This window comes from Azospirillum sp. UENF 112521, assembly GCF_058780665.1.
In genome coordinates, this window is sequence record NZ_JBSNCI010000005.1 from 115,344 (window position 1) to 171,245 (window position 55,902).

The following is a 55,902-nucleotide window of genomic DNA, read 5'->3' on the forward strand; positions in this document are numbered from 1 at the left end:
CTCCATGTAATGGACCAGCATGCCCAGGCTGGACATCGACAGCGGCACGATCTGCTTCAGGCTGCGGTGGACGAGGTCGTCGTAGAAGGCCGCGTCCCGTCCCGGCACCAGCAGCGGTGCGGCTTCCACCATCGCCCAGCAGATGTGGATGGCGGTGTGGCTGCCGGTCTTGGTGATCGACAGCATGTCGTAGCCGGCGCGCTGGTAGAGCGGCGAATGTTCCAGCACCGTGCGCAGGACGAAGGTCGCCGCCGCCTCCAGCGAGATCTCGCCGGAGCCCTGGGAGCGGAAATACTCCTCCTCCCGCACCAGATCGACGGCCCAGCCGGTGATCAGCCCATCCAGCAGATGGCAGGTGGCGTCGCGCAGGACGGAGCAGAACACGTCCGGCGCCGCCGCGGCCATGGCGTCGCGGTCGGCCGGGTCGAGCCCGTGCGGCGAACGCGGCGGGATGGGGAGCATTGGCCGTCCGTCCTCATCGAAAGGCAGCTTGCCTGCGATGTGGTCGCGCAGCCGGTTGAACAATAGGGCCAGCAGGCTGTTGACGGCCACCTTGTCGGCATCGTCCTGCGGGATCGGGGCCGTTCCTTCGGCAGCGCCCTCGGTCTTGCCGGCATGGAACGGGCATTGCCCGGCACCCTGGCGGAACTCCTGGCTGAACAGAAAACTCGGATCGGTCTGGACGCGCTGCAAAATGTGCGCGATCGACACCCGGCCCAGCCCGGCCTCGCCATGGGCGGTGTTGAAGGTCTGGGCGAAGTCGTTGGAACGGGCGGTCAGGGTGTCGGACATGCGGCGGCCTTGGGCGCTGGTCTGAGGGCGGATCCGGGGCGGACGGGCTACCCTAAAGGGAAATGGCCGCCACGCGCAACGGAGTGACGGCCCAGGGCACTATAATGTCCCGGCTGCTGCGTTATTTTGCCACGATCCTGCCATCCACCGCCGGGGCCACCGTTTTCTTGGCCTCGACGTAGTTCATCACGATGGTTGCCAGCAGCACCGCGCCCGACGCATCGACGATGACTTTGGAACGCGGGAAGGCGGCATAGCCGTCGCCGCCCTTCAACATGTAATCGTTGGTGGCGACGCGGTAGGTCGCCTGCGGGTCCACCGGCTTGCCGCCGACCATGATCGACGTCACCCGCCGCCCGGCCGGCGCCTTCGGGTCGTAGGTCATGGTCAGGCCGGAAACCTGCGGGAATCTGCCGGCCTTCTCCTCCACCTTGCTGACGCCGTGTTCGAGGGTGGAGATCAGATCCTGCCCCGACATGTCCACCAGCACGCCGACATTGCCGAAGGGCAATTCGGCGAAGATGTCCTTGCGGGTCAGCTTGGACCCGGCGGGATGCAGCGCGTCGGCGCGGATGCCGCCGCCGTTGGTGATGGCGACGTCGGCCTTCAGCGTGTCGCGCAGGGCGTCGGCGATCAGGTTGCCCATGCTGGCTTCGCGGCTGCGCACCACATCCTTGCGGCTGTCGAGCTCCGTCGTCGTCGTACCGATCACCACCGCCAAGTCGCTGTCCAGGCGCTTGGTATAGCCCTCCACCACTGTCTCGACCTTCGGGTCGGGAGCGACGCCGGCGGTGGTGACGAAGCGCCATTCGGTCGGGACGGTGGTGGTCGCCGGACCCTTGCCGGCATCCTTGGTCTCGACGGCCAGCTTCACGACGCCGAGATACTGTGCATCGTGCCCGGCCTTCAGGATCAGGGTGGACCCCTCATAGAAGCTGATCGGGTCATGGTCGTGGCCGCCCAGGATCAGGTCGATGCCCTTGACCTTGGACGCCAGTTCGCGGTCCTCCTCGATGGTCAGGTGGGTCAGCGCCACCACGACCGAGGCTCCCTTGGCCCGCAACTCCTTCACCGCCGCCGCCGCCGTCTCCAGCACCGGCGGGAAGTCGAGGCTCGGACCGGCGCTCGACAGGCGGGCGGTGTCGGGGGTGATCAGGCCGAGGAAGCCGACGGTGATGCCGTCTATGGTCCGGGTCCAGCTCGGCACCGTGCTGGCGAAGGCGGAGCCGTCGGCCGACCGCACATTGGTGCCGATCCAGGGAAACTTCGATTCTGCCATGCGCTGCTTCAGCAGGTCGGGACCGAAGTCGAATTCATGGTTGCCGAAGGTCACTGCATCGACGCCGATGGCATTGAACAGCGTGATCATCTGCTCACCGCGTGTCGTGCCGGACAGCAGCGAGGGCGACAGGAAATCGCCGCCGACCGTGGTGATCGCATCGGGGGCGGCGGCGCGTTCGCGCTTCAGCAGCGTCATAAGCGGCCCGAACCCGCCCTGTCCCTTCACCGGCGCGATTTCATACACGTCGTTGACGTGCAGGAAGGTCAGCGTGCCGCTTTGCGACCAGGCGGGCAGTGCGGTGCCGAGCATGATGGCGAACAGCGGTGCTGCGACGAGACGGGTGCGGGACAGCATCTGAACGAACCTCCGGCGGAAAGAGGGTGCCTGACGCACTCTAGATCAGCTTTTTATCGTGGCGCATAGCGGCTTTGCACATCGGGGCATGCGGTTGGGAAAGGCTGTGTCTTGAACTCTGCCCGCAACGGTCTCACAACTTCATGACAGCCTTACCAACGACGCGAGCCGAGCAGACCCATGCGCATTCTGGTCGTCCAGAACAGCCGTACCGCCCCCATCGGTCTGGTGGGCGATGCGCTGACAGACAACGGCGCCACCCTCGTCACCATCGCCGCCAACGAGGGGGAGGCGATCCCCGACAAGGACGGCTATGCCGGACTGGTGGTGCTGGGCGGTCCGCAGGACGCCTGGGACGATGAGAAGGGGCCGCATTTCGGCCGGGTGATCGAGACGATCCGCGACTTCACCGAAGCCGACCGGCCGGTGATGGGCATCTGCCTGGGCGCGCAGCTGGCGGCCCGCGCCTATGGCGCCAAGGTCTACCGCCACACCATTCCGGAACTGGGCATCCACCGCGTCAGCCTGACCGACAGCGCGCAGGACGACCCGCTGCTTGGCGGCTTCGGTTCCGAACTGAATCTCGCCCAGTGGCATTACGACACCTTCGAGTTTCCCGAGGGCGCCGTGCCGCTGGCCTACAGCGAAGCCTGCGACCGCCAGGCCTTCCGCCTCGGCCGCGCCACCTATGCCTTCCAGTTCCACCCTGAGGCCACCGGCGACATCCTGCGCGGCTGGGCCTCGCGGATCAGGGAAGAGGCGCGGCAGAACAATGCGGAGATGCTGCACGGGCTGGAAGACTCGATCGTCACCCATCTGCCGGTGGCGGAGCAATTCACCCGGGAGATGACCCGGCGCTGGCTGGATCTGGCGCGCTGACGGTTTCCGCGAAGCGGGCCAGCAGGTCGGGGGTGTCCACGTCGTAGAGGATGCCGGCATCGTCGACCGGCACCTCGCACAGCCGGTCGGCATGCTGGCCGATCAACCGCTTGGCACCGGCGTCGCCGCTCAGCCCCGCCATTTCGGTGAAGAAGGCCCGGTCCCACAGCACCGGATTGCCCTGCTTGCCGTGGGTGGTCGGGATGCAGATCGCGCGGCCTTCCAGCGGGCTGTAGGCGGCGATCAGCCGGTCGATCACGGCGGACGCCACCCGCGGCATGTCGCCCAGGCAGACGACCACCGCGTCAGAGTCGCCCGGCATCGCCGCCAAACCGGCACGCAGGGAGCTGCTGAGACCCTCGGCGAAGGCGGGGTTGTGGACGAAGGTGACCGGGCGGTCGGCCAGCGCCCGCGCCACACGCTCCCCCTGATGACCGGTGACCACGATCACGGTGGCGGCCTGCGAGGCGAGGGCCGCATCGACGGCGCGGGCGACCAGCGGAGCGCCGTTGACCTCCGCCAGCAGTTTGTTGGTCTGTCCCATGCGGCTGGAACGGCCGGCGGCCAGCACCAGCGCCGTGACGCGCGGCGCCCGTGGCGCTTCCGTCGCCACGCCGGCGCGCGGCAGCGGGCGTGTCGGGATCTCCGCAAGCAGCCCGCCGACGCCCATCCGCATCACCTCGGCCCGGCTGGGCGGAATGCCGGCGGCGATGCGCTGCAACACCCAGTCGAAGCCATTCAGCTTGGGCGAGCGCGCACAGCCCGGCAGCCCCAGCACTGGTTTACCGTCGCGCCGCGCCAGCAGCAGCAAATTGCCGGGATCGACGGGCATGCCGAAATGTTCCACCACGCCGCCGGCCCGCCCGATGGCGGCAGGCAGCACGTCGCGGCGGTCGGTGATGGCGGAGGCGCCGGCAATCAGCAGCAGGTCGGCGGTCGGTGCCCCGGCGATCTGCGCTGCCAATTCCGCCTCGTCATGGGCACAGCGCGAGTCGTGGATCAGCGTGCCGCCGATGGCCTCGACCCGCTCCCGCGTCACGGCGACGGTCTTGTCGAGAACGCTCTCCTTCACCCCCGGAAGCCGTGTCTGGATCAGCGCCACCGACAGCGGACGGTAGGGCAGGACGGCCAGCGGGGGCGGTCCGTCCATGGCGATCCGCTCAGCCTGCTCCACCGCGCCGGCGGGGGCGGCAAAGGGGATGATCTTGACGGTGGCCAGCATCTGTCCGGGCTCGACCGGGGCGAAGTCGGGCAAGGTGGCGATGGTGACGCTCTCGTCGATCTCGTTGATCGCGTCGATGCGGGATGGGGCAAGCCGCAGCAGGCCGTGCAATTCGGCGAACAGGTTGACCCGGCCGGTGAAAGCGGCGGCGACCTGGACGGCGTCGCCCGCCACGGCGGCAGCGATGCGGTTGGCGGCGGCATCCTCGCCGATGTCGCTGTCGGACAGCTTGGCGGCGATCACCTCGGCGATGCCGGCCTCGCGCAGGGCTTCGACGTCATCGGTCGACAGCCGGCGGCCCTTCTTGAAGGCGATGGAGCCCAGACGCAGGGAATGGGCGAGAATCGCGCCCTCGGCGTCGGACAGGGGAAGCGGGCCGAAGAACATGGGGGCTCCGGATGGGCGCGGTCGGTGTTCACCGACGGATATGGCGACCGGGCCGGAGCGGGGCAATGGGCGGAAGGTGTGGGGTGGGGGAGGCGTTCATGGCTCCTCCACCCCGGTCCTCAGCCCTCAGCAGGGATGGTTCTCTCCCCGCCGCACGCAGGTGATCTGGCCCATGATCGCAATGGCGATCTCCGCCGGGGTGACCGCGCCGATGGAGAGGCCGACGGGACCGCGGATGCGCTTGACCTCGGCTTCGCTCAGCCCCTCGTCGCGCAGACGGTCGAGGCGCAGGGCGTGGGTGCGCTTGCTGCCCAGCGCGCCGACATAGAAAGCGGGGGACCGCAAGGCGGCGATCAGCGCCGGGTCGTCCAGCTTCGGATCGTGCGTCAGCGTGACCACGGCGGTGCGGACGTCGGGCTTCAGCTCTGCCAGCGCCTCGTCCGGCCAAAGATGGTTCAGCTTCACGCCGGGAAAGCGCGCCTCGGTGGCGAAGGCGCCGCGCGGGTCGACCACCGTCACGTCATAGCCGGTCAGCGCCGCCACCGGGGCCAGAGCCTGGGCGATGTGCACGGCGCCGACGATCAGCAGCCTCATGGCCGGGTTGTGGACATGGACGAACAGCCGGAAGCCGTCCTCGTCCTGCGGATCGACCAGCAGGCCGGACCGGTCCTGGCGGATGCGCCGGCGCACCTCGTCCAGCAGGTCGGGCTCCAGCCCGAAGCCGCCATGCACGGTGTCTTCGAAAACAAGCGTCTGGAGGCCGCTGTTAAGATCGGTCACCAGGGCAGCCGGAATTGCGTCGGCCTTCGCCGCAAGCAGCCGGTCCAGAATTTCGCGTTTCATTCCACGGCCTCGACATAGACCTGCACCTGTCCGCCACAGGCCAGCCCGACTTCCCAGGCCATTTCGTTGGTGATGCCGAAGGACAGCAGACGCGGTTCGCCGTCCTCCATCGTCTTGGCCGCCTCATGCGCCACGGCGCTTTCGATGCAGCCGCCGGACACGGAGCCGGCCATGGACCCGCGGTCGTCGACCGCCATCTGGCTGCCGACCGGCCGCGGCGAAGAGCCCCAGGTCGACACGACGGTCGCCAGGGCCACCCTGCGGCCGGCTGTCCGCCATGCGGCTGCCTGCTCCACGATGTTGTCCGCCATCAGGGTGTCGTTCATCCCGCCGCCTCCTTCAACCAGCGGCGCAAGCCCGGGCTACGACGCGGACCGTCGGCCGACAGGGCGCCGGCCAGATCCGCGAGGCTGTTCAGGCTGTGGGCCGCGAGAAAATCGTCCACATGCGGCAGCAACGCCCGGATGCCTGAGGACTTCGGCGCGAAGCCTTCCCAGCGCAACAAAGGATTCAGCCAGACGAGCCGCCGACAGCTTTTGTGCAACCGTTCTGCTTCTGCCGCAAGCCCTTCCCCTGCATCCCTGTCCAGCCCGTCGGTAATGAGAAGAACCACCGCGCCCTGGCCCAACACCCGGCGTGCCCAGGTCCGGTTGAAGGCGTGCAGCGCGGTGCCGATCCTGGTGCCTCCCGACCAGTCGGCGACCGCTCCCGAAACGGCGTCCAGCGCCACATCGACGTCCTTGTGCCGCAGGTGGCGAGTGATGTTGGTCAGCCGCGTGCCGAAGACGAAGCTGTGGACCCGGTCGCGGTCGTTGGTGACCGCATGCATGAAATGCAGCAGCATCCGCGAATAGCGGGTCATCGAACCGGAGATGTCGCACAGCACCACCAGCGGCGGCGGCCGGGTGCGGCGGCGCTTGCGGGCAAGGTCCGACAGGTCGCCGCCGCTGCGCAGCATCCGCCGCAGCGTGGTACGCGGGTCCACCCGCGGTCCCGCCGGGTCCGAACGGTGGCGCCGCGTCGTGACCTCCGCCAGCGGCAGGGCGAGGCGGGCGAGCAGGCGCTTGGCCTGCGCCATCTCCTCCCCCGTCATCTTCTCGAAATCCTTGTCCTGCAAACGCTCGGCGGTGGAGACGGTGAAGGAGGCATCGATCTCGATCTCCGTCTTTTCCGGCTCCTCCTGTCCGGTGCCGCTGCCGTGCAGGGCCTCGGCAAGGCGCTGGGCCATTTCCGGCTGGTCGGGCGGCGCCTCCGTCCGCACCTTCGGCAGCATCAGCGACATCATCTTCTTCAGGATGTCTGGATTGCGCCAGAAGACGTGGAAGGCCTGGTCGAACAGCTCGCTCTGGTCGTGGCGGTTCACGAAGATGGCGTGCAGCGCCCAATAGAAGTCGGTGCGGTTTGACAGCCCGACCGCCTCCACCGCCTCCACCGCTTGCAAGACCTTGCCCGGCCCGACCGGCAGTCCGGCGGCGCGCAACGCGCGGGCGAAATGCATCAGATTGAGCGTGAGGCGACCGGCCGGCGCGTCGTCCGTCATGACAGCCTCACCGGGCGGTGGTGGCGGCCAGCTCGGTCTTGACCTGGGTCAGGATGCGCGCCGCCTCGCTGCCCTGGATGCGGGCGATGTCGTCCTGGTATTTCAGCAGCGTGCCTAGCGTGTCGTTGATGACGGAGGGCTCAAGCTCCAGCTGGTTCAGCTCGACAAGAGCCTGCGCCCAGTCCAGCGTTTCGGCCACACCCGGCGCCTTGTAGAGGTCCATGCCGCGCAGTGTCTGGACGAAGCCGACCACCTGGGCCGCCAGCCGGGCATCGGCCTGCGGCGCCTTGACCGACAGAATCTCCCGCTCCCGCGCGGCGCCGGGGTAATCGACCCAATGGTAGAAGCAGCGCCGCTTCAACGCGTCGTGGATCTCGCGCGTACGGTTGGAGGTGAGGATGACGACGGGCGGTTCCGGTGCATGGACGGTGCCGAATTCCGGAATCGAGACCTGATAGTCGGACAGGATTTCCAGCAGATAGGCCTCGAACGGCTCGTCGGTGCGGTCCAGCTCATCGATCAGCAGCACCGGCGGTCCGGCAATGTCCGGCTCAAGCGCCTGGAGCAGCGGCCGCTTAACCAGGAAGCGCTCGGAGAACAGGTCGGAGGCCAGCGAGTTGCGGTCCTGCCCGCCGGACGCCTCCGCCAGCCGGATTTCCATCATCTGGCGGGCATAGTTCCATTCATAGACGGCCGACGAGGCGTCCAACCCCTCATAGCATTGCAGTCGCAGCAGCTTGCGGCCGAGCGTCGCCGACAGGACCTTGGCGATCTCCGTCTTGCCGACACCGGCCTCGCCCTCCAGGAACAGCGGGCGCTTCAGCTTCAGCGCCAGGAAGAGTGCTGTCGCCAGCGAGCGGTCCGCGACGTAATTGCCGCGGGTGAGAAGCGCCAGCGTGTCATCGACGGAGGCGGGGAGGGCTGCGGTCATCAATTACCTTCAAGGCTCAATCCGCAAATCCGCCTCTCCCCCCTGGGGAGAGGTCGGGCGGCGAAGCCGACCGGGTGAGGGGGGCGGACCCTCTCCCTCGGGGAGAGGGTGGCGCCAAGGGCGCCGGGTGAGGGACTTTGCATCGCTTGGATGCTCCACGCAACGCATCCCCCTCACCCTAACCCTCTCCCCAGGGGGGAGAGGGGACTTTCCCGATCACCCCGCCGCTTCCACCGCGCGCTTCGCCATCACGGTGACGAGGTGGGCGCGGTAGTCGGCGCTGGCGTGGATGTCGGCGTTCAGGCCGTCGGCGTCCACCGACAGGCCGTTCAGCGCTTCGGCACGGAAGTCGGCGGCCAGCGCCGCCTCGAACGCCTCGGCGCGGAAGACGGAACCGGCGGCACCGGTCACCGCCACCCGCACGTCGGCGCCGAACTTCGCGACGAAGACGCCGACGATGGCATAGCGGCTGGCCGGGTTGCGGAACTTGGCGTAGGCCGCCTTGTCCGGCCGGGAGTAGCGGACCGACTTGAGGATTTCGCCCGGCTCCAACGCGGTTTCGAACATGCCGGTGAAGAAATCGTCGCCGGAGATGGTCCGGCGGTCGGTGGTCACCGTGGCCTTGAGCGCCACCACGGCCGACGGGTAGTCGGCCGACGGATCGGCGTTGGCGATGGAGCCGCCCATCGTGCCCATGTTGCGGACCTGACGGTCGCCGATGCCCTCGGCGAGGCTGGCGAGCGCCGGGATCACCCGCTTGACGAGGTCGGAATGGGCGACCTCGGCGTGACGGGTGAAGGCGCCGATCTCCAGCCCACCATCGGCCTCACGGATGCCCTTGAGTTCCGGAATGGCGCCGAGGTCGATCAGGTCGGTCGGGCGGGCGAGGCGCTGTTTCAGCGTCGGCAGCAGGGTCTGGCCGCCACCCAGCAGCTTCGCCTCTTCCGCCTGGATGGCTGTCGCCGCGTCAGCGAGCGATGTCGGCCGTTGGTAGTTGAAAGCGTACATTCTCCAGCCTCCTTCTTCTTCGGCCGTCTTATTCCGCCGCCATTGCCGGAGCAGGGGCAGCGTCGCGGATGGTCCGCCACACCTTTTCCGGCGTCGCCGGCATGTCCATGTGGGTGACGCCGTAGTCAGACAGCGCATCCACCACCGCGTTCATCACGGCGGCGGCGGCGCCGATGGTCCCGGCCTCGCCGCAACCCTTCACGCCCAGCGGGTTGTGGGTGCAGGGCTGGTCCTCGTGATAGCGCACGGTGAAGGATGGGACATCGTCCGCACGCGGCATGCAATAGTCCATGTAGGAGCCGGTGACGAGCTGGCCCGACTCCTCGTCATAGACGCAGTTCTCGTACAGCGCCTGACCGATGCCCTGGACCAGGCCGCCATGCACCTGCCCCTCGACGATCAGCGGGTTGATGACGTTGCCGAAATCGTCCACCGCGGCGAAGCTGACGATGGTGGTGACGCCGGTGTCCGGATCGATCTCCAGCTCGCAGACATGGCAGCCGTTGGGGTAGGTGAAGTTCTTTGGGTCGTAGAAGGCCTGCTCGTCCAGACCCGGCTCCAGCTCGTCGAGCGGGAAGTTGTGCGGGACATAGGCTTGGAGGGCGATGTCGCCGATACCCAGGCTCTTGTCGGTGCCGGCGACGGTGAAGCGGCCCTCCTTTACCTCAATGTCGGTCTCGGCGGCTTCCAGCATGTGGGCGGCGATCTTCCTCGCCTTGCGCTCCACCTTGTCCATCGCTTTCACCAGGGCCGAGCCGCCGACCGCGAGCGAACGCGAACCGTAGGTGCCCATGCCGAAGGGGATCTTATTGGTGTCGCCGTGGACGATCTCGACATTCTCGATCGGGATGCCGAACCGCTCCGCCACGATCTGGGCGAAAGTGGTCTCATGGCCCTGGCCGTGGCTGTGAGCGCCGGTGAAGACCGTCACCGAACCCGTTGGATGGAAACGGACTTCCGCGCATTCATAAAGTCCTGCGCGAGCGCCGAGCGCACCGGCGACATTGCTGGGCGCGATGCCGCAGGCTTCGATATAGGTCGCGAATCCGATGCCGCGCAGCTTGCCGCACGCCTTCGATTCGGCACGGCGCTGCTGGAAGCCGGGGTAATCGACCAGCGGCAGGGCGATGTCGAGATTCTTGGCGAAGTCGCCGGTGTCGTATTGCAGCGCCACCGGCGTCTGGTAGGGCATCGCCTCCTTCGGCACGAAGTTGCGGCGGCGGATCTCGGTCTTGTCCATGCCCATCACACCGGCCGCGACATCGACCAGCCGTTCGATCAGGTAGCAGGCTTCCGGCCGACCGGCGCCGCGATAGGCGTCGACGGGAGAGGTGTTGGTGAAGACCGCCTTCACCTCGGCATAGATCGCCGGGGTCTTGTACTGGCCGGCCAGCAGCGTGGCGTAGAGGTAGGTCGGGATCGACGGCGCGAAGGTCGACAGATAGGCGCCGAGATTGGCCAGCGTCGAGACGCGGAGCGCCAGGAAATTGCCGTCGGCATCCATCGCCAGTTCGGCATGGCTGACATGGTCGCGGCCATGGGCGTCGGTCAGGAAGCTTTCCGAACGGTCGGCGGTCCATTTCACCGGCCGACCGACCTTGCGCGCCGCCCAGGTGACCACGGCCTCCTCGCCGTAATGGAAGATCTTCGATCCGAACCCGCCGCCGACGTCGGGGGCCACCACGCGAAGCTTGTGTTCCGGAATGCCCAGCACGAAGGCGCCCATCAACAGGCGGGTGACGTGCGGGTTCTGGCTGGTGGTGGTCAGGGTGTATTCGCCGTTGGACTGGTCGTATTCGCCCATCGCCGCCCGCGGTTCCATCGCGTTGGGGACCAGGCGCTGGTTGACCAGATCGATCTTCGCGACATGGGCCGCATTGGCGAAGGCGGCATCCGTCGCGGCCTTGTCGCCGAGATGCCAGTCGTAGCAGACATTGTCCGGCGCATCGTCATGGACCAGCGGCGCACCGCCGGCGACCGCGCGGGTTGAGGACCCGACCGCCGGCAGTTCCTCGTAATCCACCACCACCATCTCGGCGGCGTCGCGCGCCTGCTCGCGGGTCTCGGCGATGACCACCGCCACCGCGTCGCCGACATAGCGCACGCGGTCGCGCGCCAGCGGATAATGCGGCGGCTCCTTCATCGGCGAGCCGTCCTTGGAGTGGATCTGCCAGCCGCAGGGCAGGCTGCCGACCTTGTCGGCCTCCATGTCGGCCCCGGTCAGCACGGCGACCACGCCCGGCATCGCCGCCGCGTCCGTGAAGTCGATGCCCAGGATGCGGGCATGGGCGTAGGGCGAGCGCACATGGACCGCATGGGTCATGTTCAGGCGCTTGAAATCGTCGGTGTAATTGCCGCGGCCGGTCAGAAAACGCTGGTCTTCGCGCCGGCGCACCGAGGCGCCGATGCCATTGGGGTTCGCCATCTCGTGTTTCCTCCCACAGGAACGCTGAAGATGCGGAAATGCCTGATCTGAACTCTGTTCTGTTGCGGGCGTTTCGCCCTTATTCGGCGGCCACCGGCGTCGCCTGTGCCCCCGCCATCGCGTCGGCCCCCGCCTTCACCGCCTTGACGATGTTGTGATAGCCGGTGCAGCGGCAGATGTTGCCCTCCAGCCCCTCGCGGATTTCGGCCTCGGTCGGGTTGGGGTTGTCGCGGACCAGATCGACCGCGCTCATCACCATGCCCGGCGTGCAGAAGCCGCATTGCAGGCCGTGATGTTCGCGGAAGGCGGCCTGCATCGGGTGCAGCGTGCCATCCGCCGCCGCCAGACCTTCGATGGTCATGACCTCCGCCCCGTTGGCCTGGACGGCCAGCGTGGTGCAGGACTTGACCGACCGGCCGTCGACATGGACGACGCAGGCGCCGCACTGGCTGGTGTCGCAGCCGACATGGGTGCCCGTCAGGCCAAGATGCTCGCGCAGGAAGGCGACGAGCAGCGTGCGCTCCTCCACCTCGCGCGAGACCGTCTTGCCATTGACGGTCATCGAAACGGTACAGGACATCGGTTTTCCTCCCGCTGGCTGAAGTCTGGCTTGCAGTCGTATGGCGTGCAGTTGGGACTTATCACTGTCGATTGACGCGCCGTTGGCCGAAGCCATGGGGATGTCCGCTTTGGCCGGCGGTCTTGCGCCACAAGGATAGGGGGTGTCTGCCCTTCGAGGTCAAGGAGCCTGTGCATGGCTTGGCCGAAAGAATGGCATTGCAACCATCGTTATGTCGGATTGTACGTACTGGCGCGCAATTTTGTGGCGCGTTACAGTGGGTTGGGGCTGCCCACGCTCTGTGGGCCCAAAATAAATCCGCCCGGCAACGATCCGGGCACGGCAATGATGACGGGGAGAGCCACCATGAATCGCCCATCTGTGAAGCGTCGCGTCCTGGCCCTGTGCACGGCCGCGGGCTTCGGCATCGGTCTTGGCTTCGCCGCACTTCCGGCGCAGGCGGAGGCCTTCATCACCGTCCTGACCGGCGGCACCAGCGGTGTCTATTATCCCCTCGGCGTGGCTCTGTCGAACGTGTACGGCAAGGCGCTGCCGGGGGCGAAGGTGACGGCGCAGGCGACGAAGGCGTCGGTCGAGAACCTGAACCTGCTCCAGGCCGGCCGCGGCGAAATCGGCTTCACTCTGGGCGATTCGCTGAGCGATGCCTGGAAAGGCAACGAGGAGGTCGGCTTCAAGCAGAAGCTGGACAAGCTGCGCACCATCGCCGCCATCTATCCCAACTACATCCAGGTCGTCGCCGCCAAGGAATCGGGCATCAAGACGCTGGCCGACCTGAAGGGCAAGCGGGTGTCGGTCGGCGCGCCGAAGTCGGGGACGGAGCTGAACGCGCGGGCCATCTTCGGCGCCGCCGGATTGGCCTACAAGGATTTCGCCAAGACGGAATATCTGCCCTTCGGCGAGTCGGTCGATCTGATCAAGAACCGCCAGCTCGATGCGACGCTGATCTCGGCCGGCCTCGGCGTGGCGGCGATCAAGGATTTGTCCTCGTCGCAGGAGATCACCGTCGTCAGCATTCCGGCCGAGCTGGTGCAGAAGGTCGGCGACGCCGCCTACATCACCGAAACGATCCCGGCCGGCACCTATCCCGGCCAGACGGAAGCCGTGCCGACCGCCGCGGTGCGCAACCTGCTGGTCAGCCATTCCGGCGTGTCGGACGATGCCGCCTATGCGATGACCAAGACGCTGTTCGAGAATCTCGACGCGCTGGCCGCCGCCCATGTCGCCGCCAAGCAGATCAAGCTCGACCAGACCGCCACCCAGTCGCCGGTGCCGCTGCATCCGGGCGCCATCAAGTATTTCAAGGAAAAGGGGCTGATGTAAGAATCCGACGGGCGGAGAAGCCGTGGTGAACGCACAGAAAAATCAGGCGGACTCCGAGATCCGCCAAGCCATCGACCGGGAAAATCCGGCGACCGTGGCCGCATTTGAAGGATTCGACGGGCGGGCGGTCTTCGCCATCGCCGTCGCCTTCTCCGCCTTCCAGATCTGGACCGCCGCCTTCAACCCGGTTTCCACCATGGTGGTGCGGGCGGTCCATGTCGGTTTCCTCCTGCTGATGACCTTCACCCTGTTCGGCTTCCACCAGACGGCGGAGCGCCGGCGGGTTCCCTGGTACGACTGGCTGCTGGGCCTGACCGCCTTCGGCGTCGGCCTCTACCATTACGTGTTCGAGGTCGACCTGATCCAGCGGGCGGGCGACCCCAACACCACCGACCTGATCGTCGGCACCATCGCCGTGGCGCTGGTGTTCGAGGCGGCGCGGCGCATCATGGGGCTGGCTCTGCCGATCATGTGCGGGGTGTTCATCCCCTACGCCCTGTTCGGCCGGCATCTGCCCTTCGGGCTCGCCCACCGCGGTTACGACATCGATCAGGTGATCGACAATCTCTACCTGTCGACGGAGGGGCTTTACGGCACGCCGACCTTCGTATCGGCCAGCTACATCTTCCTGTTCATCCTGTTCGGCGCCTTCCTTGAGCGCGCCGGCATGATCAAGCTGTTCAACGACGTGTCGCTCGGCCTCGTCGGCCATGCCAAGGGCGGTCCGGCCAAAGTGGCGGTGATCTCGTCCGGCCTGATGGGCACCATCAACGGGTCGGGCGTCGCCAATGTGCTGACCACCGGGCAGTTCACCATCCCGCTGATGATGCGCTTCGGCTATCGCCCGGCCTTCGCCGGCGCGGTGGAGGCGACGGCCAGCATGGGCGGGCAGCTGATGCCGCCGGTGATGGGGGCGGCCGCCTTCATCATGGCGGAGACCATCGGCGTGCCTTACAGCGAGGTCGCCATCGCCGCGGCGATCCCCGCCATCCTCTATTTCGGCAGCGCCTTCTGGATGGTCCATCTGGAGGCGGGCATGCGCAACCTCGTCGGCCTGCCCAAGGACCAGTGCCCCAGCGCGCTGCGCGCCGTGGTGGAGGGCTGGTACCTGATTTTGCCGCTGGCGGCGCTGATCTACCTGCTGTTCTCCGGCTTCACGCCGCTGTTCGCCGGGGTGATCGGCATCGCGGCGACGGCGGCGCTGATCCTCGGCACCACCATCGTCGGCACCATCGGGCCGATGGCGTTGCGCGTCGCCTTCTGGGTCGCGGTCGGCCTTGTCGCCGCCGGCTTGTGGAAGCTGGGCTTCCGGACCGAGCATCTGGCCTTCACCATGGTGGTGCTGCTCATCATCCCCTGCCTGCTGTTCAAGGGCGGCCGGCAAACCCTGGTGCTGGTGGTCAACAGCATCGCCGACGGTGCCAAGAACGCGGTCGGCGTCGGCGTCGCCTGCGCGCTGGTCGGCGTGCTGATCGGCATGATGACGTTGACCGGGCTTGCTTCCAGCTTCGCGTCCACCATCGTCGACTGGTCGGGCGGCAATCTGCTGGCGGCGCTGGTGCTGACGATGATCGCCTGCATCGTGCTGGGCACCGGTCTGCCGACGACGGCCAACTACATCATCACCGCGTCGATCGCGGCGCCGGCCCTGCTGACCATGGGCGTGCCGCTGATGGTCAGCCACATGTTCGTCTTCTATTTCGGCATCATGGCCGACCTGACCCCGCCGGTCGCCCTGGCGGCGCTGGCGGCCTCGTCGATCTGCAAGGCCGACCATATGGAGATAGGCTGGATCGCCACGCGGGTGGCGATGGCGGGCTATGTCGTGCCCTTCATGGCGGTCTACGACCCGGCCCTGGTCCTGCAAGGCGGGAGCTGGCTGGCGGTCGCCTATGTGTTCGTCAAGGCCTGCGTCGCCATCGCCCTGTGGGGGGCCGCCACCATCGGCTTCTTCTGGACGCCGCTGTCGCTGGTCGCCCGCCTCTATGCCGCGGCAGCGTCCTTCCTGTTCATCGTGGCGCTGCCCCTGACGGACGAGGCCGCCTTCGTCATGACCGTTCTGTTCCTGCTGTGGCAGCACCGGCGCCGGAGCGTGCCGACCGCCGCCGCAGCCTGAGGTGGGCGGTCTCTGCCTGTTCGCTCTCGGCGGTGCGCTGCTGGCGTCGCTGCCGGGGGCGGCGTTCACCCTGTCCTGGACCCACTCCATCGAGAAGACGGAGTGGCGGGAGCAATGGAGCGTAGACTCGGGACGGTTGCGCCTGGTCGAGGCCCGCATCCGCGGTACCGGCGCTGGCATGGAGCCCGGCCCGGATGCCCGGATGACCGAAGATGGCTGGATGGCCTGGACGCCGGAACTGCCACCGCAGGACAGCGTCACGCTGGCCGCATCCGGCTTCACCGCAGACCATCGGTTGTGTGCGGGCAGCGAATGCCGGCCGCTGTCGGACTGGACGGGGATGGCGGACCGGGCAATCACCCTGCGGGCCTGCCCATAGGGCCGGCGCATACCCGATTACGAAAGTTCATGGCGCCGCCGCCCCTTCCGGCTTGGCTTAGGCTGCGTCAGTCCGCATACTCCCGTTCCTTTCGTCAGCCTATTTTCCGGACCGATGATCAATTCTCCCACGCACCGACGCCGCCCATCCATCCTTCCGACCGCCGTCGGCGTGACACTCGCCGTCGGCGGCGTGCTGCTGGGCACGCATGGGGTGCACGCCGCAGAGGTGGCGGCGAAGGTCGCTCATGCCGGCGTCCCGCATCTGGATGGACGGCTGCTGAGTGCGGCGTGGGTGGTGCCCTTTGCGGGTATCCTGCTGTCGATCGCGCTGTTCCCGCTGTTGGCGCCGATGGTCTGGCACCATCATTTCGGCAAGATCTCCGCGGCCTGGGCCTTGGCCTTCCTGGTCCCGTTCGCCGCAACCTTCGGGGTTGACCTCGCCACCTACGAACTGCTGCACACGGTCCTGCTGGAATATATCCCCTTCATCGTGCTGCTGACCGCGCTGTTCACGGTGGCGGGCGGCGTGCGGCTGACCGGGTCTCTGGTGGGGACGCCGATGGCCAACACGGTTGGGCTGGCGCTGGGCACCATGCTGGCCAGCCTGATGGGGACCACTGGCGCCTCGATGCTGCTGATCCGCCCGCTGCTGCGCGCCAACGAACATCGGCGCCACAAGGTCCACACGGTCGTCTTCTTCATCTTCTTGGTGTCGAATGTCGGCGGGTCGCTGACCCCGCTGGGCGACCCGCCGCTGTTCCTGGGATTCCTGAAGGGCGTCGATTTCTTCTGGCCGACGGTCCATTTGCTGGCGCCGATGGCCTTCCTGTCTGGCCTGCTGCTGGCGATCTATTTCGTACTCGACCTCTTCCTGCACACCCGCGACCCGGGCAAGCACCCGCTGATCGAGGGCGTGCACGAACGCGAACCGATCCGAATCGAGGGCAGCGTCAACCTGCTGCTGCTGATCGCCATCGTCGGCGCGGTGCTGCTCAGCGGCATCTGGCATCCGGGGACGGGCGTCACGCTGTACCATGTGACGGTATCGCTGGAGACCATCGTGTCGAACCTGCTGCTGCTGGGCATCACCGGCCTGTCGCTGGCTCTCACCAGCAAGCAGAGCCGCCGCCTGAACGGCTTCAGCTGGGGGCCGATCCTGGAGGTGGCGAAGCTGTTCGCTGCGATCTTCCTGACCATCATCCCGGCGATCGCCATCCTGAAAGCCGGCACCGACGGCGCACTGGGCGCCATCATCTCCGCGGTGAACGAAGGCGGGAAGCCGAACCCCGCCGCCTATTTCTGGGCCACCGGTATCCTGTCCAGCTTCCTGGACAATGCGCCGACCTACCTGATCTTCTTCAACACCGCCGGCGGCGACGCGAAGGTGCTGATGTCCGATCTGTCGCTGACGCTGGCCGCGATCTCGGCCGGTGCGGTGTTCATGGGCGCCAACAGCTATATCGGCAATGCTCCCAACTTCATGGTCAAGGCAATCGCCGAGGAGCGCGGCGTCGCCATGCCCAGCTTCTTCGGCTATATGGCCTGGTCCTTCGGTATCCTGGTGCCGCTGCTGGGCCTGACCACGCTGGTCTTCTTCCTGTAACGGTCCCCAATCTGTAACAGCCTCCATCGAAACCAATCGTCACCTCCGCCGTTAACCCGCACTGGGGCCGCCTTTCCGTCCGATATCGGACGGGTGTCGCGCGGCGTAACGGCTGGAGGATGACGTGGTTTCGATGGGTCTCGGCTGGAACACGGGTGCGGGCTTCAAGGCGGGGCGGCCGATGGCCGCGCCCAGGCAATCCTGCTCGGATCAAGTCCCACTGAGCGGGCAGGGTCCATCGGCCTGATCGGCCGGAGCCTGCGCCATGAGCACGCAGACCAATCCCCGCCACCTCCACTCCCTGACCCCGCTGCGCGGCATCGCGGCCTTGTGGGTGGTGCTGTACCACTACAGCTTCCAGTATTTCCCCAACCTGCATCCCGACAGCTACACGTATCTGGTGCAGAAAGGCTATCTGGCCGTCGATCTGTTCTTCATGCTCAGCGGCTTCGTGCTGACCCATGTCTATCACGGCACCTTCACGGACTCGGTCGGCGACAAATACTGGAGCTTCCTGCGGGCGCGCATCGCCCGGCTCTATCCGCTGCATCTGGCGGTCCTGCTGCTGTTCGTGGCGACGGCACTGGCCGTCCGCGCGGTGGAATACGCCGCCACCGGCAGCTTCCCGGCAATCCCGCTGAAAGGGGCTGAATCGGTCTGGGCGCTGGTCGCCAACCTGTTCATGCTCCAAGGCCTCTATGCCAGCATGCTGAGCTGGAATTACCCGGCCTGGTCGATCAGCCTGGAGTTCATGGCCTATCTGGTCTTCCCCTTCGCGCTGCCCTGGGTCTGGCGGTCGAGCGGCCGGACGCAGGCCCTGCTGGCGGTCGGTGCATTGGCGACGCTCTTTGCGCTGGCCTGGGCGACGCAGGACAATCTGAACCAATGGGACGGGCCGCAGACTCTGCTGCGCTGCCTGCCGGAATTCCTGTTGGGCACCCTGCTCTACAGCGCCTTCCGCAGCGGGCTGGCCGCATCGGTGCTGTCGAGCGACCTGACGATGGCCGGGGTGGTGGTGGCGATCCTGCTGCTTCTGCACACCGGCGGGCCGGACCTGCTGGCCGTACCCCTGTTCGCCCTGCTGATCCTGGCGGCCGTCGCCAACCACGGCCGGGCCGCGCGGATGCTGAATGTCCGGCCGCTGGTCTGGCTGGGCGACGTGTCCTATTCGCTCTACCTGATCCATGGCTTCGTCGAATATGCGACCACGCGGCTGCTGGGACTGGGGCTCGGCATCCATGACCGCAAGGCACTGCCGGAAAGCTGGTCGATGGCGCTGCTTCTGGTGATGGTCACGGCCTGCCTGCTGATGGCCGGCCCGGCCTATCGCCGGATCGAAGTCGGCGGACGCCAATTTCTGCGGGATGGTCCGCGCTTCGGCCGGTTGACGCTGGCGACGGCAGGGCGCCGGGCGAACTGAAGCAAAAAAAGCGCCCGGGGGCCGAGGCCGCCGGGCGCAAAGGCACAGTACGAAAGAGGATCATCAGCAGTGATGATGCAATCGGGAGATCGATTGTGGCGCCACCCTGTCACTGCTCGTGTGCGCCCCCCTTGACCGCGGTCAAGCCTGAGAAAAAGAGTGGGGCATCAGTCTCCCAACGCCGGCTTCGGCAGCGCGCCGGCCATGCCGTTCTCCTCCACCTCCTCCCTTTCCGGCCGGGGCACGCGGAACCATGCTGCGTAGAGGGCCGGCAGGAAGAAGATCGTCAGCACGGTCGCACCGGCCAGACCGCCCATGATGGCGACCGCCATCGGACCCCAGAACACGCTCTGCGTCAGCGGGATCATGGCGAGGATCGCCGCGGCCGCCGTCAGGGCGATGGGGCGGGCACGGCGCACGGTCGCCTCAATGATGCTCTCCCAGCGTGACCGGCCGCCGCGGATGTCCTGCTCGATCTGGTCGACCAGGATGACCGAGTTTCGCATGATGATGCCGGCCAGCGCGATGACGCCCAGCATGGCGACGAAGCCGAAGGGCAGGTTGAACAGCAGAAGCGAGGCGGTGACACCGATCAGCCCCAGCGGCGCCGTCAGCAGGACCATGAACACGCGCGAGAAGCTCTGCAATTGCAGCATCAGCGTGGTGACCATGATCAGCAGCATCACCGGCATCATGGCGTTGATCGAATCCTGGCCCTTGGCGCTCTCCTCGATGGCGCCGCCCATGGTGATGGCGTAGCCGTCGGGCAGGGTGGCGCGCAGGGCATCGAACTGCCCGTTCAGCTGGGTGCTGACCACCGGGGCCTGCAAGCCGCCGGTCACGTCGCCCTTGACCGTCATCGTCGTCTCGCGCGCCCGGCGCCACAGCACCGGTTCCTCCAGCTCGTAGCGCACGGTGGCGACCTGGCTCAGCGGCACGGTGGTGCCGCGGCTGGTGCGGATGTTCAGCTCGCCCAGGCGGGACAGGTCCATCCGCTCTTCCGGCGTGGTGCGCAGGAGGACGCCGATCAGCTCGGTGCCCTCGCGGTACTGGGTGACGGACATGCCGTTCAGCAGCAGTTGCAGCGCGTTCGACAGATCCTGCTTCGACACGCCCAGCGCGCGGGCCTTGGCGGTGTCCACCTCCAGCCGGACGCGCTTGGACAGCTCGTCCCAGTCCAGATGGACGTTGGCGGTGTTGGGGTGGGCGCGCATGGTGTCGCGCACCTGATAGGCGATCTTGCGGATGGTCGCCGGGTCCTCGCCGGTGACGCGGAACTGGACCGGGTAGCCGACCGGCGGGCCGTTCTCCAGCCGGCTGATGCGGACGCGGGCGGCCGGGAAATCGGACTCCAGCGTCGGCTCCAGCCGCTGCATGAAATGCTCGCGCTCCTCCAGCCCCTTGGTCATCACCATGAACTGGGCGAAGTTGGCGGTCTCCAGCTGTTGGTCCAGCGGCAGGTAGAAGCGCGGCGATCCGCCGCCGGTGTAGGCGACCCAGTAATCGACGTCCGGGTCCTTGGCGAGAGCCGCCTCCATCCGCTTCACCTCGGCGGCTGTCGCCTCGAAGGAGGCGCCTTCGGCGAGCCGGATGTCGATCAACAGCTCCGGCCGGCTGGCCGATGGGAAGAATTGCTGCTGGACATGGCCGAAGCCGACGAGTGCCGTGACGAAGGCCGCCACCGTCACGCCGATGGTGGTCCAGCGCGCCCGCACGCAGGCCTCGATCATGCCGCGCAGGATGCGGTAGGCGCGGGTGTCGTAGATGTCCAGCTCGTGCCCGTCCGGCACCACATGCTTGGGCTTGGGCAGCAAGAGCCAGCCGAGATAGGGGGTGAAGATCACTGCAACCACCCAGGACAGCAGCAGCGACAGCGCCACCACCCAGAAGATCGAATTGGTGTATTCGCCGGCGGCCGAGGCCGCGAAGCCGACCGGCACGAAGCCGGCGGCGGTGACGACGGTGCCGCTCAACATCGGGAAGGCGGTGGAGGTGTAGGCGAAGGCGCCGGCCTTCAGCCGGTCCCATCCCTGTTCCATCTTCACCACCATCATCTCCACCGCGATGATGGCGTCGTCGACCAGCAGGCCGAGCGCGATGATGAGGGCGCCCAGCGAGATGCGCTGCAAGTCGATGTGCAGGATTTGCATCGCCACCAGCGTCATCGCCAGCACCAGCGGCACCGCCAGCGCCACGACGATGCCGGTGCGCCAGCCCAGGCTGACGAGGCTGACCAGGATGACGATGCCCAGCGCTTCGGCCAGCGATTCCATGAATTCGCCGACGGAATGCTCGACCACCTTCGGCTGGTCGGCGACCTGCGCCACCTCCAGCCCGACCGGCAGTTCGGCGCGGACCTTCTCCATCGCCACGTCGAGCTGTTCACCCAGCTTCAGCACGTTGCCGCCCTTCGCCATGACCACGCCCAGACCGATGGCGTCGCGGCCGTTGTAGCGTAGGGTATAGCGCCGCGGTTCGACATAGCCGCGCTTGACCTCCGCCACGTCACCGATGGTCAGCAGCCGGCCGCCGCTTTCCACCGGGATCGCGCGCACGGCCGCCGCGGTGTCGAGGCCGAGGTCGAGGCGGACATAGACGCGCTGCGATCCGGTATCGACGTCACCCGACGCGGCGATGGCGTTCTCGCGCTGGAGCGCCTGGATCACGGAGTCCACAGGCAGGCCGAAGCTGGCGAGCCGCTGGCTGGAGATCTCGACATAGACGCGCTCCTCCTGCGGGGCGATCAGGTCGATCTTCTCGACACCCGGCAGCTTCAGCAGGCGGGCGCGCGCCTGTTCGGTCACCTTCTTCAGCTGGGCAGGGGTGAAATCCTCGCCCATGAAGGCGTAGATGCCGGAATAGACGTCCCCGAACTCATCGTTGAAGAAGGGGCCGACCACGCCGTCGGGCAGGGTGTAGCGGATGTCGCCGATCTTCTTGCGCACCTGATACCACAGGTCCGCCACCAGCCGGGGCGGGGTGGAGTCCTTCAGCTGGACGAAGATCACCGACTCGCCGGGCTTGGAATAGCTGCGGGCGACATCGTAGTAGGGCACCTCCTCCAGCTTCTTCTCGATGCGGTCGGTGACGAACTGTTCGACCTCGCGCGCGGTGGCGCCCGGCCATTGGGTGCGCACCACCATCACCTTGAAGGTGAAGGACGGATCCTCCGCCCGGCCCAGGGTCTTGTAGGCCAGCGCACCCGCCAGGACGCTGGCGAGCATCATGAACAGCACCAGCGTGCGGTGGGCCAGCGCCCAGGCCGACAGGTTCATGCGGGAATGGTTCATCGCGCCGGCTCCGTCCAGACGCGGACCTTCTGGCCGGCGTCGAGCTTGTGCACCCCGGCGGTGACGACGCGCTCGCCGTCCTTCAGCCCGCCGCCGATCAGGGCGAGGTCGCCGGCATAGGCGGCGACGGTGACGGGGCGCAGCTCCAGCCGGTCGTCCGGCGCGGAGAGCACCCACACCGCCGGCCTCTCCTCCCGCTGGGCCAATGCGCTCAGCGGCAGGCGGGCGACGGGCGCGCCATGGTCGGCGGAGGCGATGACGGTCGCGGTCATGCCGAGCTGGACCGTGGGCGGCGGATCGGCCAGCGTGATCTTCGCCTGGAAGGTCCGGGTGTAGGCATCGGCGCTGGGCGAGACCTCGCGCAGGCTGCCGGCGATGCTGTGGCCCGGATGCGACCACAGCTCCACCGCCAGTTTCTGGCGGGGCAGGGCGGCGACACTCTGTTCGGGGATGTTCGCCACCGCCTCCAGGCTGCCCAGCCGGGCGACGCGCAGGGCGGTCTGTCCGGAGGCGACGACCTGTCCCGGCTCGACCAGAGTCGCGGTGACGATGCCGGCCTCGTCCGCCACCAGCGTGGCGTATTGGGCGGAGTTGTCGAGGACATGAAGCTGCGCCTCCACCTCGCGCACCTTGGACTCCGCCTTGTCCAGCGTGGTCTTGCGGCGGTCGTATTCCTGGCGGGTGGTCCATTCGCCCTGGCGCAGGCTGGCATAGCGCTGGAAATCGCTGCGGGCATTGGCTGCGTCGGCCTGGGCGGAGGCGAGCTGCGCCCGGGAGGCACGGATCTGCAAGTGAAGATCGGTGGGGTCGAGGCGGGCCAGCGGCATGCCGGGTTCGACGCGGGTGCCGACCTCCACCAGCCGCGCGGTCACCTTGCCGCCGATGCGGAAGCCGACATCTACCTCCACGCGCGGGCGGATCACCGCCGGATAGCGCACGCTGTCGACCAGCGGTTCCAGCGTGACGGTGGCGACGCGGACCGGCCGCACCTCGCCTTCCGCCGGGGTGGAGGCGGAGTGCGTTTCGTTGCAGCCGGCAAGCAGGCCCGCCACCGTCAGAAGCGCCGTTGTCGCCAGGATGGCGGACGCAAGCCGCCTTTCGCGGAACAGGGCCATACCACGTCTCCCCACTGGACTGGACTGTATCGTACTGTTACCGTCCTACTCCGGCCCCCAGCCAACGTCAAGAGTGAACGGTACAGTTCAGTGCAGTCATCGGAGCAGAAAGCGTCCCACCCCGCCCCGTCCCTCGACGCGAAGGCGGAACAGATTGTCGCCGCCGCGCGGGAGGTGTTCCTTGAACTCGGCTATGCCGCCGCGTCGATGGATCAGGTCGCGCAACAGGCACGGGTGTCCAAGACGACGCTCTACACCCGCTTCCCATCGAAGGAGGAGCTGTACACCGCAGTGATCTCCGCCGAGTGCGAGCGGCGCGGCCTGCGTTTTGCGCCGGAGGTGTTCGACGGGATGCCGCTGCGCGATGTTTTGGTCCAAGTCGGCCGCCGTTTCACCGACCTGCTGTGGTCGGATGCGGCGATCCGCGTCCATCAGGCGGTGGTTGGGGAGGCGACGCGGATGCCGGTTGCAGCCCAGCTCTATTTCCAGGCCGGTCCGGAGCAGGGAATCGCCAATTTCGTTGCCCTGTTCACCCGGCTGAACGACCGCGGTGCGATCGCCACCGACGATCCGGCCTTCGTCGCCCGGCAGTTCCTGGGCGCCATGCAGGGGGGGGCCTATTGCCAGCTCGTGCTGGGCTTGTGCCCCACGCCGACGGAGGAGGAGCGCCATGCCTTCGTCGACAAGGCGGTGGATCTCTTCCTGCGCGGCATCGCGCCTGATAAACCCTGACCTTTGCCGATGTCTGCGATGGAAGAGTTGTCCATGTCCGCCTGCCCCTGCGGTTCCGGCCGCGAGTTCGACCAGTGCTGCGACCCGATCCTGGCGGGAGAGCCTGCGCCCAGCGCGGAAGCGCTGATGCGGTCGCGCTACACGGCCTTCGTCCGCCGCGACATTGACCATATCGAGCGGAGTTGCGTGCCGGAAACCCGCGCCACCTTCAGCCGCGCCGATGTGGAACGGGTGGCGGACGAATGCGACTGGGGGCCGCTGACCGTCATGAAGGCGGAGGAGGCCGGCGACGACGGGATGGTTGAGTTCTTCCTGACCTTCCATCGCGATGGCGAGGAGTGGCCGCTGCATGAGCGGTCGCGCTTCCGCCGCGTCGACGGCCGCTGGTTCTATGTCGACAGCGTCTTGAACCCGAAGGACCCGCCGCGCCGCGTGGTCAAGGTCGGCCGCAACGATCCCTGCCCCTGCGGTTCGGGGAAAAAGCACAAGGCCTGCTGCGGGCGCTGACCGACGCCCGCAGCGGTCGCCTCTCAGCTGATGCCGAGATAGCGGCCCGGCTTGTGGTTGATCGCCAGCGTGACGTTGACGATGGTCGCCCCCAGCACCGACAGCAGAAGTCGGTCCGGCGCGAGGACGAAGAAGGCGCCGGCCAGGATCGCGAAATCGACACCCAGCTGGAAATAGCCGGCGCGGATGCCGTAGGTCTCCTGCAGGTAGATCGCCAGGATGTTGACGCCGCCCAGACCGGTGCGGTGGCGGAACAGCATCAGGAGGCCGGTGCCGCACAGGCCGCTCCCCACCACGGTGGCATAGACCGGATCCAGATGGGTGAAGCCCACCCATTGGTCGGTCAGGCGCGAGAACAGCGTCACCAGCGCCACGGCGGTGAAGGTGCGGGCGGTGAATTTCCAGCCCAGCCGCTTCCAGGCCAGCCAGTAGAAGGGCAGGTTGATCGCGAAGAAGATGATGCCGAACTGGACCTTGGTGACATAGCTCAGCAGCAGAGCCAGCCCGGCGGTGCTGCCGGTCAGCAGCATCGTCTTGGAATAGATCAGCATGCCCAGCGCGATGAACAGCGTGCCCATCAGCATGGCAAGCGCGTCTTCATAGAGCTGGTGACGCTCCACCGCGGCGGGCGGAGCCTGGAGGGTCGCGGCCATCGTCGTCTGTCCCCGGATCAAACCAAAGGGCTCAACGAAGAGCGGCGAATTTCGCCACCACATCGTCCACCTCGGCCGTCTTCAGGCCGGCGATGTTGATGCGGCCGGAGGTCGGCATGTAGATGGCGTGGTCGGCGCGCAGCCGCAGCACCTCCGCCTCGGTCAGCGGCAGCAGCGAGAACATGCCCTCCTGCTCCGCCACCGCGGCCAGGGTGGGGAAGGCGCCGGCCAGACCGGCGGCCAGCTTGCGGCGGATGCCGGTGATACGGGCGCGCATGACGTCCAGTTCCGCCGTCCAGTCGGCGGTCAGCGCGGCATCGCTCAGGATGGTGCGGACGACGGCGGCGCCATGGTCGGGCGGCATCGAATAGCTGGTGCGGGCCAGCGCCATCAGGTTGGACTTGGCGAGATCGGCGGCGGCCGGTGCCGCGGCAACGGCGAAGATGGCGCCGGTGCGCTCGCGGTAGAGGCCGAAGGACTTCGACGACGACACGGCGACCAGCGTTTCCGGCACGACGCCGATCAGGTGGCGCAGCCCCTCGGCATCCTCGTCCAGACCGCGGCCGAAGCCCTGATAGGCAAGGTCGACCAGCGGCAGGACGCCGCGCTTTTCCAGCACCGCCGCCAGTTCCTTCCATTGGTCGAGCGACAGCGGCGCGCCGGTGGGGTTGTGGCAGCTGGCGTGCAGCAGGGCGACGTCGCCGGGCTGCGCCGCCTCGAACGCCGCGACCATGCGGTCGAACAGCACGGTCTGGCCGGCGGTGTCGAAGAAGTGATGGCTGACGACCTCAAGGCCGGCGGCGGCGAAGATGCCGACATGGTTGGGCCAGGTCGGCTGGCCAACCAGCACCCGTTTCGACCCGCCGCGCAGGACGAGGTCGGCGGCCAGCCGCAGCGCGCCCGACCCGCCGGGGGTCTGCACGCCGGCCGTGGCGACCTTGGTGCCGGCGCCACCGCCGACCAGCGACCACAGCCGCTCCAGATACCCGGCGTCGCCTTCCAACCCCAGATAGGCCTTGCTGTCCTGCCCGTCGAGCAGCAGCCGTTCCGCCGCCTTCACCGCGCGGAAGACCGGGGTGCGTCCCTCCTCGTCCCGGTAGACCCCGACGCCGAGATCGACCTTGCCCGGACGCGGATCCTGCTTGTAAAGCCCGATCAGGGCGAGCAGGGCATCGTCGGGCTGGCGGGAAAGCGCGTTGAACATGGCGGTTCGTCCGGTCCTTGGGTGAGTGGGAAGGGAGCAATATTGGCCGGTTGCCCCGGCCGGTGTGATCCTCCACTTTCGCGGCCTCCGGGACAATGGCGATTTCCTATCGTCTGATACGCTTGATTGTCGCAACAATTTGCAATCCCAGCGATAGATCGGCATCCTTTGCCGGGGAAGGAGCAGTCAGATCGATGACCGATTTTCAGAAGACCCGCGCCCGCTTCCGCATTCCGGATGGCGTGATCTATCTCGACGGCAACTCGCTGGGACCGCTGCCCATCGGGGTGGAGGAGCGGGTGGCCCGTACCCTCGCCCGGGAATGGGGCGGCCAACTGATCCGCGGCTGGAACAGCGCCGGCTGGATGGTGCAGCCGGGCAAGGTCGGTGACCGCATCGCCCGGCTGATCGGCGCGCCGTCCGGCAGCGTGGTGGTCGGCGATACCCTGTCGATCAAGGTCTATCAGGCGCTGGCCGCGACCCTGGCGATGCGGCCCGACCGCCGGGTGATCCTGTCCGACAGCGGCAACTTCCCAACCGACCTCTACATGGCGGAAGGACTGATCGAAACGCTGGGTCGTGGCCATGTCCTGAAAGTCGTGGCGCCGGAGGAGGTTGAAGCGGCAATCGGCGAGGAAGTCGCCGTTCTGATGCTGACCCAGGTGGATTACCGGACCGGCCGGCTGCACGACATGGCGGCGCTGACCGCCAAGGCCCATGCGGCGGGGGTGGTGACGGTGTGGGACCTCGCCCATTCCGCCGGTGCGCTGCCGGTCGATCTGGCCGGCGCCGGGGCCGACTTCGCGGTCGGCTGCACCTACAAATACCTGAATGGCGGACCGGGGGCCCCGGCCTTCATCTATGTCGCTCCGCAACATGCGGCGACGGTTCGGCCGGCCCTGTCCGGCTGGATGGGGCATGAGGCGCCCTTCGCCTTCGATCCCTCCTACCGTCCCGGTGCGGGGGTGGAGCGCATGCGCGTCGGCACACCGCCGGTGATCGCGCTGGCGGCACTCGACGCAGCGCTGGATGTGTGGGACGAGGTCGAGATGGCCGATATCCGCCGCACCTCCATCGCGCTGTGCGACCTGTTCATCGGGCTGGTCGAGGCGCAGTGCCCGATGCTGGAGCTTGCCTCCCCGCGCGACGGCAACCGGCGCGGCAGCCAGGTGTCGTTCCGCCATCCACAGGGCTACGCCATCATGCAGGCGCTGATCGACCGCGGCGTGATCGGCGATTTCCGGGCGCCGGACGTGCTGCGCTTTGGCTTCACGCCGCTCTATATCGGCGAGGCGGAGGTGCGCGGCGCGGTCGCCGTGCTCAAGCAGGTGATGGATGACGGGCTTTGGGACCGGCCCGACTACCACAGGAAGGCGATGGTGACATGAGCGGGCAGGATACCAAGAAGCCCTACGATCCGGCAGCGGAGGGGGCCGAAATGGCCTTCGATGGGCGGATGTCCTATGGCGACTATCTGCAGCTGGACCGCATCCTGGGTGCGCAGACTCCACGCTCCACCGCCCATGACGAGATGCTGTTCATCGTCCAGCACCAGAACGTCGGAGCTGTGGATGCGGCTGGCCGTCTACGAGATCCGCGCCGCCCGCGAGGCGATCCGCGAGGACCGGCTGTCGCCCGCCTTCAAGATGCTGACCCGCGTCGCCCGCATCTTCGAGCAGCTGAATTCGGCCTGGGACGTGCTGCGCACGATGACGCCCAGCGAATACACCCGCTTCCGCGACGATCTCGGCCAATCCTCCGGCTTCCAGTCCTACCAGTACCGGGAGATTGAGTTCCTGCTGGGCAACCGCAACCCGGCGATGCTGCGCCCCCATGCCCACCGGCCGGACATCCATGCCCTGCTGGAACAGGAACTGTCGCGGCCCAGCCTGTATGACGAGGCGCTGCGCCTGCTCGCCCGCAACGGCATTCCGGTTCCGGCCGAGGTGCTGGAGCGCGACGTGTCGCAGACCCACCAGCCCCATGACGGCGTGACCGAGGCATGGCGGATCGTCTATCAGTCGCCCGAAGCCCATTGGCCGCTCTACGAGCTTGCCGAGAAGCTGGTCGATTTCGAGGATTACTTCCGCCGCTGGCGCTTCAACCATGTTACGACGGTTGAACGGGTGATCGGCTTTAAGCGCGGCACCGGCGGGACCGGCGGCGTGTCCTACCTGCGCAACATGCTGGCCGTGGAACTCTTCCCGGAACTCTGGCGGGTGAGGACGGTGCTGTGACGGAACTGCACAGGATCACGGATTGGGACGACGCCTACAGCAACGGTGCCCACATTCCCGGCGGCGACGCCTACCCCGCGCGCTGGGCGGAGCGGGCGGCAGCTTTCCGGAGCGAACGCGCAGCCGCCGGACGGGCGGAGCTGGATTTGCCTTATGGCGAGGGGGAGCGGGAGCGCTACGACCTGTTCCGGCCGGAGGGAACCGCGAAGGGCACCGTGGTCTTCGTCCATGGCGGTTATTGGATGGCCTTCGACAAGGCGCGCTGGTCGCATCTGGCCGCCGGGCCGCTTGCACGAGGCTGGGCGGTCGCCATGCCCAGCTACACGCTGTGTCCCGAAACCCGGATCGCCGGCATCACCCGGCAGATGGCCTGGGCGGTGGAGGTCATCGCAAGGGCTGAGGCCGGTCCTCTGCGCCTGACCGGCCATTCCGCCGGTGGTCATTTGGTCAGCCGGCTCGTCTGCGCGGACGCCCCGCTGTCGGACGATGTCCGGGTGCGGGTGGAGCATGTCGTCTCCATCAGCGGCCTGCACGACCTGCGCCCGCTGCTGAACACCCGCATGAACGCGACGCTGCGGCTGGACGAGGCGGAGTCCGCGGCAGAAAGCCCGGCGCTGCTGCGCCCGCAGCCCGGCATCGGCATCACCTGCTGGGTCGGGGCGGCCGAGCGGCCGGAATTCGTCCGCCAGACGGAGCTGCTCGCCAATGTCTGGCTTGGATTGGGCGCTGCGACCGCGCTGCGGTTGGTGGAGGGGCGGCATCACTTCGATGTCATCGACGATCTTGCCGACCCGGAGTCCGATCTGGTTGCGGCGTTGCTCGATTCTTAGGGGGCTACGCCGGGGCGGAGGGAAGCCGGGCTATCTCTCCAAGCCCCATAGCCGGTAGCAGTCCTTGATCGCGCGGATCGACGGCAGGCGAATTTTCGGCAGATCGGCCTGATCGAACCGGGCCGCATTGCGGCTTCGGTTCCGCGGAGTGACGACGGCGATGTGATGGATCATGTCCCATTTGATGCTGTCCCGCCCGCCATCCAGCCCGCCGAGCCGTTCGCGCTCGAACAGGGTCCGGCGGAAATACCGCAGCAGGCTGGTCGGCATGGCGATGTCCAGCATGATCAACCCGGTCGCCCGCGCGAAGCGCTGCTGCATGCAGACGGAGTAGTTTCCGTCCATCACCCACCGGTCGCCGCCGATGGCGTCGTCGTGCAGGCGGACGAACTCTTCCCTGGGGCGGGGCTCCCAATCGGTGCCGGGCCGATGGTAAAGCTGGTCGAGGTGAATGACCGTCAGGCCGCACTTTCGCCCGATGGCCGACGCAAGGGTGGATTTGCCGCTGTTGGACGGTCCCAGGATGCAGATGCGCTGTCCCAAATCCTCAAGCTGCATCATTTCCGCTTTTCCCGCCCGACGCCGATCCGAACCGGCGATCTTACGCATACGGATCGTCGGGTCCAGCGGCGTCGATGGCGGGCGGGCTCCGATTATTGGGTAAAGAACATCGCGGCGAACACGGTGGCGGTGGCGGCGATCACCGTCACCAGTCCATTGCGTCCCAACGCGCGCTGGCGATAGAGCGCCACCGCCATGGTGATGACGGCGATGCTGGTCAGGATCAGGCCGAGCTTGGCTTCGGTCATGGCGGCTTCCCCCGGTCTTTTTTCAGTGTGGGCCGACCCAGCCCAGGGTGCCGGCGGCGGTGATCAGCAGGATGGCTCCGCACAGCAGGACCAGCCATCCGGTCATCAGAAACCGCCAGCCCGGACCGGCATGGTCCAACTCCAAATAATGCAGCAGGATTTCCCGTCCCTTCGTCACCGCCAGCGTCAGCAGCAGTGCCGCCCCGGCGATGCCGACGCTGCCGCCCGCATCGCCATGGCGCGCGAACAGCAGGGTGACGGCGGTCAGCCCCATCAGGATCAGCCAGGACAGCGTCAGCCGGTCGATGTTCTTGAAAACAGTCATGGCCGGTCTCCTCAACGGATCAGATAGACGAGCGGATAGAGGATCACCCAGACCAGATCGACCATGTGCCAGAAGGCCGCTCCCGTCTCCAGATTCTCCACCAGCGTGTCGGGGCCGGAACGGCCGACCAGCAGCAGGATGACGATCCCCAGCACCACATGCAGGGCGTGGAAACCGGTCAGCAGGAAATAGAGGGTGAAGAAGCCGTCGGTGTCGATGGTCAGCCCGGCGCCCAGCGTCGCCGAATATTCCACCGCCTTCACCGCCAGGAACACCGACCCGACGGCCGCCGCCATCAGCATCGCCCGGCGGGCCTGCGGCACGGCACCGCGCCGTCCGGCGGCAACCCCCTTGGCGGCCAGATAGCCGCTGGTCACCAGAACCATGGTGTTCAGCGCGCCGGCCGTGCCGTTCAAATGGGCCTGACCGGCGGCAAAAATCGCCGGGTCCAGCACGCGGGCGATGGCGAAGCCCAGGAAGGCGACGCCGAACACCGCCAGTTCGCTGAAGATCAGGATCCACATCATCAGGTTGCCGGGCAGGGCGGCAAGGCCGCTTCCCCGCTCCACCGGACCCGCGGCTTCCGCACCGCCGGTCTCCAGGCCCGTCATCTCAACGTCGGCCATATCCACTATCCAAAGCTTGTCATCATGTACGCGAATGATAGGGCGGCGATCCGCGGACCGGCTTGACCGCGGTCAAGGAATGCCCTTCCTCCACGGTCAATTATTCGCCCGACCCGTGGCGATAGGACGCTGCGACGCCCGGCTTCCCGCCTCCGGCCTCGCGCACCCGACGCCCTTCCGAACCGACCCCCTCTCGACCGACAGATCGAGATTTCCAGGGATCCCAAGCGATGACCGAACGCTTCACCAAGGCGGCCGCGCGAAACATCTTCTATGGCGGATCGCTGTTCTTCTTCGCGACCTTCGTCGCGTTGACCGCGCTCAGCCACAATTACATCGTCAATACCAGCACCGACAAGAAGACGCTGACCGATGCGGTCGCCCGCGGCAAGCATGTGTGGGAGAAGAACGCCTGCATCAACTGCCACACGCTGCTGGGCGAGGGCGCCTATTTCGCCCCCGAACTGGGCAATGTCTGGCTGCGCTATGGCGGCGACAAGGACCCCGAGGGCGCCGTGATGGCGCTGAAGGGCTGGATGGCGGCACAGCCGTCCGGAATTGAAGGCCGGCGCCAGATGCCGCAGTTCCACCTGACCGAAGGCGAGGTCGAGGATCTCGCCGCGTTCCTGGAATGGACCAGCCGGATCAACACCCAGAACTGGCCGCCCAAGCTGTCGGGCTGAGGAGATTTCCGTTATGAAGTACGAATCGCAAAAAGTCGCCCTCTATTACTTCGCGGCCGCCATGGGGCTGTTCGGTGTGCAGATCCTGGTGGGTCTCCTGGCCGGTACCGTCTATGTCCTGCCCAACACGTTGTCGGAGCTTCTGCCCTTCAACATCATCCGGATGATCCACACCAACTCGCTGATCGTCTGGCTGCTGATCGGCTTCTTCGGCGCCGCCTACTACCTCGTGCCCGAGGAGGCGGAGACCGAGCTGTACAGTCCGAAACTGGCGCTGATCCAGCTCGGCCTGTTCGTCTTCGGCGCGCTGGCGGCGGTCGTTGGCTATGTCTTCCGCATCCATGAAGGGCGGGAGTTCCTGGAACAGCCGCTGTGGATCAAGGCCGCCATCGTCGTGGTCGCGCTGATGTTCCTCTACAACATCACGATGACGGTGCTGAAGGGCCGCCGCACGGTCATCACCAACATCCTGCTGGTGGGCATGTGGGGCATCGCTCTGTTCTTCCTGTTCTCCTTCTACAACCCGGCCAACCTGTCGCTGGACAAGATGTACTGGTGGTACGTTGTCCATCTGTGGGTCGAGGGCGTGTGGGAACTGGTCCTGGCCTCCATCCTCGCCTTCCTGATGATCAAGATGACCGGCGTCGACCGTGAGGTCGTCGAGAAGTGGCTGTACGCCATGGTCGGTCTCGCCCTGTTCAGCGGCATCCTCGGTACCGGCCACCATTATTACTGGATCGGCACGCCCGGTTACTGGCAGTGGATCGGCTCGCTGTTCTCCACGCTGGAAGTCGCCCCCTTCTTCACCATGGTCGTCTTCGCCTTCATGATGGTGTGGAAGAGCGGCCGCCGTCACCCGAACAAGGCGGCGATGCTGTGGTCGCTGGGCTGCGCGGTCTTCGCCTTCTTCGGCGCCGGGCTGTGGGGCTTCCTGCACACGCTGGCGCCGATCAACTACTACACCCACGGCACCCAGGTCACCGCGGCGCATGGGCACCTCGCCTTCTACGGCGCCTATGCGATGATCAACCTCGCCATCATCACCTACGCCATGCCCTACCTGCGCGGCAAGCAGCCCTACAACCAGATCCTCAACATGTGGAGTTTCTGGCTGATGAGCGGCGGCATGGCCTTCATGACCTTCGCGCTCACCGTGGCCGGCGTCGTTCAGACCCATCTGCAGCGGGTCCTGGGCATGAGCTACATGGAGGTCCAGGAGCAGATCGCGCTGTTCTACTGGATGCGGCTTGGCGCCGGTTTCGCCGTGGCGGTGGGCGTCGCGCTTTACCTCTACGCCGTCTTCGGCCCGGCCCGCGAGGAACGGCCCGCCTCGATCCCGGCCAGCTACCAGCCTGCCGAGTGACGTCCCCTTCGGCCCCTGCAACCTACCGGATGCCCGGTCGGTGCAGGGGCCGTTCCATTCACGGAGTTCCATCGCGATGCCCGACAGCGCCGTCCCCATCCTGCCGTCCCTGCCGTTCTATCAGCCGACCGCCGACGAGTGCGCGCTGTTCGAGCATGCCTACACTCATCGCTTGCCGCTTCTGCTGAAGGGGCCGACCGGCTGTGGCAAGACCCGCTTCGTCGCCCATATGGCGGCCAGGCTGGGCCGGCCGCTCTACACCGTGTCCTGCCACGACGACCTGACCGCCGCCGACCTGACCGGCCGCTATCTGCTGAAGGGCGGGGACACCGTCTGGGCGGACGGGCCTCTGACCCGTGCCGTGCGCGAGGGCGCCATCTGCTATCTCGACGAGGTGGTCGAGGCGCGCAAGGACGTCACCGTCGTGCTGCACCCGCTGACCGACGACCGCCGCATCCTGCCGCTGGACCGCACCGGTGAAACGCTGGAAGCGCCGCCGGGCTTCATGCTGGTGGTGTCCTACAACCCCGGTTACCAGAATGTGCTGAAGGCGCTGAAGCCCAGCACCCGCCAGCGCTTCCTGGCCGTCGAATTCGACTTCCCGCCGCCGGAGCGCGAGATTCCCATCGTCTCGACCGAAAGCGGCCTGCCCGAGAACCGCGTCGTCCCGCTGGTCCGCCTCGCCAACGCCCTGCGTGCCCTGAAGGGCCAGGATTTGGAGGAAGGCGTTTCGACCCGCCTGCTGATCTATTGCGCCACGCTGATCCGCTCCGGCATGAAGCCCGAGCGCGCCATCCGTGCCGCCCTGATCGAGCCGCTGACCGACGACCCGGACATCCGCGCCGCCCTGCTGCGCGTCGCCGAGGTCACGCTGGGCTGATCTGAAAGGGCCGAGGGCTATCGCCATGCTGGAGTTTTTCGACCCGGAAGAGACCGTCGGCCGTTTGTGGCACCGCCTGATCGGCGGGCGGTCGAGCTATCCGCACCATCCGGACGCAGCCGTCACGCTGGAGACGATGCGCCCGCGGCTCGCGGTGTTCTTCCGGGCGCTGGGCGGCGACCGCGGCGTTCGGCTTGCCGCCGGGACCGCCGCGGTGTCGGGGCACCGGCTGTCGCTGCTCGGCCGCATCGGGCTGGGGCAGGAGCGGGTGGAGCGGGCGGCATTGGACGGCAATGTGCTCCAGTTGCCGACTGCCATCGACCTGTTTCCCGACGCTGCCCTGAACGAGCGGTTGTATGAATGGCTGGCCGCCTTCTTTGCCAATGCCGAGGGCGAGCCGGCCCCCGCCGACCCGTTGCAGGCCGATGTGCAGGCGCTCCGCAGCGCCGCCACTACCACCGCGCGGGTTCTGACGCGCTGGCCCGGCCTGTCCCGCATGCATGCGGAACTGGCCCGCGCCGTCGCCGCCACCCGCCCCGCCCGCCGCCCGCCGCCGGTCGAGGCCGATGTCGAGCGCGCCGTCCTGGCGCTGCTCGGCGCCGGTGCCGTCACCAGCGACGGCGCACGCATGCTGGCGCCCAGCGTTCCGCTGTCGGATTTCACCGCCCCTTACGGTTATGCCCGCATGCTGCCGGTGCCGCTGTGGGGGTTGGTGTCGCCAAGCGTCGGCCGTGACGCTTCCGCTGCCGTCGAAAGTCCCGGCGAAGGCGGACAGGCGGCCGAGGGCGACCAGCGCCGCCGGGCCGCGACGCGTCGGCAGACCGACCAGATCCAGCGCAACGACCCGCTGATCCTCAACCGCTTCGAGAAGATGCTGAGCCTTGCCGAGGCACTGAACATCCCGCGTGCGGTCGATGACGACGATGCGGAGAATGCCCGCAAGGCCGCCGACGATCTGGACGAGATCGCTGTCGGCGCGCACCAGCGCAAGGCATCGACCACGCTGAAGCTCGACCTCGACCTCGGGGCGCCGGCAGTCGACGACACGCCGCTGGCGGCAATCCTGACCTATCCGGAATGGGATCATGGCCGGCAGGCCCATCTCCCCAACCACTGCCGGGTGATCGCGGAAACCGCACCGGCCGACGGCGACTCCTGGCAACCCGATGCCGCCGCCCTGCGCCGCATCCGTCAGGTGCGCCGCCAGTTCGAGGCGTTGCGCCCGCGCCGCATGCTGTTCACCGGTCAAGCCGACGGCGACGAACTGGATCTGGCCGCCCTGGTGCGCAGCCGGGCCGATCTCCGGGCCGGCGGTTGCGGCAGCGACCGTGTGCACCAGCAGGTGCGCAGCGCCGCCCGCGATCTGGCGGTGGCGGTGCTGGTCGACGGCTCCTTGTCGACCGATGGCTGGATCGAGGGACGACGGGTTCTGGATGTCGAGAAGGAGGCGCTGCTGGCACTGAGCCATGGGCTGACCGCCTGCGGCGACGACCACGCGCTCTATTCCTTCACGTCGCGGCGGCGCCACTGGGTGCGGGTCCAGACGCTGAAAGGCTTCGAGGAGCCGCTGGGGCCTCCCGTCACCCGCCGGGTCGGTGCGCTGAAGCCCGGCTACTACACCCGCATGGGGGCGGCGATCCGTCACGTGACCTCCCAGCTTGCCGACCGGCCGAACCGGAACCGGCTGCTGGTTCTGCTGACCGACGGCAAGCCGAACGACGTGGATCATTACGAGGGCCGTTACGGCATCGAGGACACGCGGCAGGCGATCCGCGAGGCGCGGCGCGACGGGCTGGCGGTTTTCGCCATCACCGTCGATGCGCAGGCCCGCGACTATATCCCGTATCTGTTCGGACGCGGCGCCTATGCCATATTCCCGCAGGTTTCCCACCTGACCAAGGCGTTGCCGGCACTCTACCGGCAGGTCGCCTGCGCCGCCTGACCGAAAAGGACCTTGAGACATGACCGCACCGGTGAAGATTGGCCCCGTGAAGATCGGAATCGTCACTGTCTCCGACCGCGCCAGCCGCGGCGTCTATGAGGACAAGGGCGGCCCGGCGATCAACGAGGAGCTGTCACGCATCATCTCCTCCCCCTGGGTGGCGGAAGCGCGGGTGATCCCGGACGAGTTGGACCTGATCGCCTCCACCCTGGTCGAGCTGTGCGACGTTGCCGGCTGCGGTCTGGTGGTGACCACCGGCGGCACCGGCCCGGCCCCGCGCGACGTGACGCCGGAGGCGACGGAGCGGGTCTGCGACAAGATGATGCCGGGTTTCGGCGAACTGATGCGGTCGGTCAGCCTGCGGGTGGTGCCCACTGCGATCCTGTCGCGCCAGACCGCCGGCATTCGCGGGAGCAGCCTGATCGTCAATCTGCCGGGCAAGCCGTCCGCCATCCATGATTGCCTGGAAGCGGTGTTTCCCGCGATCCCCTATTGCCTGGATTTGATCGGTGCCGGCCGGATCGAAATCGATCCCGAGATCTGCGTTTCCTTTCGTCCGAAATCTTGACGCCCAAAGTCATTATACTTAGTGTGGAAATAAAAAGGAGCATGCGACAAAATAGCGTTCGGTAGTTACACTTGACGGCGGTCAAGCATCGATCTCGGAAGCGGGAGGAATATTACCTCACAAGAAACATTCAACCGAGACGACGCCATGAAGACCAAGCTCTCTCTCGTCACCGTCAGCACCGCCGCCCTGATGATCCTGTCCGGTATCGGTGCCGCCTCGGCCGCCGACACGCTCTATGCCGACCCGAAGGTCAAGCAGCCGACGGTCAGCGTCGTCCAGGACCCCGCCGCCGTGCCGGCTCCGGAGAAGGCCGGCAAGCGCGCGCCGAAGACCCACAAGGTCTCGCTGATGACGACCGAGGTCGAATCCAAGCTGGACGATGGCACCACCTACACCTACTGGACCTTCAACAACACGGTTCCGGGGCCGATGGTGCGGGTGCGGGTCGGCGATACGGTGGATGTTTCGATCTCCAACGCGCCGGAATCGACGATGAACCACTCCGTCGACTTCCACGCCGCGACCGGCTTCCTCGGCGGCGGCCAGATCACCCAGGTGGAGCCCGGCCAGACCAAGGCCTTCAGCTTCAAGGCCCTGACCCCCGGCGTCTATGTCTATCACTGCGCCACGCCGATGGTTGCCCACCACATCTCCAAGGGCATGTACGGCCTGATCGTGGTGGAGCCGGAAGCCGGCCTGCCGCCGGTCGATCACGAATTCTATGTGATGCAGCAGGAAATCTACGCCACCAAGGCCAAGAACCTGGCGAATGCCGAGGACGACTATGACGGCCTCGTCAACGAGCGTCCGAGCTATCTGGTGTTCAACGGCACGGTCGGCGCCCTGACCAAGGACAAGCCGCTGAAGGCCAAGGTCGGCGAGACGGTTCGCCTGTTCTTCGGCGTCGGCGGTCCGAACCTGACCTCGTCCTTCCACGTCATCGGCGAGATCTTCGACAAGGTCTATAATCTGGGCGGCCTGGAAAGCGAGCCGGCCAAGGGCATCCAGACCGTCACCGTCGCCCCCGGCGGCGCCACCATGGTGGAGTTCAAGGTCGATTACCCCGGCAAATATGCCCTGGTCGACCACGCGCTGAGCCGCGCAACCAAGGGCCTGATCGGCATTCTGGAAGTCGAAGGCAAGCCCGACGACAGCATCATCCTCGACAAGAGCGGCGACAGCCGCAAGAAACTGGGCGAGATGCAGCACTGATCCTGCCTATGGATTAAAACAAAGCCCCTTTCCCGAGAGGGTGGGGGGCTTTGCATATCCAAAAACAAAGAAGGGCCGCCGTTTCCGGCAGCCCTTCCATTGTCAATCCGTGTGTCGTCGACACCACGGCGCAGTCCTTAGCGGACCGAAATCCCTTCCGCGAAGAAAGAGACCTCGGCCTTGGCGCTCGACGACGAGTGAGACGGACAATGAGACACGAGATCACCTCCTTTCAGTTGTTGACGTACGACACCCTATATAGGCGGCAAGGCGGAGGCCGCAAGTGCCGCCCCTGACCGCTCCGCTGTGACATTTACCGGTGAGTTGCCCGGCTCATCATGAAGCCCAGCCCGCCTGCCAGGATCAGGCCGGCGGCCATTGCCAGCCCCCTCGCGGCGCCGCTGGGTGCGGTCAGGCGCAGGCTGTTGTGCGGCAGTCCGAAGCGCCCGCGGGCGCGGTGCAGACCGTAGACGGGGTGGTAGAGATTGTCGGGCCGGCCGGGGATTTCCTGCTCCTCCGTCATCTGGCCCTCCACCGCAGTGTTGGCGAGGTAGCGGTCGGCAAAGCCCGGCGCCAAAAAATTGCCGAGGATCGCCTGCATCGCCGATCCGCCCAGCCAATATTCCCGGCGGGGAGTCTCGGCGGCGTGCAGGATCGCACGGGCGATGTCCTCCGGCTGGAAGATGGTCCCCATCGGCCGGGCCCGGCGCGGCATGTGGCTGCGTGCCCAGTCGAATTGCGGGGTATTGACCGCCGGCAGATGCACGGTGGTCAGCCCGATCCGGCTGTTGTCATGGATCAGTTCGGAATGCAGGCTGTCGATGAAGCCGGTGATCGCATGCTTCGCCGCGCAATAGGCGGACTGCAGCGGGATCGACCGGTAGGCCAGTGCCGAGCCCACCTGCAGGATCGTGCCGCTGTCCCGCAGCCGCATCCGCCGCAAGGCCGTCTGGATGCCGTAGGCGGAGCCGAGATAGGTCACCTCGGTCACCCGCTTCAACTCCTCCGGCGTTACGGCATGGACCGGCCCGAAGACGGTGACCATCGCCACGTTGATCCAGACGTCGATGGGGCCGAAGGCGTCCTCCAGTTGGTCGGCGGCCGCCTCCAGCGCGTCGGGGTCGGCGACGTCCAGCGGCAGGACCAGTGCCCGGCCGCCTAGCCGTTCGACCTCCAGCTTCACCTCTTCCAGCGCATCGGACGATCTGGCGATCAGGCCGATGGAGGCTTTGCGATAGGCGGCGAAGGCCAGCGCCGTTGCGCGGCCGACCCCGGCGGAAGCGCCGGTGATGCAGATGACGGGGGACTTCTGAACGCCGTCGGTCGGGTGCATGGCGAGGGTCCTGTCGCAGGGATCGGGCCGGAATTCGGGTGTCACACCGCGGGCGGGGGGCGCGCGGGCTGCTCAATCCAGTCAACCCTCCGGCACCGCCTGCGGTTCCGGCGCGTTCGCTCACGACGCCCTCCCAAAGGCCGGGAGCGGCGTCGATCAGTGCGCCGGAGCGCGGTCCCCGGCCCCCGGCTTGTCATGGATCGCGAGCCGGTCGACGATGGTTTCACTGGCCGCGTTCAGGCCGGCGAGCCGCACCTGGATCCCGGCGCGGCGGAACTTCAGCACGACGCCGTCAAGAGCCGCCACGCTGGAGATGTCCCAGATGTGGGCGCCGGAAACATCGATCACCGCCATGTCCAAACCTTCCCGTACATCGAAAGCCGCAGAGAAATCGTCGGCGGAGGCAAAGAAAAGCTGCCCCTCGACCCGATAGGTGCGGGTGCGGCCATCCTCCGACAGGGTGGAGGTGACGCGGAACATCCGGGCGACCTTGCCGGCGAAGAATATGCCGGACAGCAGAACGCCGATCAGCACGCCGATGGCGAGGTTGTGGGTGAGGACGACGCCGGCGACCGTCGCCAGCATCACGGCGCTGGAACTGCGCGGATGCGTCACCAGGCTTTTCAGGGATTGCCAGCTGAAGGTGCCGACCGACACCATGATCATCACCGCCACCAATGCCGCCATCGGAATGCGCTTCACCCAGTCGCCCAGCACGACGATCAGGAACAGCAGGAACAGGCCGGCGCAGAAGGTCGACAGCCGGCCCCGTCCGCCCGATTTCACGTTGATCACCGATTGTCCGATCATCGCGCAGCCGGCCATGCCGCCGAGGAAGCCGGACACCATGTTGGCGATGCCCTGGCCGACGCATTCTCGGTTCTTGTCGCTGCCGGTCTCGGTCATGTCGTCGACGATGGCTGCGGTCATCAGCGATTCCAGAAGCCCGACCACGGCGATGCCGGCCGAATAAGGCAGGATGATCCGCAGCGTGTCCAGGGTCAGCGGAATGTCGGGAAGCAGGAAGACGGGCAGGGTGCTGGGCAGTTCGCCCATGTCGCCGACCGTGCGGACTTCGATCCCGAAGCCGATGGTGACTGCGGTCAGCACCAGGATGCTGACCAGCGCCGACGGCACCGCCCTGGTCAGTCGCGGCAGCAGATAGATGATCGCCAGCCCGGCGGCGACCAGCGCATAGGTGACGGTCGGCACCCCCACCAGCTCCGGCAGCTGGGCCAAAAAGATCAGGATGGCGAGCGCATTGACGAAGCCGGTCATCACCGATTTCGACACGAAGCGCATCAGCGCCCCGAGCCGCAGGAAGCCGGCGCCAACCTGCAGCAGTCCGGCCAGTACGGTGGCGGCCAGCAGATATTGCAGGCCGTGCTCCTTGACCAGCGTGACCATCAGCACCGCGGTGGCGGCTGTCGCGGCGGAGATCATGCCGGGCCGGCCGCCGACAATGGCGATTGTCATGGCGATGGCGAAGGAGGCGTAGAGGCCGATCTTCGGATCGACCCCGGCGATGATGGAAAAGGCGATGGCTTCCGGAATCAGGGCAAGGGCGACGACAAGCCCGGACAGCAGATCGCCGCGCGTGTTGCCGAACCACTCCTGGCGGAGCCGTTGCAGATCGATGGTCATGGGTCTCGCAAGCTCAAGCGGGGACGGCGGCAGGGCGCACCGGCAAAGGCCGGATGGTGGGCCGCCGTCGACGATGATCGGATGAAAGTCGGAAATTGGGGTCGCTGCGAAACGGCGGCCGTCCGGTGACCGGGCGGTCGGGTTTCAGGTCAATGCGGAGGGCAGGCCGTCAGGGCGGCGTGACGCGATGCAGCATGGACGCAGGCGTAACAGAATGTCGCAGGGCTTGGCAACCCCATGCCATGCGAGGCCTCGCATGGCTGTACGGCGCGGATACGAAAAAAGGCGGCGCCTCGGTGGAGCGCCGCCCTAATCGTCCGATGATCCTGTCCGTCAGGCCTGACGGGGACGCAGCGGCGGGCCGTCCCGGAAGGGCTTGTCGACCCCGCCCTTGTCGTTGGTCTGGTTTTCCACGTCGCCCTCGAAGGTGGACTCACCCTGGGCCAGATCCAGGTCGTCCGGCGTCATGCCGGCGGCGCGGGCGCCCTTCGATCCGCCGATCTGCGGGTTGTCCTTCAGGTCGGCATCGGTCGGCTTGTCGGTCTTCTCGTGCTTGCTCGCGCTCATGGCGGCATCTCCGTTCCGGTTCCGCATGTCCCCCTGTCAACCGGCGCCGTGCCGGATGGTTGCAAAATCCCTTCTTCCTTTTGGGGAGGCGGTTAGGATGTTGGACATCGGTGCAGCCGAAGACCATTCGACAGGCTCTCATGTCACACAAAGGCGAACGTCTGCGGATCCGCGTGCGCGGGCGGGTGCAGGGGGTGGGGTTCCGCCCGCATGTCCATGCGCTGGCCAGGCGTTTCGGCCTGACCGGCTGGGTGCTGAACGACCCGCAGGGTGTGCTGATCGAGGTGCAGGGCAGGGGCGTCGCCGCTTTCCAGGCGGCCCTGTCGGCCGAAGCGCCGCCATTGGCCCGCATCGATGCCGTCGAGTGCGACGCTGTTCCGCATGTTCCCGCCGAGATCTCCTTCGCAATCCGCCACAGCCTGTCCGCCGGCGCCGTCGCGACCGGCATCGGACCCGACGCCGCGGTCTGTCTGGCCTGCCTGGGCGAACTGTTCGACCCGGCCGACCGCCGCCATCGCTATGCCTTCCTGAACTGCACCCATTGCGGCCCGCGCTACACCATCACGCGGCAACTTCCCTATGACCGGCCGCAAACGGCGATGGCCGGCTTCCCGCTCTGCCCGGAGTGTCTGGCCGAGTATAAGGACCCGGGGAACCGCCGCTTCCATGCTCAGCCGACGGCCTGTCCGACCTGCGGCCCCCGTTTGTCGCATCCGCCGGAAGACATCGTCGCTGCACTCCGCGCCGGCAGGATCGTTGCCATCAAGGGTCTGGGCGGCTTCCATCTTGCCTGTGACGCCACGCGCCACGATGCGGTGGAGCGGTTGCGTCGGGTCAAGCAGCGCAACGGCAAGCCCTTCGGCCTGATGGTCGCCAACACCGAATCCGCCATCCGCCATGTCTGGATGGACGGCGGAGAACGGGCGTTGCTGGAAGGGGTGGCGCGCCCCATCGTCCTGCTGCGGCGGCGGGACGATGCGCCCGAACTGGCACCGGAAATCGCTCCCGGTCTGGCTTGGCTGGGCGTCATGCTGCCCTATACCCCGCTGCATTACCTGCTGTTCCACGAAGCGGCGGGGCGGCCGGACGGTACCGGCTGGCTGGACGCGCCGCAGGATCTGACGCTGGTGATGACCTCCGCCAACCCCGGCGGCGAACCGCTGGCCATCGGCAATGCGGAGGCGCGGGAGAGGCTGGCCAGCATCGCCGACCTGATCGTCGACCATGACCGCGACATTGTCATCCGTGCCGACGACAGCGTCGTGCGCAAGCTGGCCGGGGCCCCCGCCTTCCTGCGCCGCGGCCGCGGCCATGTGCCGGAGCCGATCCGGCTGGCCCATCCGGTGCCGCCGGTCCTGGCGGTGGGCGGCCATCTGAAGACGACGGTCTGCGTCACCCGCGGCGACGAGGCTTTCCTGTCCCAGCACATCGGCGACCTCGACAGCGCCGCGACGCTGGGCTTCCTGGAGGAAACCGTCGCACATCTGCTGCACGTCCTGGGGGTCCAACCGGTTGCGGTCGCCCATGACCGGCATCCCGATTTCCAATCCACCCGTTTCGCCGAAATGAGCGGCCTGCCGACGGTGCCGGTCCAGCATCACCACGCCCATGTCGCCGCCGTGATGGCCGAACACCGGGTCGAGGGGCCGGCCGTCGGGCTGGCGCTGGACGGCTTCGGCCTGGGAGAGGATGGCGGGTCCTGGGGCGGCGAGATGCTGCTGGTCGATGGGCTGAGGTCCGAGCGTCTCGGCAGCCTTGCGCCGCTGGCCCAGCCCGGCGGCGATGTGGCGGCCCGCCAGCCCTGGCGCATGGCCGCCGCCGCCCTGGCGCGGATGGGACGTGCCGATGAGATCGCCTCCCGTTTCGCCGCACAGGGTCCGGCCGAAGGTGTCCGGCGGATGATCGAGCGCGGCATCAACGCACCGCTCACCAGTTCCTGCGGGCGCTGGTTCGATGCCGCCTGTGGCCTGCTGGGCGTCCGCGCGGTGGCCGGGTTCGAGGGCGAGGCGCCGATGACGCTTGAATCGCTCGTACGGCAGACCCGCGTGGCCGATGGCGCGTGGCGGATCGACAACGGCGAATTGGACCTCACCCCCCTCTTGGAGCGGCTTCTGACCGTCGCCGATGCGGTGGAGGGGGCGGAACTGTTCCATGGTACGCTGGCGGCAGCGCTGGTGGACTGGACCCTGCCGGTTCTGAGTGCCCATGGCCTGGGCCGGGTGGTGCTGTCCGGCGGTTGCCTGATGAACGCGGTGCTGGCGGAGGAACTGGTGGCCGGCTTCTGGTCCGCCGGGGTGGAGGCGCTGCTGCCGAGGCTGGCCCCCGCCAACGACGGCGGGCTCAGCCTCGGTCAGGCGTGGGCGGCGTCCTTCGCCCTGTAGCCGAACAGCGGCATCTGCACAGGCGCCCGGACCTTCTTGCGCAGAGGCGGGAAATCGGCGGCGCGGTTGGTCTTGTCGAATTTGTACAGGCCGCGATATTTGCCGATATATCCTTTGCGGCAGGCACGGTGAAACCGCTGCGACGCGGTTTCCCAATCGTCGCCCGGCCGCAGCCAGCTGACATGGGCGGTGCCGGTGCGCGGGTCGGTGCGCAGGAACCGACCGCGTCCCTTCTCACCCCGCACCCATTGGCCGGGGTTCAGCGTCAGCGCCCCGCGCGCCAGCAGCATCTTCACCTGCGGGGTCAGGTCGATGGTCGGAAAAAAGGGCATGACGTCCTCCTGACGCACCCGCATGGGGCGGCGCCGCTCTGGGAGACTCCGTGGTTTTCGGAACCTCCCAGAGATGGGAACACATGATGAACAATTCAAGATTTTCAACGGGTGCAGCGTGCCGGGTAAGGTAATCCTACCCCATCCGCGCCGCCTTCTTCACCGGGCGCTCATGCTCCTCGTCCGCCGGCGCCTCGGTGTCCTTGAAGGTGCGCACGCCGCTGATCATGGTGGAGATGATCGACTGGCGGGACATGATGTCCTCGCGCACCGCGGCATAGACATGGACGATCACGAACAGCAGGATCGCCCACATGCCCAGATGGTGCCAAGTGTGGACGTCCATGCTCTGGCCGAACAGCGGGATGACCCAGCCGAACAGCTTGTCCTGCCAGCTACCCTGGCCCGCTCCCTCGCTGTAGAGCGCGAAGCCGGTGACGATCATGAAGACGCTGCCCACCGCGATGGCCCAGAACATGGAGAATTGCGCCAGCGGGTTGTGCCCGACATACAGCTTCGGCTTTCGTTCCAGGAACAGGTACCAGCGGGCTTCGAGGAACAGCTCACCCCACCAGTGGCGGTCCCAGAAGGGAAAGCGGAACAGCTGCTTGGCATGGTGGTTGCCGACGAAGGCCCAGTAGAGCCGGCCGATGAAGCCGATGGCGAAGATGTAGGCCGCCGCGAAATGGACGAAGCGGATGTAGCCCATCAGGAAATTGGCGCTGGCCTCGCCCGGCATGGTCGGCAGCGGATTGGCGATCAGGTAGCCGGTGACCGACAGAACCACGATCGCCAGCGCGTTGACCCAGTGCCAGACCCGTACCGGCACCTCGTACACATAGATCGCCTTCAGGAAACGGCCGGCCGCCGGAGCGGCCGTCCCTTCCTCGTCCGGTGTCGCGACCGGCTTCGCATCGTCGAGAGGAGCCATGACTTAAATCCTCCTCGGCTGCCGGTCAGCGTACGGTGACGCGGGCCAGTTCGGCGCCGTCCGGCGCCATGACGTGGGTGGAGCAGGCAAGGCACGGGTCGAAGCTGTGCAGGGTGCGCAGGATCTCCACCGGCTCGTCCGGGCGGGCCATCGGCGTGTTCAGCAGCGAGGCCTCGAAGGCCCCGATGTTGCCCTTGGGATCGCGCGGGCTGCCGTTCCAGGTCGTCGGCACGACGCACTGGTAATTGTCGATCTTGCCGTCCTTGATCTTGATCCAGTGGCCGAGCCCGCCGCGCGGCGCCGCGACGGTGCCCACACCCTTGGCCTCCTTCGGCCAGGTCTTCGGGTCCCATTTCTCGACATTGGCGGTGGCGGTATCGCCGGCCTTGATGTTGGCGATCAGGGCGTTCCAGTCGTCCATCATCATCGTGCAGCAGTACTGGCATTCCAGCGCGCGGGCCAGTGTGCGGCCGATGGTGGTCGGCAGCGCCTGCTGCGGCGTGAAGCTCGTGCCGGCCAGCGCGTTGAAGGCGCCCAGAGATTCGGTGATCTGGTCCTTCACGTAACCGACACCCTGGGCATAGGCCAGGATGTAGCGGGGCAGGGGGCCGACCTCCACCGCATGGCCGCGCCAGCGCGGGGCCTTGATCCAGGAATATTTGGCGGCCTCGTCCAGCTCCTTGATGTCGGTGCGGGTGCCCTTGGTGTTGGCGCCCAGCTCGAACTTGGCCTGGGTCACGCCGTCCCACGGGTGCAGGCCCTTGCTCTCGTCCTCGTAATGGTACCAGCTGTGGGCGACGAACTCCTGCACCTGCGCCGGGTCGCGCGGGTCGATGGGATGGACCTCGTTCCAGTTGCCGTTCAGGATGACGCCGCCCGGCAGCTGGCAGGTCGAATGGTCGTACGGCACCTTCTCGTAATCGCCATAGTCCATGACGTTGGTCGCCGACAGGCCGCCGCCATAGAGCCAGTCCTTGTAGAAGCTGGCGATGGCCAGCACGTCCGGCAGATAGACGTTCTCGACGAAGGCGGTGGCTTCCTGGATGCGGGCGCGGATGAAGTTCAGCCGCTCCATGTTCAGCGGCGCGCCCGACGACCCGGTGCCGTCCATGTTGATGGCGCAGGGAACGCCGCCGACCATGTAGTTCGGGTGCGGGTTCTTGCCGCCCAGGATGGTGTGGATCTTGACGATGTCCTTCTGGAGGTCGAGGGCCTCCAGGTAATGGGTCACCGCCATCAGGTCGGCTTCCGGCGACAGCTTGTAGGCCGGGTTGTCCCAATAGCCGTTCTTGAAGATGCCGAGCTGGCCGCTCTCCACGAACTTCTTCAGGCGGGTCTGGACGTCGCGGAAATAGCCGGGGCTGGACTTGGCATGGCGCGGCGACACCGCTTGCTGGAGCGCCGAGGTCGCCTGCGGGTCGGCCTTCAGCGCGTTGACCGGGTTGACCCAGTCCAGCGCGTGCAGGTGATAGAAATGGACGATGTGGTCATGGACCTGCAGCGTCTTCGCCATGATCTCGCGGATCAGGTGGGCGTTCTTCGGGATGCGGATCTGGAGCGCATCCTCCACCGCGCGGACCGAGGTCAGTGCGTGGCAGCCGGTGCAGACGCCGCAGATGCGCTCGACGAAGGCCCAGGCGTCGCGCGGGTCGCGGCCCTTCAGGATCACCTCGAGCCCGCGCCACATGGTGCCGGTGGAGACGGCGTTGCGGATGATGTTGTCGCTGTCGACATTCACCTCGCAGCGCATGTGACCTTCGATGCGGGTAACCGGATCGACGACGATGCGCTTGCCGCCGGTGTCGAGCGAGAAGCCGTTCGGGGTCTGGACGATGCCCATGGTCAGACGTCTCCCTTGTGCTGTGCGCGCTTCAGGGCGCTGACCGCCGCATGGGCGGCGATGATGCTGCCGACGCCGATGGCGGCGGTGGTGCCGATCTGGTCGGCGTTGGCCTCGATCCCGAACTGGAGGATGTCGGATTGGCGGGCGTACCAGGACCCCTTGTCCCAGAAGCCGTCCTCCGAGCAGCCGATGCAGCCGTGGCCGGACTGGATGGGGAAGCTGGTGCCTTCGTTCCAACGCACGGTGGAGCAGGCGTTGTAGGTGGTCGGGCCCTTGCAGCCGACCTTGTAGAGGCAATAGCCCTTGCGAGCGCCCTCGTCGTCGAAGGATTCGACGAACTGGCCGGCGTCGAAATGCGGCCGGCGATAGCATTTGTCGTGGATGCGCTGGCTGTAGAACATCTTCGGCCGGCCCTGGCGGTCCAGCTCCGGGATGCGGTCGAAGGTCAGCATGTAGGTGATGACCCCTGTCATCACTTCGGCGATCGGCGGGCAGCCGGGAACCTTGATGATCGGCTTGTCGGTGATGACTTCATGCACCGGGGTGGCGCGGGTCGGGTTCGGGCGCGCCGCCTGGACGCAGCCGAAGGACGCGCAGGAGCCCCAGGAGATGATCGCCTTGGCGTCCTTGGCGACCTTGCGCAGCTGGTCGGTGAAGGGCTTGCCGCCGATGATGCAGGACATGCCATCCTGGTTCAGTGGCGGGTTGCCTTCCACCGCCAGGATGTAGTTGCCCTTGTAGTTCTCCATCACCTCGTCGAGGATCGCCTCGGCATGGTGGCCGGCCGACGCCATCAGCGTGTCGTCATAGTCCAGCGAGATCATCGACAGCACCACGTCCTTCACCAGCGGGTGCGCCGAGCGGATGAAGGATTCGGAGCAGCAGGTGCACTCAAGCCCGTGCAACCACAGCACCGGGGTGCGCGGCTTGGTTTCCATGGCGTGGACGATCTGCGGCACCAGTTCCGGCCCCAGCCCCAGGGCCGCGGCGGTCAGCGAGCAGTATTTCAGGAACGAACGGCGTGTGATCCCCTGCCGCCGCATCACCTCGTAGAAGGTTTCCAGCGTTGCCATCGGTTTGTTTTCTCCCGTCGGGCAGCACCGGCGTGCGAGGGTCCGGTGTGCTTCTCCCGCGGGCATAGGCAACAATCGTGCCGTGGTACGAACATTTGGCAAACCAACGGTCACAAGGCTGTAAGGGCTGGTGCCGCTGGCAACTCCCCGGCCGAAACGACGGCCGGGGTGGAAAGTCCCTTGCCGGTGGCGATCAGGCCGTCCGGCCACCCTCTTCCGGCCGGCCGATCAGGCGGTGGAGCGCCCAGCCGATGGCCACGCCGGCCGCATGCAGCCCGGCGGTGCTGGCGAGGAAGCCGGCGGCATAGCCGAGTGCTGCGGCGTCGGCCGGCATCTCGGCACCATGGGCGAAGCCGTGGAACAGGCCGAAGCCGGCGGCGAAGACGATGCCGGTCAGGCTGTTGCGCGACATCGGCATGACGCACAACAGCGCCAGCACGACGGTGGAGGCATAGATGGCCGGCTCGACCAGCGGCAGCTCGCCGCCAACCAGCGCGAACAGGCCGCCGGCCAGCATCGCGGCCAGGAACGCCCCCGGCACCGCCAGAACGGCACGTCCGCCGATGGTGGCGCCATAGACACCGACCGTGACCATCGCGATCAGATGGTCGAGCCCGCCCAGCGGATGCGCGGCACCGTCGAGGAAGCCGGCCCCGGCGAGATGGCCGGGATGGGCAAGGGCAGGGGTGGCGGCAAGCACAATGGCCGCGGAGACCGCGGCGAGGCGGGTGATTTTCGACATATCGAACGGCTCCTCGGGGATTCTTGTGGTTTTGGTGATTTGGGCGGGAAAGGATGACTAATGCCGCTGCGCAGGCCCACGCTCGATGCCGTAGCGTTCCAGCTTGGCGCGCAGTCCCATGCGCGACAGCCCCAGCTCGTCGGCGGCCTTGCTCTTGTTCCAGCGGCAGCGGACCAGCGTTTCCATCAGGATGCCGGCTTCCACCCGCTCGATCCGCGACTTCAGCGGCCCGCCCTGGCCGATCAGGTCGAGCGGCGGCAGCGGCCCATCCTCCGGCGAGGCCGGGCGGGCATTCAGCGCCGCACCGCGCAGCACAGGATCGGACAGCAGGTCGGCGCTTAACGTGTCGCCTTCGCACAGAACCAACATGCGCATGATCTCGTTCTGCAACTCGCGCACGTTTCCCGGCCAGCCATAGGATTCCAGGCAGGCCAGCGTGTCGGGGGCGAAGCCGCTCACCGGCTTGCCATGGGCGGCCGACAGCCGGTCGAGGATGTGGCGGGCCAGCACCGGGATGTCGTCCGGCCGGTCGCGCAGGGGCGGCATGGTCAGCGTCATGGTGCTGAGCCGGTAATCGAGATCCTCGCGGAAGCGGCCGGCCTTCACCTCGGCGGTCAGGTCGCGGTGGGTGGCGGCGACGACGCGGACATCGACCCGCCGCGTCTCGTTGGACCCGACGGGCCGGATTTCACCCTCCTGCAGGAAGCGCAGAAGCCGGACCTGGAAGGCCGGGCTGATGTCGCCGATCTCGTCCAGGAAGATGGTGCCGCCGTCCGCCTGCTCCAGCAGGCCGACGCGGTTGCTGTGGGCGCCGGTGAAGGCGCCCTTCTTGTGGCCGAACAGTTCGCTTTCCAGCAGCTCGTCCGGGATGGCGCCGCAATTCTCGCAATAAAACGGCTGGTCGGAGCGCGGGCTGCCGTAATGGATGGCGCGGGCCAGCAGCTCCTTGCCGGTGCCCGTCTCACCCAGCACCAGAACCGGGACGTTGAAGCCTGAAACCCGTTCGGCCTGCCGGCAGACCTCGTCGACCGGGCTGCCCTCGGCACGGATCAATCCGTCGAAGCAGTAGGACTGCCGGACCCGCTCGCGTCTGGTCGCCACCCGCGTCTCTGCCAGCGGTGGCAGCAGCTTCAACTCGCTGGTCAAGCGGTCGTGCTCGCGCTGGAGCCGGTAGAGCCTCGCGGCGTTGCGGGCGGTCAGCAGCAGATGGTCGGGGTGCCAGGGCTTGGTGATGAACTGGTGGATGCCGGCGGTGTTGATGGCGCCGATGATGTCCTCGGGGTCGATGTAGCCGGTGATGACGATGCGCACCACGTCGGGCCAGCGCTCGCGGACCTGGGTCAGGAATTCCACCCCGCTGACCTCCGGCATGCGCTGGTCGGAGAAGACCACCTGAATCCATTCCGTTTCCAGCAGGCGCAGCCCCTCTTCCGCCGAAAGGGCGGTGAAGACCTCGAACTCCTCGTCCAGCAGGCGGGCGATGACCTCGACGGAGCGCGGCTCGTCATCCACCACCAGGATGCCGGGGCGGGCGGGATCGGTCATCGCGCGGAGTCCTTCTTCATCGGGCCTGCCTCTTTCGAGCTCGCCTCATTCAACCTCGAGATCCTTGATCGTCATTTCGGTGCCGCCGTTGGGATGCAGCCGGCTGCCGCCGCAGTGTGGGCAGGACGACAGCCGGTCGTCCAGATCCACCGTGTCGTTGCAATCGAAGCACCAGCCGCGGCCCGGCACCTCCAGCACCACCAGGTCCGCCCCGTCGGCCAGCGATCCCCGCGTCACCACGTCGAAGCCGAAGCGCAGAGCCTCCACCTCCACCCCGGCGAAGCGGCCGATCTCCAGGCGGACCTTGGTCACGCGGCTGAAGCCATTCGCCCGCCCGGCCTCCTCCATCGCCTGGAGCAGGCTTTCGCAGAGCGCCATCTCATGCATCCGCCAAGTCTCCGGTCCCGATATTTCCGGTCCCCATTCCCAGCAGTGCCCGGCGCGACGGGTGCGCCGGCTCGGCCGGGGCCGGTGCGGCGTCAGGGGGCGGCGCCAGTTCCTCCTCGCGCCGGCGGCGGATCTCGGCGGTCTGGGCGCCGTCTTCGCGGATGGAGGAATCAAAGAGGGAGACCAGAGCCGCCGAGGCCGTTTCCGTCGCCTGGAGCATTGAGGCGAACTCGAACATCGGCGAGAAGAGCGAACAGGCCTTGTAGGCGCCGACGCCCTTGCGGTTGGCATGGACGAATTCATACCAGCCGGACGGAAACTCGATCAGTTCCTTCGCCCCCGGCACCAGCCTCGACCACTCGTCGCCCTCGCCCGGCAGCAGGACGAGGTTGAGAAACCAGGGGGTCACCAGGGCGCCGAGCCAACGCTCGCCATGGCGGCGGAAGCCGACGGCCTTCACTGCAAGCGCGTCGTTGACGATGGGCATGCCGCGCATCTGCGCCGTGTGGATTTCCCGGAAAGCCGCTTCCAGCCGAGCGATGGCCTCGGCCGGCAGGGCCGGGCCGGTCACCGGCGCAACGGCAACCGGCAGGGATGCGGTTTCCGTGGCCATCGGCTCGCCGTCCAGCGCCATGAACTGGTCGCGGGCACCGTCGCAGACCGGGCATCGCCAATGGTCGGGCAGGGCGGCAAAGGCCGTGCCGGGCGGCACCTGCCACTGCTCGCATCCCTCCGCCGGGTCATAGACATGCCAGCAGATCTTGCATTCCATCCGCGTCGCAGCGCCGATGCGGCTGGCGTCGCCGAGATAGGAGCCCTCGAAGCGGGAGGCAACGGCGCTCATCGCACCCGCTCCAGGTCTGTCGCCAGCGCGTCTAGGATCTCGGCCAGCCGTTCCGCGCTGTCGGCGATGTCCTCCACAGCGGCGCAAACCACCGCCGGCACGTCGACGATCTCAACCGTGTCGAGGATCAGTGTGTCAACCGAATTGTAATAGCGCACCCACCAGACATTCGGCGTCGCCGTGGCGGTGACGCGGCAATTGCCGTACCCGCGCGACAGGATGGTGGTGGCGCCGACACCCAAACGCTGCTCGACGAAGGCCAGATCCTCCGGCGTGTGGGGCAGCAGGCTGAAATTCACCGCATGGGGGCCGTCGCCGCGGCGCCAGGCGGCGCTGCGGTCCAGAAGCTCGGTCAGGATCGGCTGGCCATTCATAAGGCCGGCGGGCGCCGGGCCCGTTGCAGCCGGGGTGCCGGCAGTAAAGGCGCGGTTCAGCGCCACTTTTGGGAAGCTGCCGACCAGCAGGCTTTCCCGCGACGGCCCATCGCCGAAGGCGCGCACGCGCCAGACGCCGGCGAGGGACGCCTCCTGAATCTCCAGCCGGTCGCCGGCCCGCTCCACCTTGACCGCGACCTCGCCCTCGCCCAGCGCCTCGTCGACCAGGGCCAGGACGGGAGAGTCGAGATCATCGACCGGAATGCGGATTTCCTCGCCGGGCGACCAGTCGGCAAGCGCCCTTTGGATGCGGACGAGCACCGCGCGGGCTGCTGCCGCACAGGCGGGATCGACGACCTCCGGCAGGTGCGGTTCATAGACGCGCATGCCGGACGGCATCGGCAGATACTCCAACCCTTCCTCGCTGGCGTCGGGCTGGCTGCCGGGGCCGAAGCCGACCGGCGGATGTGTCATGCCGAACAGGGAACTCATGCCGCACCGCCTTCCAAGGAGCCATCCAGGATCTCGCCGATCCTTTGCAGATAATCGTCCCAGTCACGCACGCGCGGGATGCTGCCCAGCAACCGGTCGCCGCGCAGGAAGACCAGCGACGGCAGGCTCATCATGCCGGCCAGCGCCAGGATCGCGCGCTCCGCTGCTTCGCCCGCCACAGCCGGAACCAAGCGCGGGTGCAGCGCGCGGACCAGTTCCGGCAGGATGACGGCCACGTCGGCGGTCTCCGCATTGCCCTTGCCGTGGCCGGGCAGGAAGACCACCCAGCTTTTCTTCGGATCGTCCAGCCACGGCCGGTCGTCGGCATGGTCGAGCCGCAGGTAGCCATGCACGTCGGTCAGCAGATCGACCAGCGGCGGCAAGGGCAGCCGCTGCTTGGCGGGAGGAGGGGCAAGGTCGGTCATAGCGTCAGGCCTCCGTCAGGCCGGCCGCGCGGGCCGCCTCCAGGTGGGGGGAAGGGTCGGCTCTTGGCCGGTCAGGTCAGCGAAGGCGCCGTCGAGGCTTTCCCCATCCAATGCCGCGGCCATGGCCGCCAGCGCGTCGAGAATCTGGTCGGCCTCCTCCGGCTCCAGCATACGGCGAGCCGTGCCGAGGAAGCCGAGCACCCAGTCGCCGGCGCCGGCCTCCGGAACCAGCGACAGGTCGACGGCCGAGCCGTTCTCCGCCCGGCCGACCACGCCGTCGACGCCGGTGAGGCGCAGGGGAATGCCGATGCACATGCTCTGGGCGCTCCCGGTTTCAGGCCTGGTTGGCGGACAGCGCCGCCAGGATGCGGGGATCGCCGATGCGGCAGGCCTCATCGGCGCTCGGGCGTCCGCCTTCATAGGCATCGCGGGCGATGGCCGGGGCGGCGAGGTCGGCGGCGGCATCGCGGCGCGTGCCCTCCACCCCGAATTCGTCGCGCAGAAGCGTGAGGATGATCCCGATGGTCGGAGCGACCTGGGCGGCGACGGTGTCGGTCAGGCCGCCACCGTAATCCTCCAGGCACTCCGGCTGAACGCCGACCAGGATCAGCGTTTGCGGACAGCGGCCCAGCAGCATGGCGCTCGCCAGCACCTCCTGGAAACCGGTCTGATGCAGGCTCATCTTCTTGGCGCCGAGGAACGCAGGCACGTCATCGCCCTGGAAGACGCGGCTGGTGCCGGGCGGCAGCCCATAGTCGATGGCGTCGACCACGATCAGCGCGTCCGCGCATTCCAGATGCGGCAGCAGATACAGGCCCTGGGTCCCGCCATCCATCACGGTGACGGTGTCGGGGAAGCGCCAATCGGCGGCCAGGCGCTCGACTGTGCGGACACCGAATCCCTCGTCGGCCCACAGGATGTTGCCGATGCCCAGCACCAGGATTCGCGCCGTTCTCCGACCGCCCTCGTTTCCAGCCAACTCCATTTGTGCCCCGGCATCCGTCCAATGATGCGGCGTCCTGCCGCCGGACCATCGTTCGTACAAGTTCCATGCCAGGATCGGCGGCCGGGTCAGGCCATTGATCAGATTGAATATTTCCGCAGCCATCGCTCGACATAGCAGCGATTGTGGATATCAACATTACAGCATGCGTGGAAGCTGGCAACCAGCTTGCCAGTATGGCTGGAAGCTTGCCGGTCAGTGGTGACGGGTGGTCTTGGCGGATTTCTGGATCAGTTCCCGTTCGGTCATGCGCTTCATATGGCCGGGCACGTCGGTGTCCTGGCCGATCAGCGGTCCCGCCACATAGGACGCCCCGGCGTCCTCGGCGATTCGCAGCATGGCCGCCGACCGGATGCCATCGACGAAGAAGATCATGCCATGGCGCTGCACGTGGATGCCAAAGTTATGGAGGCGATTGGTTGCCCGTGCATCCGGTTCTCCGGCATGAACCGTTATGCCCATGCCGCGAACGCCCGCCTGGGCGAAGGCCGCGAGATTTGGCGCTCCGTCGTCGAGCAGGACAAGGACGGCCCGCGAATATGGCTTCAGGATCGTCGTGATTTCGGAGATTCGGCTGTAGGGGACGCCGGAGGGAACCCCTTCTATGACGAATACGATGAAGGGTATGAGATGCGACGGGATCGAATGGCAGCGAGCGAGGTATTCCCGCCGGTGCCGGCCAATCGAGAGGGTCGAAAGGCTCACCGTAAGATTCTGGATATAGCGGAAGCTGTTTTTGTACAACTCCTCATAAATTTCTATCGACTGGCTCAGGAGCTCCATATCGATTCTGAAATCTGTAATCCTCGCTTCGCGCATCATCCGCCGACAAGGTATTCAGGATACGTTTCGTTTCCTCATCGGCGTGGCACACATAGGTGGACAGCACCTTGTGGGATGTGTCGAACACCGGGCGATAGCAGATGGTTGGGTGGAAACTGCCGCCCTCGTGCGCATTGGCGGCTGGAGCCGTCCGAACATCGCCGGCATCGGGCGCCTCGTTTTGCAAAGAAGCGGCGCCCTGCAGGGCGGCTCTCGCAATCAACTGATCGAGCTGCATCGCTTCGACGGCGATGTTGCCATCGAGTTCGGTCACGATGCTGCGCACGGTTATCTGGCTCGTGTCGCTGTTTCCCAGCATCAACCGATGCAGTTCCGACACGATCCTGCCGCAGATCAGTTCGGCAGCCTGCCGGTCGAGCGTCGCGAAGACCACCAGATAGTTCGCCTCGTCGGCCCGCAGCCAGACGTCGGTGGGAGGCAGATGGCGGTCGAACAGTCGTTCGGTCTGCTCATAGATGCGCTCCTTGACGATGTCCCAGCGCTTGCCCAGCCGGTCGCGCAGGGTGCCCAGTCCGATCAATTGGACCGCACCCGCCGAATGACGCTGTCCTCCAGCCAGAATGTGCCGCAGGCGTTCCTTCGTCTTTTCCGGGATTGCCGGCGTCTCTTCAACCGATGGGGCGGGATCGGCGAATGTCTGGTCAGTCATGGCAGCATCCCCTTTTATCGACGCACGGGAACGGGGCTTCCGATCAATGCAAAACTTTAAATCAGATTCTTAAAAAACAAGGATTTATAATGACAATTATCGTCGATCATTTAGAATAATATAAGTGTGGAGAGGAGGTTTTGTTTCTGATCTAAGTCCGCTTCATCCGTCATCTGATTTAGTGTTCCAACAAATGTTGAAGGAAATCCTCTAAAAATCTGACGCGGTCAGCATAGGTGAAAACCTGTACCTTCCAGGGACGCCGTCGCCGTGATGCAGAATTCGCTCTTTTCCCGTTTTTTGGGCATCGGCGAGCGGGAGGCACAGCGGGCGATGGATCGTCGGCGCGCTGTCGACAGGGGCGGGCGGCAAGCACCGTTCATTGTTCCAAAACTCCGAACGGTGAATCCGGGAACTGGGCGTTTATCCCGA

Annotated in this window: 53 protein-coding genes (1 of these 53 cut by a window edge); 18 read left to right on the forward strand and 35 right to left on the reverse strand. The window is 66.9% G+C overall.

Going from position 1 to position 55,902, the window contains the following annotated elements:
* Positions 1-792: the 5' portion of a hypothetical protein gene (locus ACWPN8_RS25490; protein WP_492242756.1), read on the reverse strand. It extends 252 nt beyond the left edge of the window; 792 of the gene's 1,044 nt are visible here — the first part of the coding sequence; the start codon lies at positions 790-792; its stop codon lies off the left edge, out of view.
* 121 nt (positions 793-913) lie between these two features.
* Complete coding sequence (locus tag ACWPN8_RS25495; protein WP_492242757.1) at positions 914-2,428, reverse strand: bifunctional metallophosphatase/5'-nucleotidase; 1,515 nt, start codon at positions 2,426-2,428, stop codon at positions 914-916.
* A 180-nt stretch (positions 2,429-2,608) separates the two neighbouring features.
* Here ACWPN8_RS25495 and ACWPN8_RS25500 point away from each other — a divergent pair, with 180 nt between their 5' ends.
* Positions 2,609-3,307, forward strand: a complete 699-nt coding sequence (locus ACWPN8_RS25500; protein WP_492242758.1) for a type 1 glutamine amidotransferase — start codon at positions 2,609-2,611, stop codon at positions 3,305-3,307.
* Here ACWPN8_RS25500 and ACWPN8_RS25505 read toward each other — a convergent pair.
* The 8 genes from ACWPN8_RS25505 to ACWPN8_RS25540 all read right to left on the reverse strand — a co-directional run bounded on the left by ACWPN8_RS25505 (position 3,264) and on the right by ACWPN8_RS25540 (position 12,243).
* A complete protein-coding gene (locus ACWPN8_RS25505; protein WP_492242759.1) occupies positions 3,264-4,916 on the reverse strand; it encodes an NTP transferase domain-containing protein in 1,653 nt (550 codons plus the stop codon). The two genes, ACWPN8_RS25500 and ACWPN8_RS25505, sit on opposite strands and share 44 nt — an antisense overlap.
* Before the next feature lie 126 nt (positions 4,917-5,042).
* Complete coding sequence (locus ACWPN8_RS25510; RefSeq protein ID WP_492242760.1) at positions 5,043-5,759, reverse strand: XdhC family protein; 717 nt, start codon at positions 5,757-5,759, stop codon at positions 5,043-5,045.
* Positions 5,756-6,085 carry an XdhC family protein gene (locus ACWPN8_RS25515; protein WP_174469352.1) on the reverse strand — a complete coding sequence of 110 codons (330 nt, stop codon included), beginning with the start codon at positions 6,083-6,085 and terminating at the stop codon, positions 5,756-5,758. The genes ACWPN8_RS25510 and ACWPN8_RS25515 overlap by 4 nt, the downstream gene beginning before the upstream one ends.
* The gene (locus ACWPN8_RS25520) at positions 6,082-7,299 is read right to left on the reverse strand and encodes a vWA domain-containing protein (protein WP_492242761.1); all 1,218 of its coding nucleotides are present in this window, start codon (positions 7,297-7,299) and stop codon (positions 6,082-6,084) included. The genes ACWPN8_RS25515 and ACWPN8_RS25520 overlap by 4 nt, the downstream gene beginning before the upstream one ends.
* A gap of 7 nt (positions 7,300-7,306) precedes the next feature.
* Complete coding sequence (locus ACWPN8_RS25525) at positions 7,307-8,230, reverse strand: AAA family ATPase (RefSeq protein WP_492242762.1); 924 nt, start codon at positions 8,228-8,230, stop codon at positions 7,307-7,309.
* A 216-nt stretch (positions 8,231-8,446) separates the two neighbouring features.
* A complete protein-coding gene (locus ACWPN8_RS25530; protein ID WP_109447090.1) occupies positions 8,447-9,238 on the reverse strand; it encodes an FAD binding domain-containing protein in 792 nt (263 codons plus the stop codon).
* Positions 9,239-9,266: 28 nt separating this feature from the next.
* Entirely contained in the window at positions 9,267-11,663 is a 2,397-nt protein-coding gene (locus ACWPN8_RS25535) for a xanthine dehydrogenase family protein molybdopterin-binding subunit (RefSeq protein ID WP_492242763.1), read from the reverse strand.
* Between the two features lie 79 nt (positions 11,664-11,742).
* A complete protein-coding gene (locus tag ACWPN8_RS25540; RefSeq protein WP_492242764.1) occupies positions 11,743-12,243 on the reverse strand; it encodes a (2Fe-2S)-binding protein in 501 nt (166 codons plus the stop codon).
* A 345-nt stretch (positions 12,244-12,588) separates the two neighbouring features.
* Here ACWPN8_RS25540 and ACWPN8_RS25545 point away from each other — a divergent pair, with 345 nt between their 5' ends.
* The 5 genes from ACWPN8_RS25545 to ACWPN8_RS25565 all read left to right on the forward strand — a co-directional run bounded on the left by ACWPN8_RS25545 (position 12,589) and on the right by ACWPN8_RS25565 (position 19,083).
* Positions 12,589-13,563 (forward strand): TAXI family TRAP transporter solute-binding subunit, encoded by a 975-nt coding sequence (locus ACWPN8_RS25545; protein WP_423314861.1) that lies wholly within the window; start codon positions 12,589-12,591, stop codon positions 13,561-13,563.
* Positions 13,564-13,588: 25 nt separating this feature from the next.
* Positions 13,589-15,679, forward strand: coding sequence for a TRAP transporter permease (locus ACWPN8_RS25550; protein WP_492242765.1), 2,091 nt, complete (start codon positions 13,589-13,591; stop codon positions 15,677-15,679).
* 1 nt (position 15,680) lies between these two features.
* The gene (locus ACWPN8_RS25555; RefSeq protein ID WP_109447080.1) at positions 15,681-16,058 is read left to right on the forward strand and encodes a DUF1850 domain-containing protein; all 378 of its coding nucleotides are present in this window, start codon (positions 15,681-15,683) and stop codon (positions 16,056-16,058) included.
* Positions 16,059-16,229: 171 nt separating this feature from the next.
* The gene (locus tag ACWPN8_RS25560; RefSeq protein ID WP_492242766.1) at positions 16,230-17,663 is read left to right on the forward strand and encodes a sodium:proton antiporter; all 1,434 of its coding nucleotides are present in this window, start codon (positions 16,230-16,232) and stop codon (positions 17,661-17,663) included.
* Between the two features lie 265 nt (positions 17,664-17,928).
* Positions 17,929-19,083, forward strand: a complete 1,155-nt coding sequence (locus ACWPN8_RS25565) for an acyltransferase family protein (RefSeq protein WP_492242767.1) — start codon at positions 17,929-17,931, stop codon at positions 19,081-19,083.
* A 167-nt stretch (positions 19,084-19,250) separates the two neighbouring features.
* On the opposite strand, the gene ACWPN8_RS25570 is transcribed toward ACWPN8_RS25565, so the two are convergent.
* Both ACWPN8_RS25570 and ACWPN8_RS25575 read right to left on the reverse strand, forming a co-directional pair.
* Positions 19,251-22,373, reverse strand: a complete 3,123-nt coding sequence (locus ACWPN8_RS25570) for an efflux RND transporter permease subunit (protein WP_492242768.1) — start codon at positions 22,371-22,373, stop codon at positions 19,251-19,253.
* Positions 22,370-23,488, reverse strand: a complete 1,119-nt coding sequence (locus ACWPN8_RS25575) for an efflux RND transporter periplasmic adaptor subunit (RefSeq protein WP_492242769.1) — start codon at positions 23,486-23,488, stop codon at positions 22,370-22,372. Before ACWPN8_RS25575 ends, ACWPN8_RS25570 begins: the two co-directional genes overlap by 4 nt.
* 90 nt (positions 23,489-23,578) lie before the next feature.
* Between ACWPN8_RS25575 and ACWPN8_RS25580 the strand changes: the two genes are divergently transcribed.
* Positions 23,579-24,220, forward strand: coding sequence for a TetR/AcrR family transcriptional regulator (locus ACWPN8_RS25580; protein WP_492242770.1), 642 nt, complete (start codon positions 23,579-23,581; stop codon positions 24,218-24,220).
* A 33-nt stretch (positions 24,221-24,253) separates the two neighbouring features.
* Positions 24,254-24,727, forward strand: a complete 474-nt coding sequence (locus tag ACWPN8_RS25585) for a YchJ family protein (protein ID WP_492242771.1) — start codon at positions 24,254-24,256, stop codon at positions 24,725-24,727.
* Between the two features lie 23 nt (positions 24,728-24,750).
* Here the strand turns inward: ACWPN8_RS25585 and ACWPN8_RS25590 are convergent, their stop codons facing one another.
* On the reverse strand, positions 24,751-25,380 hold the full coding sequence (locus tag ACWPN8_RS25590; RefSeq protein WP_109447066.1) for a YitT family protein: 630 nt from the start codon (positions 25,378-25,380) through the stop codon (positions 24,751-24,753).
* Positions 25,381-25,411: 31 nt separating this feature from the next.
* Positions 25,412-26,584: an amino acid aminotransferase gene (locus ACWPN8_RS25595; protein WP_492242772.1), complete on the reverse strand. Its 1,173-nt coding sequence runs from the start codon at positions 26,582-26,584 to the stop codon at positions 25,412-25,414.
* A gap of 194 nt (positions 26,585-26,778) precedes the next feature.
* On the opposite strand from ACWPN8_RS25595, the gene kynU reads away from it, so the two are divergent.
* The 3 genes from kynU to ACWPN8_RS25610 all read left to right on the forward strand — a co-directional run bounded on the left by kynU (position 26,779) and on the right by ACWPN8_RS25610 (position 29,651).
* On the forward strand, positions 26,779-27,972 hold the full coding sequence (gene kynU / locus ACWPN8_RS25600) for a kynureninase (RefSeq protein ID WP_492242773.1): 1,194 nt from the start codon (positions 26,779-26,781) through the stop codon (positions 27,970-27,972).
* 183 nt (positions 27,973-28,155) lie between these two features.
* Complete coding sequence (locus tag ACWPN8_RS25605; RefSeq protein WP_492242774.1) at positions 28,156-28,821, forward strand: tryptophan 2,3-dioxygenase; 666 nt, start codon at positions 28,156-28,158, stop codon at positions 28,819-28,821.
* Positions 28,818-29,651 carry a hormone-sensitive lipase gene (locus tag ACWPN8_RS25610; protein WP_492242775.1) on the forward strand — a complete coding sequence of 278 codons (834 nt, stop codon included), beginning with the start codon at positions 28,818-28,820 and terminating at the stop codon, positions 29,649-29,651. Before ACWPN8_RS25605 ends, ACWPN8_RS25610 begins: the two co-directional genes overlap by 4 nt.
* A 30-nt stretch (positions 29,652-29,681) precedes the next feature.
* Here the strand turns inward: ACWPN8_RS25610 and ACWPN8_RS25615 are convergent, their stop codons facing one another.
* From ACWPN8_RS25615 to ACWPN8_RS25630, 4 genes are all read right to left on the reverse strand, one after another.
* Positions 29,682-30,212 carry a P-loop NTPase family protein gene (locus ACWPN8_RS25615; protein ID WP_492242776.1) on the reverse strand — a complete coding sequence of 177 codons (531 nt, stop codon included), beginning with the start codon at positions 30,210-30,212 and terminating at the stop codon, positions 29,682-29,684.
* A gap of 92 nt (positions 30,213-30,304) precedes the next feature.
* Complete coding sequence (locus ACWPN8_RS25620) at positions 30,305-30,460, reverse strand: hypothetical protein (RefSeq protein ID WP_199237599.1); 156 nt, start codon at positions 30,458-30,460, stop codon at positions 30,305-30,307.
* A 22-nt stretch (positions 30,461-30,482) separates the two neighbouring features.
* A complete protein-coding gene (locus ACWPN8_RS25625) occupies positions 30,483-30,785 on the reverse strand; it encodes a cytochrome C oxidase subunit IV family protein (protein WP_492242777.1) in 303 nt (100 codons plus the stop codon).
* Positions 30,786-30,796: 11 nt separating this feature from the next.
* Positions 30,797-31,411 (reverse strand): cytochrome c oxidase subunit 3, encoded by a 615-nt coding sequence (locus tag ACWPN8_RS25630; protein WP_109447056.1) that lies wholly within the window; start codon positions 31,409-31,411, stop codon positions 30,797-30,799.
* A 230-nt stretch (positions 31,412-31,641) separates the two neighbouring features.
* Between ACWPN8_RS25630 and ACWPN8_RS25635 the strand changes: the two genes are divergently transcribed.
* The 6 genes from ACWPN8_RS25635 (at position 31,642) to nirK (ending at position 38,062) form a co-directional block, all read left to right on the forward strand.
* Positions 31,642-32,094, forward strand: a complete 453-nt coding sequence (locus tag ACWPN8_RS25635) for a c-type cytochrome (RefSeq protein WP_109447054.1) — start codon at positions 31,642-31,644, stop codon at positions 32,092-32,094.
* A 13-nt stretch (positions 32,095-32,107) separates the two neighbouring features.
* Positions 32,108-33,457 (forward strand): cbb3-type cytochrome c oxidase subunit I, encoded by a 1,350-nt coding sequence (locus tag ACWPN8_RS25640; protein ID WP_109447052.1) that lies wholly within the window; start codon positions 32,108-32,110, stop codon positions 33,455-33,457.
* Between the two features lie 76 nt (positions 33,458-33,533).
* Positions 33,534-34,337, forward strand: a complete 804-nt coding sequence (locus tag ACWPN8_RS25645) for a CbbQ/NirQ/NorQ/GpvN family protein (protein ID WP_492242778.1) — start codon at positions 33,534-33,536, stop codon at positions 34,335-34,337.
* A gap of 25 nt (positions 34,338-34,362) precedes the next feature.
* Complete coding sequence (locus tag ACWPN8_RS25650; protein ID WP_492242779.1) at positions 34,363-36,279, forward strand: nitric oxide reductase activation protein NorD; 1,917 nt, start codon at positions 34,363-34,365, stop codon at positions 36,277-36,279.
* A 19-nt stretch (positions 36,280-36,298) separates the two neighbouring features.
* Positions 36,299-36,847 (forward strand): molybdopterin adenylyltransferase, encoded by a 549-nt coding sequence (gene mog / locus ACWPN8_RS25655; RefSeq protein ID WP_492242780.1) that lies wholly within the window; start codon positions 36,299-36,301, stop codon positions 36,845-36,847.
* 147 nt (positions 36,848-36,994) lie between these two features.
* Complete coding sequence (gene nirK, locus ACWPN8_RS25660; RefSeq protein ID WP_109447044.1) at positions 36,995-38,062, forward strand: copper-containing nitrite reductase; 1,068 nt, start codon at positions 36,995-36,997, stop codon at positions 38,060-38,062.
* A gap of 313 nt (positions 38,063-38,375) precedes the next feature.
* Here nirK and ACWPN8_RS25665 read toward each other — a convergent pair whose 3' ends face one another.
* From ACWPN8_RS25665 to ACWPN8_RS25675, 3 genes are all read right to left on the reverse strand, one after another.
* The gene (locus ACWPN8_RS25665) at positions 38,376-39,395 is read right to left on the reverse strand and encodes an SDR family oxidoreductase (protein WP_492242781.1); all 1,020 of its coding nucleotides are present in this window, start codon (positions 39,393-39,395) and stop codon (positions 38,376-38,378) included.
* A gap of 156 nt (positions 39,396-39,551) precedes the next feature.
* Positions 39,552-41,039 (reverse strand): SulP family inorganic anion transporter, encoded by a 1,488-nt coding sequence (locus ACWPN8_RS25670; RefSeq protein ID WP_492242782.1) that lies wholly within the window; start codon positions 41,037-41,039, stop codon positions 39,552-39,554.
* Positions 41,040-41,372: 333 nt separating this feature from the next.
* Entirely contained in the window at positions 41,373-41,606 is a 234-nt protein-coding gene (locus ACWPN8_RS25675) for a hypothetical protein (RefSeq protein WP_492242783.1), read from the reverse strand.
* A 140-nt stretch (positions 41,607-41,746) separates the two neighbouring features.
* Between ACWPN8_RS25675 and hypF the strand changes: the two genes are divergently transcribed.
* A complete protein-coding gene (gene hypF / locus ACWPN8_RS25680) occupies positions 41,747-43,987 on the forward strand; it encodes a carbamoyltransferase HypF (protein WP_492242784.1) in 2,241 nt (746 codons plus the stop codon).
* Here hypF and ACWPN8_RS25685 read toward each other — a convergent pair.
* From ACWPN8_RS25685 to ACWPN8_RS25750, 14 genes are all read right to left on the reverse strand, one after another.
* A complete protein-coding gene (locus ACWPN8_RS25685; RefSeq protein WP_492242785.1) occupies positions 43,957-44,319 on the reverse strand; it encodes a hypothetical protein in 363 nt (120 codons plus the stop codon). The two genes, hypF and ACWPN8_RS25685, sit on opposite strands and share 31 nt — an antisense overlap.
* A 136-nt stretch (positions 44,320-44,455) precedes the next feature.
* Positions 44,456-45,250, reverse strand: coding sequence for a Ni/Fe-hydrogenase, b-type cytochrome subunit (cybH, locus tag ACWPN8_RS25690; RefSeq protein ID WP_492242786.1), 795 nt, complete (start codon positions 45,248-45,250; stop codon positions 44,456-44,458).
* Positions 45,251-45,275: 25 nt separating this feature from the next.
* The gene (locus ACWPN8_RS25695) at positions 45,276-47,090 is read right to left on the reverse strand and encodes a nickel-dependent hydrogenase large subunit (RefSeq protein ID WP_109447030.1); all 1,815 of its coding nucleotides are present in this window, start codon (positions 47,088-47,090) and stop codon (positions 45,276-45,278) included.
* A gap of 2 nt (positions 47,091-47,092) precedes the next feature.
* Positions 47,093-48,166: a hydrogenase small subunit gene (locus ACWPN8_RS25700; protein WP_492242787.1), complete on the reverse strand. Its 1,074-nt coding sequence runs from the start codon at positions 48,164-48,166 to the stop codon at positions 47,093-47,095.
* Positions 48,167-48,359: 193 nt separating this feature from the next.
* A complete protein-coding gene (locus tag ACWPN8_RS25705) occupies positions 48,360-48,908 on the reverse strand; it encodes a HupE/UreJ family protein (RefSeq protein ID WP_492242788.1) in 549 nt (182 codons plus the stop codon).
* 57 nt (positions 48,909-48,965) lie between these two features.
* Positions 48,966-50,453: a sigma-54-dependent transcriptional regulator gene (locus tag ACWPN8_RS25710; RefSeq protein WP_492242789.1), complete on the reverse strand. Its 1,488-nt coding sequence runs from the start codon at positions 50,451-50,453 to the stop codon at positions 48,966-48,968.
* A 45-nt stretch (positions 50,454-50,498) separates the two neighbouring features.
* The gene (gene hypA, locus ACWPN8_RS25715; protein ID WP_109447024.1) at positions 50,499-50,840 is read right to left on the reverse strand and encodes a hydrogenase maturation nickel metallochaperone HypA; all 342 of its coding nucleotides are present in this window, start codon (positions 50,838-50,840) and stop codon (positions 50,499-50,501) included.
* Entirely contained in the window at positions 50,833-51,684 is an 852-nt protein-coding gene (locus ACWPN8_RS25720) for a [NiFe]-hydrogenase assembly chaperone HybE (protein WP_492242790.1), read from the reverse strand. Before ACWPN8_RS25720 ends, hypA begins: the two co-directional genes overlap by 8 nt.
* On the reverse strand, positions 51,681-52,550 hold the full coding sequence (locus ACWPN8_RS25725) for a hydrogenase expression/formation protein (protein WP_492242791.1): 870 nt from the start codon (positions 52,548-52,550) through the stop codon (positions 51,681-51,683). The genes ACWPN8_RS25720 and ACWPN8_RS25725 overlap by 4 nt, the downstream gene beginning before the upstream one ends.
* Positions 52,547-52,975 carry a thioredoxin domain-containing protein gene (locus ACWPN8_RS25730; RefSeq protein ID WP_492242792.1) on the reverse strand — a complete coding sequence of 143 codons (429 nt, stop codon included), beginning with the start codon at positions 52,973-52,975 and terminating at the stop codon, positions 52,547-52,549. Before ACWPN8_RS25730 ends, ACWPN8_RS25725 begins: the two co-directional genes overlap by 4 nt.
* Positions 52,976-52,990: 15 nt before the next feature.
* The gene (locus tag ACWPN8_RS25735) at positions 52,991-53,290 is read right to left on the reverse strand and encodes a HypC/HybG/HupF family hydrogenase formation chaperone (RefSeq protein ID WP_492242793.1); all 300 of its coding nucleotides are present in this window, start codon (positions 53,288-53,290) and stop codon (positions 52,991-52,993) included.
* A gap of 19 nt (positions 53,291-53,309) precedes the next feature.
* Positions 53,310-53,912 carry a HyaD/HybD family hydrogenase maturation endopeptidase gene (locus tag ACWPN8_RS25740; protein ID WP_247873013.1) on the reverse strand — a complete coding sequence of 201 codons (603 nt, stop codon included), beginning with the start codon at positions 53,910-53,912 and terminating at the stop codon, positions 53,310-53,312.
* Positions 53,913-54,173: 261 nt separating this feature from the next.
* Positions 54,174-54,761, reverse strand: coding sequence for a hypothetical protein (locus ACWPN8_RS25745; RefSeq protein WP_492242794.1), 588 nt, complete (start codon positions 54,759-54,761; stop codon positions 54,174-54,176).
* Positions 54,727-55,470, reverse strand: a complete 744-nt coding sequence (locus tag ACWPN8_RS25750; protein WP_492242795.1) for a hypothetical protein — start codon at positions 55,468-55,470, stop codon at positions 54,727-54,729. The genes ACWPN8_RS25745 and ACWPN8_RS25750 overlap by 35 nt, the downstream gene beginning before the upstream one ends.
* Positions 55,471-55,902 lie beyond the last annotated feature (432 nt).

What these genes read in the sequence shown, in the direction of transcription:
- ACWPN8_RS25495 (WP_492242757.1), bottom strand. Translation starts at nt 2,428, where the DNA reads ATGCTGTCCCGCACCCGTCTCGTCGCAGCACCGCTGTTCGCCATCATG.
- ACWPN8_RS25500 (WP_492242758.1), top strand. Translation starts at nt 2,609, where the DNA reads ATGCGCATTCTGGTCGTCCAGAACAGCCGTACCGCCCCCATCGGTCTG.
- ACWPN8_RS25505 (WP_492242759.1), bottom strand. Translation starts at nt 4,916, where the DNA reads ATGTTCTTCGGCCCGCTTCCCCTGTCCGACGCCGAGGGCGCGATTCTC.
- ACWPN8_RS25510 (WP_492242760.1), bottom strand. Translation starts at nt 5,759, where the DNA reads ATGAAACGCGAAATTCTGGACCGGCTGCTTGCGGCGAAGGCCGACGCA.
- ACWPN8_RS25515 (WP_174469352.1), bottom strand. Translation starts at nt 6,085, where the DNA reads ATGAACGACACCCTGATGGCGGACAACATCGTGGAGCAGGCAGCCGCA.
- ACWPN8_RS25520 (WP_492242761.1), bottom strand. Translation starts at nt 7,299, where the DNA reads ATGACGGACGACGCGCCGGCCGGTCGCCTCACGCTCAATCTGATGCAT.
- ACWPN8_RS25525 (WP_492242762.1), bottom strand. Translation starts at nt 8,230, where the DNA reads ATGACCGCAGCCCTCCCCGCCTCCGTCGATGACACGCTGGCGCTTCTC.
- ACWPN8_RS25530 (WP_109447090.1), bottom strand. Translation starts at nt 9,238, where the DNA reads ATGTACGCTTTCAACTACCAACGGCCGACATCGCTCGCTGACGCGGCG.
- ACWPN8_RS25535 (WP_492242763.1), bottom strand. Translation starts at nt 11,663, where the DNA reads ATGGCGAACCCCAATGGCATCGGCGCCTCGGTGCGCCGGCGCGAAGAC.
- ACWPN8_RS25540 (WP_492242764.1), bottom strand. Translation starts at nt 12,243, where the DNA reads ATGTCCTGTACCGTTTCGATGACCGTCAATGGCAAGACGGTCTCGCGC.
- ACWPN8_RS25545 (WP_423314861.1), top strand. Translation starts at nt 12,589, where the DNA reads ATGAATCGCCCATCTGTGAAGCGTCGCGTCCTGGCCCTGTGCACGGCC.
- ACWPN8_RS25565 (WP_492242767.1), top strand. Translation starts at nt 17,929, where the DNA reads ATGAGCACGCAGACCAATCCCCGCCACCTCCACTCCCTGACCCCGCTG.
- ACWPN8_RS25570 (WP_492242768.1), bottom strand. Translation starts at nt 22,373, where the DNA reads ATGAACCATTCCCGCATGAACCTGTCGGCCTGGGCGCTGGCCCACCGC.
- ACWPN8_RS25575 (WP_492242769.1), bottom strand. Translation starts at nt 23,488, where the DNA reads ATGGCCCTGTTCCGCGAAAGGCGGCTTGCGTCCGCCATCCTGGCGACA.
- ACWPN8_RS25585 (WP_492242771.1), top strand. Translation starts at nt 24,254, where the DNA reads ATGTCCGCCTGCCCCTGCGGTTCCGGCCGCGAGTTCGACCAGTGCTGC.
- ACWPN8_RS25590 (WP_109447066.1), bottom strand. Translation starts at nt 25,380, where the DNA reads ATGGCCGCGACCCTCCAGGCTCCGCCCGCCGCGGTGGAGCGTCACCAG.
- ACWPN8_RS25595 (WP_492242772.1), bottom strand. Translation starts at nt 26,584, where the DNA reads ATGTTCAACGCGCTTTCCCGCCAGCCCGACGATGCCCTGCTCGCCCTG.
- kynU (WP_492242773.1), top strand. Translation starts at nt 26,779, where the DNA reads ATGACCGATTTTCAGAAGACCCGCGCCCGCTTCCGCATTCCGGATGGC.
- ACWPN8_RS25605 (WP_492242774.1), top strand. Translation starts at nt 28,156, where the DNA reads ATGCGGCTGGCCGTCTACGAGATCCGCGCCGCCCGCGAGGCGATCCGC.
- ACWPN8_RS25615 (WP_492242776.1), bottom strand. Translation starts at nt 30,212, where the DNA reads ATGATGCAGCTTGAGGATTTGGGACAGCGCATCTGCATCCTGGGACCG.
- ACWPN8_RS25620 (WP_199237599.1), bottom strand. Translation starts at nt 30,460, where the DNA reads ATGACCGAAGCCAAGCTCGGCCTGATCCTGACCAGCATCGCCGTCATC.
- ACWPN8_RS25625 (WP_492242777.1), bottom strand. Translation starts at nt 30,785, where the DNA reads ATGACTGTTTTCAAGAACATCGACCGGCTGACGCTGTCCTGGCTGATC.
- ACWPN8_RS25630 (WP_109447056.1), bottom strand. Translation starts at nt 31,411, where the DNA reads ATGGCCGACGTTGAGATGACGGGCCTGGAGACCGGCGGTGCGGAAGCC.
- ACWPN8_RS25635 (WP_109447054.1), top strand. Translation starts at nt 31,642, where the DNA reads ATGACCGAACGCTTCACCAAGGCGGCCGCGCGAAACATCTTCTATGGC.
- ACWPN8_RS25640 (WP_109447052.1), top strand. Translation starts at nt 32,108, where the DNA reads ATGAAGTACGAATCGCAAAAAGTCGCCCTCTATTACTTCGCGGCCGCC.
- ACWPN8_RS25645 (WP_492242778.1), top strand. Translation starts at nt 33,534, where the DNA reads ATGCCCGACAGCGCCGTCCCCATCCTGCCGTCCCTGCCGTTCTATCAG.
- ACWPN8_RS25650 (WP_492242779.1), top strand. Translation starts at nt 34,363, where the DNA reads ATGCTGGAGTTTTTCGACCCGGAAGAGACCGTCGGCCGTTTGTGGCAC.
- mog (WP_492242780.1), top strand. Translation starts at nt 36,299, where the DNA reads ATGACCGCACCGGTGAAGATTGGCCCCGTGAAGATCGGAATCGTCACT.
- nirK (WP_109447044.1), top strand. Translation starts at nt 36,995, where the DNA reads ATGAAGACCAAGCTCTCTCTCGTCACCGTCAGCACCGCCGCCCTGATG.
- ACWPN8_RS25665 (WP_492242781.1), bottom strand. Translation starts at nt 39,395, where the DNA reads ATGCACCCGACCGACGGCGTTCAGAAGTCCCCCGTCATCTGCATCACC.
- ACWPN8_RS25670 (WP_492242782.1), bottom strand. Translation starts at nt 41,039, where the DNA reads ATGACCATCGATCTGCAACGGCTCCGCCAGGAGTGGTTCGGCAACACG.
- ACWPN8_RS25675 (WP_492242783.1), bottom strand. Translation starts at nt 41,606, where the DNA reads ATGAGCGCGAGCAAGCACGAGAAGACCGACAAGCCGACCGATGCCGAC.
- hypF (WP_492242784.1), top strand. Translation starts at nt 41,747, where the DNA reads ATGTCACACAAAGGCGAACGTCTGCGGATCCGCGTGCGCGGGCGGGTG.
- ACWPN8_RS25685 (WP_492242785.1), bottom strand. Translation starts at nt 44,319, where the DNA reads ATGCCCTTTTTTCCGACCATCGACCTGACCCCGCAGGTGAAGATGCTG.
- cybH (WP_492242786.1), bottom strand. Translation starts at nt 45,250, where the DNA reads ATGGCTCCTCTCGACGATGCGAAGCCGGTCGCGACACCGGACGAGGAA.
- ACWPN8_RS25695 (WP_109447030.1), bottom strand. Translation starts at nt 47,090, where the DNA reads ATGGGCATCGTCCAGACCCCGAACGGCTTCTCGCTCGACACCGGCGGC.
- ACWPN8_RS25700 (WP_492242787.1), bottom strand. Translation starts at nt 48,166, where the DNA reads ATGGCAACGCTGGAAACCTTCTACGAGGTGATGCGGCGGCAGGGGATC.
- ACWPN8_RS25705 (WP_492242788.1), bottom strand. Translation starts at nt 48,908, where the DNA reads ATGTCGAAAATCACCCGCCTCGCCGCGGTCTCCGCGGCCATTGTGCTT.
- ACWPN8_RS25710 (WP_492242789.1), bottom strand. Translation starts at nt 50,453, where the DNA reads ATGACCGATCCCGCCCGCCCCGGCATCCTGGTGGTGGATGACGAGCCG.
- hypA (WP_109447024.1), bottom strand. Translation starts at nt 50,840, where the DNA reads ATGCATGAGATGGCGCTCTGCGAAAGCCTGCTCCAGGCGATGGAGGAG.
- ACWPN8_RS25720 (WP_492242790.1), bottom strand. Translation starts at nt 51,684, where the DNA reads ATGAGCGCCGTTGCCTCCCGCTTCGAGGGCTCCTATCTCGGCGACGCC.
- ACWPN8_RS25725 (WP_492242791.1), bottom strand. Translation starts at nt 52,550, where the DNA reads ATGAGTTCCCTGTTCGGCATGACACATCCGCCGGTCGGCTTCGGCCCC.
- ACWPN8_RS25730 (WP_492242792.1), bottom strand. Translation starts at nt 52,975, where the DNA reads ATGACCGACCTTGCCCCTCCTCCCGCCAAGCAGCGGCTGCCCTTGCCG.
- ACWPN8_RS25735 (WP_492242793.1), bottom strand. Translation starts at nt 53,290, where the DNA reads ATGTGCATCGGCATTCCCCTGCGCCTCACCGGCGTCGACGGCGTGGTC.
- ACWPN8_RS25745 (WP_492242794.1), bottom strand. Translation starts at nt 54,761, where the DNA reads ATGGAGCTCCTGAGCCAGTCGATAGAAATTTATGAGGAGTTGTACAAA.
- ACWPN8_RS25750 (WP_492242795.1), bottom strand. Translation starts at nt 55,470, where the DNA reads ATGACTGACCAGACATTCGCCGATCCCGCCCCATCGGTTGAAGAGACG.